The sequence below is a fragment of the Bacillus sp. JJ1122 genome (assembly GCF_036964885.1).
Taxonomy (GTDB): domain Bacteria; phylum Bacillota; class Bacilli; order Bacillales; family Cytobacillaceae; genus Mesobacillus.
Map to the genome: position 1 here is coordinate 17,156 of NZ_JBALQL010000037.1, position 55,629 is coordinate 72,784.

At 42.7% G+C, this 55,629-nt stretch carries 50 protein-coding genes, 1 pseudogene and 1 other annotated feature; of the genes and pseudogenes, 43 read left to right on the plus strand and 8 right to left on the minus strand.

Going from position 1 to position 55,629, the window contains the following annotated elements; all coding sequences use genetic code 11:
- The first annotated feature begins 436 nt into the window (after positions 1–436).
- From V7201_RS19720 to prfB, 29 genes are all read left to right on the plus strand, one after another.
- Entirely contained in the window at positions 437–1,276 is an 840-nt protein-coding gene (locus V7201_RS19720) for a DegV family protein (protein WP_335378477.1), read from the plus strand.
- A gap of 319 nt (positions 1,277–1,595) precedes the next feature.
- The gene (locus V7201_RS19725; RefSeq protein ID WP_438825084.1) at positions 1,596–3,092 is read left to right on the plus strand and encodes a DEAD/DEAH box helicase; all 1,497 of its coding nucleotides are present in this window, start codon (positions 1,596–1,598) and stop codon (positions 3,090–3,092) included.
- Between the two features lie 170 nt (positions 3,093–3,262).
- The gene (locus V7201_RS19730; protein ID WP_335378525.1) at positions 3,263–3,805 is read left to right on the plus strand and encodes a ComF family protein; all 543 of its coding nucleotides are present in this window, start codon (positions 3,263–3,265) and stop codon (positions 3,803–3,805) included.
- A gap of 33 nt (positions 3,806–3,838) precedes the next feature.
- Entirely contained in the window at positions 3,839–4,243 is a 405-nt protein-coding gene (locus V7201_RS19735) for a TIGR03826 family flagellar region protein (protein ID WP_335378478.1), read from the plus strand.
- A gap of 98 nt (positions 4,244–4,341) precedes the next feature.
- Complete coding sequence (gene flgM / locus V7201_RS19740) at positions 4,342–4,605, plus strand: flagellar biosynthesis anti-sigma factor FlgM (protein ID WP_335378479.1); 264 nt, start codon at positions 4,342–4,344, stop codon at positions 4,603–4,605.
- A 15-nt stretch (positions 4,606–4,620) separates the two neighbouring features.
- Positions 4,621–5,070 (plus strand): flagellar protein FlgN, encoded by a 450-nt coding sequence (locus tag V7201_RS19745; RefSeq protein WP_335378480.1) that lies wholly within the window; start codon positions 4,621–4,623, stop codon positions 5,068–5,070.
- Positions 5,071–5,094: 24 nt separating this feature from the next.
- The gene (gene flgK, locus V7201_RS19750; RefSeq protein WP_335378481.1) at positions 5,095–6,648 is read left to right on the plus strand and encodes a flagellar hook-associated protein FlgK; all 1,554 of its coding nucleotides are present in this window, start codon (positions 5,095–5,097) and stop codon (positions 6,646–6,648) included.
- An 11-nt stretch (positions 6,649–6,659) separates the two neighbouring features.
- Entirely contained in the window at positions 6,660–7,550 is an 891-nt protein-coding gene (gene flgL, locus V7201_RS19755; RefSeq protein ID WP_335378482.1) for a flagellar hook-associated protein FlgL, read from the plus strand.
- Between the two features lie 60 nt (positions 7,551–7,610).
- A complete protein-coding gene (locus V7201_RS19760) occupies positions 7,611–8,165 on the plus strand; it encodes a DUF6470 family protein (protein ID WP_335378483.1) in 555 nt (184 codons plus the stop codon).
- Between the two features lie 13 nt (positions 8,166–8,178).
- Entirely contained in the window at positions 8,179–8,628 is a 450-nt protein-coding gene (fliW, locus tag V7201_RS19765; protein WP_335378484.1) for a flagellar assembly protein FliW, read from the plus strand.
- Between the two features lie 7 nt (positions 8,629–8,635).
- Positions 8,636–8,857 (plus strand): carbon storage regulator CsrA, encoded by a 222-nt coding sequence (gene csrA / locus V7201_RS19770; protein ID WP_335378485.1) that lies wholly within the window; start codon positions 8,636–8,638, stop codon positions 8,855–8,857.
- A 147-nt stretch (positions 8,858–9,004) separates the two neighbouring features.
- Positions 9,005–9,814 carry a flagellin Hag gene (gene hag / locus V7201_RS19775; protein ID WP_335378486.1) on the plus strand — a complete coding sequence of 270 codons (810 nt, stop codon included), beginning with the start codon at positions 9,005–9,007 and terminating at the stop codon, positions 9,812–9,814.
- Positions 9,815–9,890: 76 nt separating this feature from the next.
- Complete coding sequence (locus V7201_RS19780; RefSeq protein WP_335378487.1) at positions 9,891–11,648, plus strand: motility associated factor glycosyltransferase family protein; 1,758 nt, start codon at positions 9,891–9,893, stop codon at positions 11,646–11,648.
- A 23-nt stretch (positions 11,649–11,671) separates the two neighbouring features.
- Entirely contained in the window at positions 11,672–12,022 is a 351-nt protein-coding gene (locus tag V7201_RS19785) for a hypothetical protein (RefSeq protein WP_335378488.1), read from the plus strand.
- Positions 12,019–13,290 carry a motility associated factor glycosyltransferase family protein gene (locus V7201_RS19790; RefSeq protein WP_335378489.1) on the plus strand — a complete coding sequence of 424 codons (1,272 nt, stop codon included), beginning with the start codon at positions 12,019–12,021 and terminating at the stop codon, positions 13,288–13,290. Before V7201_RS19785 ends, V7201_RS19790 begins: the two co-directional genes overlap by 4 nt.
- Before the next feature lie 403 nt (positions 13,291–13,693).
- Positions 13,694–16,048 (plus strand): hypothetical protein, encoded by a 2,355-nt coding sequence (locus tag V7201_RS19795; protein WP_335378490.1) that lies wholly within the window; start codon positions 13,694–13,696, stop codon positions 16,046–16,048.
- Entirely contained in the window at positions 16,045–16,341 is a 297-nt protein-coding gene (locus V7201_RS19800; protein WP_335378491.1) for an EscU/YscU/HrcU family type III secretion system export apparatus switch protein, read from the plus strand. The genes V7201_RS19795 and V7201_RS19800 overlap by 4 nt, the downstream gene beginning before the upstream one ends.
- 50 nt (positions 16,342–16,391) lie before the next feature.
- Complete coding sequence (fliS, locus tag V7201_RS19805; RefSeq protein ID WP_335378492.1) at positions 16,392–16,820, plus strand: flagellar export chaperone FliS; 429 nt, start codon at positions 16,392–16,394, stop codon at positions 16,818–16,820.
- A gap of 21 nt (positions 16,821–16,841) precedes the next feature.
- Positions 16,842–19,310: a flagellin gene (locus V7201_RS19810; RefSeq protein WP_335378493.1), complete on the plus strand. Its 2,469-nt coding sequence runs from the start codon at positions 16,842–16,844 to the stop codon at positions 19,308–19,310.
- 96 nt (positions 19,311–19,406) lie between these two features.
- The gene (locus V7201_RS19815; protein WP_335378494.1) at positions 19,407–19,844 is read left to right on the plus strand and encodes a YaaR family protein; all 438 of its coding nucleotides are present in this window, start codon (positions 19,407–19,409) and stop codon (positions 19,842–19,844) included.
- Between the two features lie 107 nt (positions 19,845–19,951).
- Positions 19,952–20,323, plus strand: a complete 372-nt coding sequence (gene flaG / locus V7201_RS19820; RefSeq protein ID WP_335378495.1) for a flagellar protein FlaG — start codon at positions 19,952–19,954, stop codon at positions 20,321–20,323.
- Positions 20,324–20,340: 17 nt separating this feature from the next.
- Positions 20,341–22,446: a flagellar filament capping protein FliD gene (gene fliD / locus V7201_RS19825; protein WP_335378496.1), complete on the plus strand. Its 2,106-nt coding sequence runs from the start codon at positions 20,341–20,343 to the stop codon at positions 22,444–22,446.
- Positions 22,447–22,479: 33 nt separating this feature from the next.
- Positions 22,480–22,881, plus strand: coding sequence for a flagellar export chaperone FliS (gene fliS / locus V7201_RS19830; RefSeq protein ID WP_335378497.1), 402 nt, complete (start codon positions 22,480–22,482; stop codon positions 22,879–22,881).
- The gene (locus V7201_RS19835; RefSeq protein WP_335378498.1) at positions 22,881–23,222 is read left to right on the plus strand and encodes a flagellar protein FliT; all 342 of its coding nucleotides are present in this window, start codon (positions 22,881–22,883) and stop codon (positions 23,220–23,222) included. Before fliS (V7201_RS19830) ends, V7201_RS19835 begins: the two co-directional genes overlap by 1 nt.
- Before the next feature lie 8 nt (positions 23,223–23,230).
- Entirely contained in the window at positions 23,231–23,614 is a 384-nt protein-coding gene (locus tag V7201_RS19840) for a hypothetical protein (protein ID WP_335378499.1), read from the plus strand.
- A 174-nt stretch (positions 23,615–23,788) separates the two neighbouring features.
- The gene (gene hpf, locus V7201_RS19845; RefSeq protein ID WP_335378500.1) at positions 23,789–24,334 is read left to right on the plus strand and encodes a ribosome hibernation-promoting factor, HPF/YfiA family; all 546 of its coding nucleotides are present in this window, start codon (positions 23,789–23,791) and stop codon (positions 24,332–24,334) included.
- A gap of 138 nt (positions 24,335–24,472) precedes the next feature.
- Positions 24,473–25,315 carry a DUF1028 domain-containing protein gene (locus tag V7201_RS19850; RefSeq protein WP_335378501.1) on the plus strand — a complete coding sequence of 281 codons (843 nt, stop codon included), beginning with the start codon at positions 24,473–24,475 and terminating at the stop codon, positions 25,313–25,315.
- Between the two features lie 256 nt (positions 25,316–25,571).
- Complete coding sequence (secA, locus tag V7201_RS19855) at positions 25,572–28,085, plus strand: preprotein translocase subunit SecA (RefSeq protein WP_335378502.1); 2,514 nt, start codon at positions 25,572–25,574, stop codon at positions 28,083–28,085.
- 240 nt (positions 28,086–28,325) lie between these two features.
- Positions 28,326–29,430, plus strand: a protein-coding gene (prfB, locus tag V7201_RS19860; RefSeq protein WP_335378503.1) for a peptide chain release factor 2 whose coding sequence is annotated in 2 segments (ribosomal slippage) — positions 28,326–28,397 and positions 28,399–29,430 — 1,104 coding nt in all. Because the reading frame shifts where the segments join, the coding sequence is not laid out codon by codon here.
- Positions 29,431–29,468: 38 nt separating this feature from the next.
- Here the strand turns inward: prfB and V7201_RS19865 are convergent.
- The 3 genes and pseudogenes from V7201_RS19865 to V7201_RS19875 all read right to left on the minus strand — a co-directional run bounded on the left by V7201_RS19865 (position 29,469) and on the right by V7201_RS19875 (position 33,466).
- Positions 29,469–30,425 (minus strand): nuclease-related domain-containing protein, encoded by a 957-nt coding sequence (locus tag V7201_RS19865; RefSeq protein WP_335378504.1) that lies wholly within the window; start codon positions 30,423–30,425, stop codon positions 29,469–29,471.
- 58 nt (positions 30,426–30,483) lie between these two features.
- Positions 30,484–30,642, minus strand: a complete 159-nt coding sequence (locus V7201_RS19870) for a hypothetical protein (RefSeq protein ID WP_335378505.1) — start codon at positions 30,640–30,642, stop codon at positions 30,484–30,486.
- Positions 30,643–30,834: 192 nt separating this feature from the next.
- Positions 30,835–33,466, minus strand: a pseudogene (locus tag V7201_RS19875) (CoA-disulfide reductase).
- Positions 33,467–34,161: 695 nt separating this feature from the next.
- Here V7201_RS19875 and V7201_RS19880 point away from each other — a divergent pair.
- The 7 genes from V7201_RS19880 to V7201_RS19910 all read left to right on the plus strand — a co-directional run bounded on the left by V7201_RS19880 (position 34,162) and on the right by V7201_RS19910 (position 41,906).
- Positions 34,162–35,025: a YitT family protein gene (locus tag V7201_RS19880; protein WP_335378506.1), complete on the plus strand. Its 864-nt coding sequence runs from the start codon at positions 34,162–34,164 to the stop codon at positions 35,023–35,025.
- A 50-nt stretch (positions 35,026–35,075) separates the two neighbouring features.
- On the plus strand, positions 35,076–35,390 hold the full coding sequence (gene cccB / locus V7201_RS19885; protein WP_335378526.1) for a cytochrome c551: 315 nt from the start codon (positions 35,076–35,078) through the stop codon (positions 35,388–35,390).
- Between the two features lie 483 nt (positions 35,391–35,873).
- Complete coding sequence (gene ftsE / locus V7201_RS19890) at positions 35,874–36,560, plus strand: cell division ATP-binding protein FtsE (RefSeq protein WP_335378507.1); 687 nt, start codon at positions 35,874–35,876, stop codon at positions 36,558–36,560.
- Positions 36,550–37,443, plus strand: a complete 894-nt coding sequence (gene ftsX / locus V7201_RS19895) for a permease-like cell division protein FtsX (protein WP_335378508.1) — start codon at positions 36,550–36,552, stop codon at positions 37,441–37,443. Before ftsE ends, ftsX begins: the two co-directional genes overlap by 11 nt.
- 93 nt (positions 37,444–37,536) lie before the next feature.
- Complete coding sequence (locus tag V7201_RS19900; RefSeq protein ID WP_335378509.1) at positions 37,537–38,856, plus strand: murein hydrolase activator EnvC family protein; 1,320 nt, start codon at positions 37,537–37,539, stop codon at positions 38,854–38,856.
- A gap of 204 nt (positions 38,857–39,060) precedes the next feature.
- Entirely contained in the window at positions 39,061–40,509 is a 1,449-nt protein-coding gene (locus V7201_RS19905) for a S41 family peptidase (protein WP_335378510.1), read from the plus strand.
- A gap of 203 nt (positions 40,510–40,712) precedes the next feature.
- A complete protein-coding gene (locus tag V7201_RS19910) occupies positions 40,713–41,906 on the plus strand; it encodes a PDZ domain-containing protein (protein WP_335378511.1) in 1,194 nt (397 codons plus the stop codon).
- A gap of 146 nt (positions 41,907–42,052) precedes the next feature.
- Here V7201_RS19910 and V7201_RS19915 read toward each other — a convergent pair whose 3' ends face one another.
- The 5 genes from V7201_RS19915 to chrA all read right to left on the minus strand — a co-directional run bounded on the left by V7201_RS19915 (position 42,053) and on the right by chrA (position 49,093).
- Positions 42,053–43,174 carry a Ger(x)C family spore germination protein gene (locus V7201_RS19915; RefSeq protein ID WP_335378512.1) on the minus strand — a complete coding sequence of 374 codons (1,122 nt, stop codon included), beginning with the start codon at positions 43,172–43,174 and terminating at the stop codon, positions 42,053–42,055.
- Positions 43,161–44,285: a GerAB/ArcD/ProY family transporter gene (locus V7201_RS19920; protein WP_335378513.1), complete on the minus strand. Its 1,125-nt coding sequence runs from the start codon at positions 44,283–44,285 to the stop codon at positions 43,161–43,163. Before V7201_RS19920 ends, V7201_RS19915 begins: the two co-directional genes overlap by 14 nt.
- 15 nt (positions 44,286–44,300) lie before the next feature.
- Positions 44,301–45,818, minus strand: a complete 1,518-nt coding sequence (locus tag V7201_RS19925) for a spore germination protein (RefSeq protein WP_335378514.1) — start codon at positions 45,816–45,818, stop codon at positions 44,301–44,303.
- Between the two features lie 150 nt (positions 45,819–45,968).
- Positions 45,969–47,306 carry a sodium-dependent transporter gene (locus V7201_RS19930; RefSeq protein ID WP_335378515.1) on the minus strand — a complete coding sequence of 446 codons (1,338 nt, stop codon included), beginning with the start codon at positions 47,304–47,306 and terminating at the stop codon, positions 45,969–45,971.
- 91 nt (positions 47,307–47,397) lie between these two features.
- Positions 47,398–47,654, minus strand: a binding site (T-box leader).
- Positions 47,655–47,890: 236 nt separating this feature from the next.
- The gene (gene chrA, locus V7201_RS19935) at positions 47,891–49,093 is read right to left on the minus strand and encodes a chromate efflux transporter (protein ID WP_335378516.1); all 1,203 of its coding nucleotides are present in this window, start codon (positions 49,091–49,093) and stop codon (positions 47,891–47,893) included.
- Positions 49,094–49,448: 355 nt separating this feature from the next.
- On the opposite strand from chrA, the gene V7201_RS19940 reads away from it, so the two are divergent.
- The 7 genes from V7201_RS19940 to V7201_RS19970 all read left to right on the plus strand — a co-directional run.
- A complete protein-coding gene (locus tag V7201_RS19940) occupies positions 49,449–49,970 on the plus strand; it encodes a hypothetical protein (protein WP_335378517.1) in 522 nt (173 codons plus the stop codon).
- 129 nt (positions 49,971–50,099) lie between these two features.
- Positions 50,100–50,582, plus strand: a complete 483-nt coding sequence (locus V7201_RS19945) for a hypothetical protein (RefSeq protein WP_335378518.1) — start codon at positions 50,100–50,102, stop codon at positions 50,580–50,582.
- Entirely contained in the window at positions 50,569–51,066 is a 498-nt protein-coding gene (locus V7201_RS19950) for a hypothetical protein (protein ID WP_335378519.1), read from the plus strand. Before V7201_RS19945 ends, V7201_RS19950 begins: the two co-directional genes overlap by 14 nt.
- 68 nt (positions 51,067–51,134) lie before the next feature.
- Positions 51,135–51,974, plus strand: coding sequence for an ABC transporter permease subunit (locus V7201_RS19955; protein WP_335378520.1), 840 nt, complete (start codon positions 51,135–51,137; stop codon positions 51,972–51,974).
- A gap of 18 nt (positions 51,975–51,992) precedes the next feature.
- Positions 51,993–52,937: a peptide ABC transporter permease gene (locus tag V7201_RS19960; protein ID WP_335378521.1), complete on the plus strand. Its 945-nt coding sequence runs from the start codon at positions 51,993–51,995 to the stop codon at positions 52,935–52,937.
- Between the two features lie 224 nt (positions 52,938–53,161).
- Positions 53,162–55,021 (plus strand): sensor histidine kinase, encoded by a 1,860-nt coding sequence (locus V7201_RS19965; protein WP_335378522.1) that lies wholly within the window; start codon positions 53,162–53,164, stop codon positions 55,019–55,021.
- On the plus strand, positions 54,996–55,629 hold a 634-nt coding region (locus V7201_RS19970), incomplete at its 3' end, for a response regulator transcription factor (protein WP_335378523.1). The genes V7201_RS19965 and V7201_RS19970, both read left to right, overlap by 26 nt.

The following is a 55,629-nucleotide window of genomic DNA, read 5'->3' on the forward strand; positions in this document are numbered from 1 at the left end:
CCATTCAGAATGGAAAACTATCGGCGAGTGGTTTTGATAAAGGCTATAACGACCATTCGGGTTGTAAAACTTCCGGCGAACGGTTCTAATAAAGGCTATAACGACCATTCAGTTTGGAAAACTCCCGGTGAATGGTTCTAATAAAGGCTATAATGACCATTCAGAAGAGAAGAAGACGGGCGATTGGTTATAAGAATTATACAAAAGTGAAAAAGAGAAGAAACTTATGAGGAAGACTTCCAAACAATGAAGTAATGAATAAGGTCTTCTGTTTTTAGTATGGCCAAAATGCAATTTGAGATTTGAAAAGAGACGGTTATATTAAATTTCTATGAACTTACGAAAAGAACCATCCGAAAGAATGCATTTTAGTTCATGTTCATATAAAATGGGGATTGTACATACGTAGAGAAAAACTTAAGGATGGTATTTTTTTATGAAGACAGCAGTTGTCACGGATAGTACGGCGTACATCCCGAAGGAATTGCGAGAGAAATGGAATATCCACATGATTCCGTTAAGCGTGATTTTTAGTAATGAAACCTATCGTGAAGAAGTAGATATCAGCGCAGAAGCGTTTTATGAAGAAGTTAAGAACCGAGATTTGCCGACAACGTCCCAGCCGCCGATCGGCGAATTCGTCGAGCTTTTTGAAAAATTGTCAAATGATTATGATGAAGTTGTTAGCATCCATCTGTCAAGCGGGATCAGCGGCACGTATCAGGGAGCGATCACCGCTAGAACGATGGTCGATGGAATAAAAGTGTATGCCTTTGATTCAGAAATCAGCTGCATGGTCCAGGGCTTTTATGCTTTGGAAGCGGCAGAGATGGCTGAACAGGGCAAGAGCGGCGAAGAAATCATCGCGAGGCTTGGCGAAATGAAGCACTCCATTCGGGCCTACTTTATGGTCGATGACCTGAGTCACCTTCAGCGTGGAGGCCGTTTGTCGAGTGCGCAGGCATTTATTGGGAGTTTGCTGCAGGTAAAACCGTTGCTGCACTTTGAAGACAAAAGAATCGTTCCTTTTGAAAAGGTTCGTACCCGCAAGAAGGCATTGAACAGGGTCGTTGAACTGCTTGCTGAGGATGCTGGAAGCGGGGAACAGTATCGTGCGGCCATTATCCACGCAAACAGGGAAGCAGAAGCCCTTGAGTGGAAAAAAGAACTTGAAACACAATTTCCCAACGTCGAATTCATGTTGAGCTACTTTGGTCCTGTCATAGGCACCCATTTGGGCGAAGGCTCGATGGGTATGGGTTGGTATAAGAAGTAATGCAGGGACAGAGTTTACACCATTAGATTTAGCGCCATTTCCAGAATGTTTATTTGGAATGGCGTTTTTCCGTCTTAATCCTCCAAACTTTTCCGTAATTTAACCTTCATATTTTACTAATCCACAGATTTATCCCGGTTATCAACAAAACCACCCACTTACTAACAGGTATTTCGAGTCTGAAATAAACTTATCCCCAACAGTAACCGCTAACATTCTCGTTTTTGCCAATTTTGATTAAGTTATAAACAAATTAACCCACATAATCCACAGAAAAACAGTGTTATCCACATTGAAATCCACAGGAGATGTGATTAAGTTGAGATTTTCGCTGAAAAACGGCAAGTTAATCCCCAAAACGAATCATTTTGAAAAAGAAGAAACCTACCCAATCATCAAGATTCCTGAAATTCCTCTCGTACCGCTGAACCCTTCATTCACAGTTAATCCACAATTACAAAAAATGCTGGCTGGAAAACAGCTACTGCTTGAGGACCTTCCATTTTTAAAAGAAGAAATTCAGGAGCATTATGATAACGGGTATGTAACCTATCTTAAAGGCATCGAAGTGGAGAAAAAGCAGGTGAAATGTATGAGGTGCGGAACGAGTGATCCCAGTTGGTTTGCGGAGTTCCCATGTGCGCGCTGCGGTGAACAGGATGTGTATTGCCGCAAATGTTTAATGATGGGGAGGGTGAGCGGGTGCACCCCGCTTGTCAGCTGGATCGGTGATGGTCCGAAGTTTCCTGTGGATAACCACCCGCTTCATTGGGATGGTCAATTATCCGCGGGACAAGCGACTGCTTCACAGCGTGTGGTAGAAGCGGTCGATTCCTCCTCGGAGCTTTTAGTGTGGGCAGTCTGTGGTGCAGGAAAAACGGAAGTTCTTTTTGCGGGAATTGCTAAGGCATTATCCACAGGGAAGCGTCTATGTCTTGCCACTCCTCGAACGGATGTGGTTCTCGAATTGACTCCACGATTGAAAAAGGTATTTCCCCACACCAAAATCGCCTCCTTATACGGCGGAAGTGAGGACCGTCATGAGTATGCACAAATTACAATCTCCACCACTCACCAGCTGCTACGATTTTACAAAGCCTTTGATGTCATCATTGTCGATGAAGTGGATGCTTTTCCTTATTCAATCGATGAAACCCTTCAATATGCTGTCCAGCAATCTAAAAAGCCCCAATCGTCACTCATATATCTAACAGCGACGCCAAGCCAGAAATGGCAGCGTGAATGCCGTTTAGGAAAAAGAGAGTTCGTGACGATTCCTGCCCGCTTTCACCGACATCCTTTGCCGGTTCCGAGATTTGAATGGTCTGGAAACTGGGAGAGGAAGCTATCCAGGGGCAAACTCCCATCCTACATCATGAAATGGATTGAAAACCGGTTAGCCAGCGGGAAACAAGTTCTCATTTTTGCCCCGAAAATCGCCTCAATGGAAAAAATCCTTCCGATTCTTCAAAAACTTAATCCACTAATAGAATCCGTTCACGCAGAGGACCCCAACAGAAAAGAAAAGGTCATGAAAATGCGCAACAAAGAAATGCCACTGTTATTAACTACGACGATTCTCGAGCGAGGCGTTACTTTTCCTAATATTGATGTAGCCGTAATTGGTTCTGAGGACCGGATTTTCACCGAAAGCGCACTCGTGCAAATTGCCGGGCGTGCCGGCAGAAGCTCTGATTACTCAACCGGAGATGTGACCTTTTTTCATTATGGTAAAACAGAAGCGATGGTCAGTGCCAGGAAGCAGATTATCATGATGAACAAGGAAGGAATCAGGAAAGGACTGATTGACCAATGAATTTCTGGGATGGTGATCACTGTCTGCTATGCCATGAGGAAATACAGCCGGAAGTTTCGTGGGGAAGTATTTTTGGGAAAGAGGAAAGAGCTAAGATCTGTGGAGAATGCTCACCAAAACTAGTGCCGACCCTTGGTGAGACGTGTTCGATTTGCGGGCGACCATTGGCTGTGTTGGAACCCGAGTACCGTCTCGGCAACGTGTGCCTCGATTGTAAGCGTTGGGAGGATGACGACAAGTGGAGCGGTAGCCTTGATAAGAACATATCCATGTTTAGCTACGACAATTTTACAAAAGAAGTGATTGCCAAATTTAAATTCCGCGGTGACTACATACTGGCGGAGCTTTTCGCTTCAGCGTTTCGAAAAGCATTGCTAGCTTTCCAATATGATTATATCGTTCCGATTCCGTTAAGTGAGGAGCGGCTGTACGAACGTGGATTCAATCAAGCGGAAGCGATCATTCGCACGGCAGGCTGCCAACCAACGCACCTGCTCTCGAGAATCCACACTGAAAAGCAGTCAAAGAAATCCCGCCACGAACGGATCCACCTCGAGCAGGTTTTCAAGGCTGAAACTCACCTTGATTTAAGAGGTAAAACTATTCTGCTTGTTGACGATATATATACTACAGGCTCAACACTAAGGCATGCAGCCAAGCTGTTAAAAGATCATGGGGCAGCTAAAGTCTATTCTTTAACTTTGGCGCGCTGATCCATTTAAGATAAAATTGAAGGAGGAAGGACTGTGGACCTTTCAAATTGCCCTGAATGCGGCGAAATTTATATAAAAAGTAAATTCCGAGATGTATGTGAAAAATGCTGGCGTGAGGGAGAGGCGGCATATGACACCGTCTATAAGTTTATGAGGAAGCGTGAAAACCGTGCTGCGACCATGCTTCAGGTGGTAGAAGCAACAGGAGTACCGGAGGCGTTGATCCTCAAATTCATTAAAAACGGGAAACTGCAAATCACCCAATTCCCAAATCTCGGTTATCCATGCGATAAATGCGGGAAGATTATCCGTACTGGAAAGCTTTGTGAAGGCTGTGCGAGTGAAATCCTCGAAGACTTAAAGAATCATGAACGCGATGAAGAATTTAAGCAAAAGATGAATAGTCATAAAGCCACTTATTTTACAAGGAATAAATAAGCCGAAAGTCTATATTTTACATTTAGGCTAAAGGTAAAGAGGATATATCCGATAGTAAAGATATACAATCCTGAACTGTTTGAAAGCGAGGGGTATTCATGAAAATCAATAATTTTGGAACACATAGAATCAATCCGTATAACCGTCAAATGAATAAATTGGATGAATTGAAAAAAGCTGAAAAACCAGTGGATAAGGTGGAGATTTCTTTAACAGCAAAAGCGATGCAGCAGCTTTCCGATGTGGAACAGCAGCGTGCTAAGAAGGTTGAAGAGCTGAAGATCCAGGTGGAGAATGGCACTTACAAACCAAATCCTCAGGAAATAGCAAAAAGCATTGCTAATTTCTACTCCAAAAAGTAAGGCTGGGAAAAGCAAATGAACATTCAGCAACTGATTGAAAGTCTGGCCAAGCTTTTGAAGCTGCATAAAAGCCTATTTGAACTGGCGATTAGGAAGACAGGGATTCTGGAAGCGGAGGATGTACCTTCACTTACTGAACTTTTAAAGGAAGAGCAGGCGCACATCCTTGCGATTGAAAAAGTGGAAGCGGAGCGGAGCAGGATTGCAGGGAATACGGCATTAAGTGAGCTTTTGGCAATTTTTCCTGATGAGGAACGGGAGACTTTAGCAGGAATCAGTTCCGAACTGAAGGATGTAATGGCAAAGATCAAGGAGCAGAATGCATTGAATCAGCACCTGATCACGCAGTCGCTGAAATTCATTTCTTTTTCCATGAGCCTTGTAACACCGCCACAGGACGACTACAATTACGGTCCAAATGAGACAGGCAGGACGGAAAAGGGTCTGTTCAATTCAAAAGCGTAAATTTCACACTGGAGGAAGTCTTACATGCGTTCGACCTTTATGGGATTAGAAACAGCACGCCGCGGGATGTTCACGCAACAGACTGCGCTACATACGACAGGCCACAATATTTCAAATGCCAATACGCCTGGCTACACAAGGCAAAGAATTAACTTTGCACAAACAGAGCCATATCCATCTGCTTCCATCAACCGGCCTAATATTCCTGGCCAGGTTGGTACAGGAGTAAAAGCTGAATCGGTTCAGCGGATTCGCGAAAGTTTTCTTGATATCCAATATCGCGGTGAAACCAATAAATTGGGTTACTCCTCATCCAGGGCAGCCGCTTTTGACCAGCTGGAGCAAATCATGAATGAGCCGTCTGATTCTGGACTTGCCAATACGATGGACCAGTTCTGGCAATCGCTTCAGGATTTGGCAGTCAATCCGAATAATCCAGGAGCAAGGTCAGTAGTACGGCAGCGTGGGATTGCGATGTCAGATACCTTTAATTTTCTTCATAATTCATTAGTCGCCGTGCAGAAGGATATTGGCAACGAAATTAATATAACCGTAGATAAGGTGAACTCTTTAGTGAAGCAAATTCACGCAATCAATGGCCAAATCGGAGACGTAGAGCCGCACGGCTATTTGCCGAATGACCTGTATGATGAGCGAGACCGTTTAATTGATGAGTTATCCTCACTCGTGAATATCAAGGTGGATTATGTTGGATCGGGTGGAAATCCCCATTCAGCAGCCGAAGGGAAAGCGGTGATCAAGCTAGTCAGCGACAGTGGAAAACAGCATGCGCTGCTAGTGGGGAATGCCGGCTACAATGAAGTAGAAGTCCATAAGGATGGCGTCGATGGTTCAGTGAAAACCATTTCCGCAGGCGATACAGATATAAACTTTAATGACCTGCAATCAAGCGGAAAGCTTAAAGGTCTAATCGAATCCTTTACTTATGAAAATGGGGAAGGCAACGCAACCGGAGTTTATGCTGATATGCTAAAAGAGCTGGATAACCTTGCATACACTTTTGCAAAGGAATTCAATGCTGTACACCAATCAGGCTTGAGCCCGAATGAGATTAGTAATCAAAAGACCGAAGAGATTTCCTTTTTTACAGATTCTGAATCAGGGGATATCACAAATCGAACAGGATTTGCTGGCAGAATCGCTGTTGATGGAAAGATCCTTGAAAGTCTTGATAATATTGCCACTGCTGCAGGCGGAGATCCTGCAGCAGCTACCCTGGGCGACAGTACCAATGTGAATAACATGGCAAATGTTTTTACGAAAAAAATGGATTATAACAATAGCTCAGAAGCTTCAGATTTCCGTAATTACTATGAAGGTGTGATTGGCAGGATGGCTGTCCAGTCACAGGAAGCAACCCGAATGACAACCAATAGCCAGACGCTGCAGCAAGCTGTCGATAACAAGCGCCAGTCTGTAAGTTCGGTTTCACTGGATGAAGAAATGACGAATATGATCCAGTTCCAGCATGCTTACAATGCGTCAGCAAGGATGATTTCGCTACAGGATGAACTCCTTGATAAAATCATCAATGGCATGGGAACAGGCGGAAGGTAGGGGTGAAATAAATGCGGATCACACAATCGATGCTTTCCTCCGACTCGCTTAGAAACTTAAGCGAAAGCTACCGGAGAATGGGGAAATATGAGGACCAGCTCGCAACTGGTAAAAAAATCAATAAGCCTTCAGATGACCCGGTTGTAGCGATGAAGGGTATGTATTACCGTTCAAATTTAACTGAAGTAGAACAATATAAGCGTAATCTTTCAGAGCTGTATCTGTGGATGGATAATTCCGAGGCTGGGATTGACCAGGCTAACAGCGCCTTGCAGCGGATTCGTGAGCTGACAATCCAAGGGCAGAATGATACGAACAGCCCGGATGACCGTAAGGCGATTGCCCGTGAGATTGACCAGCTCAAGCAAAGTCTTGTCGCCACAGCAAACACGCAGGTCAGCGGCAGATATATATTCCATGGTACAGACGTCATGAAACCGACTGTTCCTCAGGATAATCCAATTAAGGTAGCAGCGAATCTGTATGATGCAGAAATCAATACCTACCAGGTTGAAGTATCGCGCGGCGTTTTTATGAAGGCAAATGCTAATCCCGCTAATGTATTCAATCAGGAAATGTTTGATACCGTCCAGAATATCCAGGATCAACTCGAGAGTGCAGATCCTAAACAGCTAGACAAATTGCTGGACGATCTTGATAATGTCATGAAAACATTATCTGGTGAACGCTCTGATCTCGGTGCACGCTACAATCGGCTAGAAACCGTCGAAAACCGCCTTGGCCAGCAGGAAGTCTTGGCGTCTCGAGTACTCTCCGATAATGAAGATGCCGACATCGAACGTGTCATTATGGATCTGAAATCGCAGGAAAGCGTTCACCGCGCAGCGTTGAGTGTCGGTGCGCGAATCATCCAGCCGACATTGATGGATTTCTTAAGATAATTTAACTAAAGCCTTATCAAGCTATTTGATAAGGCTTTTCTCTTAGTTTGGAGGATACCTATGAATATACCGCAAATACGTATGGAATCTACTTTTGCTAAAATAGGAATTGAAACAAGCCCTGGAAATATGGAAATCGAGCAGCGGCCTGCTGAGATGAGTATTGAGCAGCCAAAGGCGGAAATGTTCATTGACCGGAGACCGCCCCGATTAACGATCGATCAAACAAAGGCATTTGAAGATGTCCAGCTGAAAAGTGTGTTTCGGATGACAGAGGATGCTGCGCAAGCCGGTTATCAGCAAGCGATGGAAACGATATCAAACATATCTCAAGAAGGCGATGAGCTGATGATGATTGAATATGGCTTTTCAGCCCTCCCAGCACAAGCCCAGAGGAATAGCGAAACCCCACAGGCTGATATCAACATCGGCTGGATTCCATCCCATAACAGTGTCAAAATTAATTATGACCCCGGCGAAACAAATATTCGCTGGAACACACGCCCGGTCAATATAGACGTAAGACCAAATAAGCCGATGATTAATTACAATCCAGGCAAAACCAATATCTATCTGCAACAGAAAAACTCACTGAACATCGATTTTGAATTCTAAAGGAGACTTTTAGATGAAGCTTAATACGAAATATCATAATGAAGTTGAAATACAAGAATCGGAAGTTTTGCATTTTGAAAAAGGAATTCCTGGATTTCCGGATGAAAAGAAATTTGTCATACTGCCCTTGAATGAGGACGGATCTTTTTCTGTTATGCAATCAGTTGGAATGGAAGGACTGGCATTAGTCATAGTTAACCCGTTTGATTTTTTCAAAGACTATGATTTCCAGTTAGAAGATTCAGTTGTCGAGGAGCTCGTGCTTACATCTGACAAGGATGTTTTGGTTTACTCAATTCTTACGGTAGAAGATCCCTTTGAAAAAACAACTGCAAATTTGCAGGCACCAGTGATTATTAACAAGTCAAATAACAAAGCCAAACAAGTCATCCTAGTGGATGAAAAATACAAGACAAAGCACAATCTGTTCGGAAAAACTCACCTGCAAAAGGTAAAGGGGTGAGATTTAGATGTTAGTTTTAACACGCAAAAACGGTGAAACTATTAAAATTGGCGATGACATCGAAATTACCGTCGTGTCATCTAAAAATGATCAGGTTAAAATCGGGATTAAAGCACCTAAAAATATTGAAATCCTGCGGAAAGAAATTTATGAACAAATTCAAGAGGAAAACCAGCAGGCATCAAAAGATATCTCAAGCTTGCTTGGAAGTTTAAAGGCTCTAAAATAAAAATTTTTTATTAAAACTATTAAACAAACAAAGCCTACAGACGATAAATTAATTGTAAGGGAAAATAAGGGCGGCCGACCTTATCTACTCGAACCAATTTAACGGTTCACAAGGATGTGGACCATACATTCAAGGAGGAAAATTATAATGAGAATTAATCACAATATTGCTGCTCTTAATACTTATCGTCAATTGAACAGTGCAACAGGTGCTCAAGGTAAGTCAATGGAGAAGTTATCTTCAGGGCTTCGCATTAACCGTGCTGGTGATGATGCAGCAGGTCTTTCAATTTCTGAAAAAATGCGTGGGCAAATCCGTGGTTTAGAGCAGGCTTCTCGTAACTCACAAGATGGAATCTCATTGATCCAGACAGCAGAAGGCGCACTAAACGAAACTCATTCAATCCTACAACGTATGCGTGAATTATCAGTGCAAGCAGCTAACGACACTAACGTAAGTGCTGACCGTACTGCAATTAAAAATGAAATTAATCAATTAGCATCTGAAATCACACGTATTGCGGATCAAACTGAATTCAACACTCAGAAGTTAATCAAAGCAACTGGAACATACAACTTCCAAGTAGGCGCAAACTCTGGTCAGAAAATTACTTTGACAATTAAAACTATGAATTCTACTTCTCTTTCAGTTAATGCTTTATCAGTTAGCAGTACAACAGGTGCTTCTGCATCCATTACTAAAATTGAGGCTGCTTTAAGAACAGTGTCTTCTGAGCGCTCAAAGCTTGGTGCATACCAAAACCGTTTAGAACATACAATCAATAATCTAGATACTAGCTCTGAAAACTTAACAGCTGCTGAGTCTCGTGTTAGAGATGTTGATATGGCTAAAGAAATGATGGCTCAAACTAAGAATTCTATTCTAGCACAAGCATCACAAGCAATGTTAGCTCAAGCTAACCAACAGCCGCAAGGTGTACTTCAGTTATTAAGATAATTTTTTGACCATTAAAGGCAACCATTTACTGGTTGCCTTTTTTGATAATATTATTATAAGTGAGGTCTATTCTAAGATGGATTTTCAACAAGAATTTAATCAATCATTTGATATTGTGAATTGTAAAATACCTAATCAACAAACTTTAAGAGTTAATGGGTTTTTTCTTCATAGTCAATATGACCCTATTAAAGAAGCTAAAAAAAATGTTGATAGAAACTACAAGAGGAACCATCTCCATATCTTAATCGGAATAGGCGCAGGGTATATAGCTGATGAATTATTAAGTAAATTTTTTGAATCAGATCATTTACTAATTATTGAACCAAATATAGAAATAGTTAATGCTATGATAAACAAAGGTTGTTATAAAAAAGCATTTAACAATAAGCAAGTTTCACTTTTAATTGGGGAAAACATTTCAAATATTGATGTAATAACATCTAATTTAATTAGAGAATATGTAGGGAGAATGATCATAATTGAATCTCCTAATTTTAATAAAGTTTATCCCGATACATTTAATTATGTGGTAGGTAAAATTAAAGATATGTCAAATACAGAAATAATTAACTTGAATACAACCATTCAATTTGCAGAAATATGGCAGGAGAATTTTTTAATAAATATAAAACAAGCCTTAAATTCAATCCCTATTAGATCTTTACATAATAAGCTAACATGCCCAGCAATAATCGTTTCAGGAGGTCCTTCTTTAACCAAGCAATTACCAGTTTTAAAAGAAATTATTGAAAAAGATTTAGCGTTAGTGATTTGTGCTGGATCAACAATTAATTCTTTATTAAAATACGATATTAAACCACATATTATTGTTTCTATAGATGGTGGAGAGGGAAATGCTTTTCACTTTAAGGATATGGATATTTCTGATATACCGTTATTTTATTCTCTAAATGTTCATCCTCTAATACCAAGAAACCATAAAGGGCTAAAAATTGTTTTTAAAACTGAAGGAGATGGGCTGGATTCTTGGGTAAGTAATAATTTAATGGACATCGGTGTTGTAAAGGGCGGGGCTACTGTGTCTAACTTTAGCTTGGATATTGCTAGGAAATTAACTAGTGGGTCTATCTGCGTTATAGGCCAAGATTTAGCTTATACGAATAATGAAACTCATGCAGCAGGAAATAAAAATTTAACCTCAAATGAATTACAAGAAACACTTAAATCCAGAGAAATGATACCTATTAAAGGTTATTACGGTGAAGAAGTTTTTACAGATTACAGTCTATTGACAATGAAATACAATTTTGAGCAATATATACGGTATGTTGTTGAGGATTTTGATAATAGAAAGTTTTTTAACGCAACCGAAGGTGGTGCTTATATTGAGGAATTTGAAAATATTACTTTTAAAGAATTTCGTCAATCTTTTGCAAATAAGAGCTACCATCAGGAATTAAATAGTTTATTTGAAAATGCTTCATTAATCAAAGAAACGATATCTCTAAAAGATTTTAAAAAAGGGATACAAGCAGAAATAACTAAGTTATCAAAAATTGAAGATATATGTATATCAGGCTTGAAAAGATTGAGAAAAGTAAAAAAGAGTGATTATGAATTTTCAAGTAATGATATAAATTTTTTAAATGAAATTGATTTGAAGTTACAAAAGCTACTGCAGGATAATTTTATGGTATATATGTTTGAATTTGTGTTAATTAAATTTAATAAAAATTACAATAATACCGATCGGAATAGCAAAGAAAATAAATTGATATTTGATAAATCAACATACTTATATGAAAATATATTAAAGGTTCTTATTAAATCTAAACCATGGTTGAATGAGTTATTTGATCAGGTAAAATAAATAATTAAATGGAAGGGAAATATATGAAAAAAATAATAAATGAAACACTTCAGTCCTTGAAAGACTATATACCCAAGTTGTTGAATGCAAATGAACAGATAACTGAATTACTACAGACAGATAATGAAATTGAAGCCTTTAACTTGTTTTTGCCTGTAATAGAAGGACTAGAATGGGTTGCAGAGGCATTAAACAGTATGCAAAAGCTCCAACAAATTGAGGGGTTTGATACGAGTGGTATCAATAATATTTTGCAAGAAGTAAACAAAGCTCTGGAAATAAGAGATTTTGTATTGATTGCAGACTTGTTTGAATATGAAATTAACCCTATACTTCTTAATTGGTTTAATAAGGTAAGTGAAATTATAGAATGATTTCTTGGAAGATTAAAGAAACAAACACTAAACCAACCCTTTTAGTAAATAAACTACAAGGCGAATATTTTCTTTACAGTAAGTTTGATCCAAAGAAAGAAATTGACCGATGGGTTTCAAATTTGAATCTGGAAAATGAAGAAAATAGTAAGATTGTAATTATAGGTTTAGGTTTAGGGTATCACATTGATGCCATCATAAAAAAATACCCCAATAAAAATATTATAGTATGGGAATTAAATAAAGATTATTATAAGTGGGTAATGTCATTTAATGAAATTAAAAGCTTATTGCTAAAAAATGATAATTTGGAGATTAATTGTTTTAGTGATTATGATACTTCTTATTATAAAATTCTAAAGGATATTACAGAAAATAATAATGAAATAATAGTTATTAAGCAGCTTCTTGAACTGGTCCCTGAAAGTTTACGTGAGTTAAAGGACATTTTGCTAAACTACGAAGTTAATAAGCGTGTTATTAAAAATCGAAAGCCAGAACTAATAAATAATTTTCATGAGAATGCGGCATTACTTGACTCCGGGATAAATGAATGGAAAACCCAATACGAAAATCGAACGATGATATTGATTTCAGCAGGTCCATCGTTAACTAAACAGCTCCCTCTATTATATGAAATCAGAAATGGAACTAACGTGGTTATTGGTTGTGTTGGAACAGCATTAAGTCCATTGCTATTAGCCAATATCAAGCCGGATTTTATAATGATTTCAGATCCAAAAGATAACATTGCTGAGCAATTCAGACACATAAAAACTGAAGATATTCCTTTATTATATTTATCAACTTCTAATCCTTTTGCTGTGAAATCATATAAAGGCCCAAGGTTTATTGTATGGCAAAAAGGATTTGACTTGGCCGAAATTGAAGCAAAAAAAAGATCCGAGCCTTTAATAGCCACAGGTGGCTCAGTAGCTACTTGCCTATTAGATTTAATGGTGCAAATGAAACCTAAATCTTTGGCATTAGTTGGGGCCGACCTCGCCTATACTCACAATAAGAGCCATGCAGAAAATACCCATGGATATAAAGGGAGACTAAATGGCGCTTTTTTATCAGTGGATAATTACTATTTAAATGGTAGGGTAAAAACACCTAGGAATCTCTTAATCTACTTAAAATGGTTTGAAAATTATATACTAAGAACTAATTCCCAGACTATACTGTGGAATTGCACAGAAGGGGGAGCTTATATAAATGGCTGGGTACATAAAAGTTTGCATGAATATAAAGCGAACTATCTATAAACGAAGTCAATATATTTCCCTGATGGTCTATATGGTAATTTTAAGTTGATATACTCATCGTACTGGATCACATACTATGTCAATGAGTAATAACTCCCTACTCAACAGGAACCGTTAAATAAAATAAAAAGAAAATAGGAGTATCTTATTTAAAGATTTCCCGTAACAATATCAACTTAGTATCAATAATGCATTCGATGCCCAATGGCAACGAGTGCTTTTTTTTGTAGCAGCTCAACTACTTGTTCCCAATTTATTAGCCTTATTTTCTTTTTTTACTAATAAATCACCTACTTCGCTTTCTTACATTGATACTCCTCAAAAATTGGCATATGTTCTCATTTAAAAAAATAATTAATTGCCGATAAAAATACTAGACATGAAATGTACGGAGTGTGTAAATATGCAAATTACGAATCAGATGGTCTCAAAACAGATGAATGATAGACAAGCTCGTATCTCTACGGGAGATGTTGGTCCGGTTGTTATTAAGGATCGGCTTAGTGGGAATACGGCGAATGTGCTATTTAAGGGTCATGAATTCAGCGCGGAGTTTGAGGGGACAGTTCCATCTGCGGACCGGATGCTTGCAGAGGTTGTCGGTACGCCTGAAAAAGGGAAGCTTATTTTGAAGGAAGCCTCTTCTGTTGCGGTCGCTAAGTCTACAGATACTCAGTCATACGATGCCCGTCTCGCAAAAGCAGGAATCGACCCGAACAATCCAGATTTAAAGAGTGCTTTAAAAATCTTCGATGCGAAGGGGATTTTGTTAAAAAACGAGGACCTGGTCACTTTGCAAAAGTTCATGACGGAAACACCGGGAACGATCTCGGAAAAATTAGAAACGGTTAATGTTTTAGCGCAAAAGAATTTGCCGGTTACTTCGACTCACTTGAATGCGATCCATACGGCGTTGCATGGGTCCGATTTGAAGGATGCTTTAGGTGAATTGGCTGGAGAGATTAAGTTCGATGCTCGGGGTTCACAACTCAATTCATCCACGGATCTTCAAGCAAATTCAGCATCAAAAAATATCGAGCAAATTTTACAGCAAGTAAAAAACGGAGATTATTCTCCAAAGGACATTGAAGCTCTTCTCCGCCGTCTCGATTCGAGCAATAGTCCAGAAATGGAACAAGTAAAGCAGGAAATTGCAAAAGCTCTGCAGATTCATGTCGCAGGAACGGAACGAATCAAGCAAGGAGCAAATGCGCAGGCAATCGCTGACGGGCAAAAACTAAAGAAAATAGCGGCTGCCAAATTAAGAGAATCACTTGAACTTTTATCAGCGCAGCTGAAAAATAGACCGGAAAACAATTCACCTGATGAAAATCTATTGAGGCTTCATTCCCTTTTAAAGAACGTTCAAAAAGAAGCATCTTTAACCAAAGTACTTGATTTGATCGGGAAGGCAATCAATGAGTTCACACCTAATACGAATATAGATTTGACACTATTAAAAGCTTCTTTCGAGAAGGCGTCCCAACTGGCCGACCAGGGCCGTGAGCTCGCTGCTCGCAAGGTGCTGGCAGAAGCAGTGAACCAGTTGGAAAAAGAGCATCCTTCGCTGCAAAAAAGCGGGGAGCAGCTGAGCTTAACGGAGGCTGAACAATACGCGATCAATGAATCGTTGCAATCTTTGTCTTTGCAATCGAAGTCGATATTGGTAACGGAAATCACCAAGAAGCTGTCGCAGCTGGCGATTGATTTTAAAAAGGTAAAGCAGGAAATCACGAAAGGTCTTGATCACGTTTCATTGATGCTCGATAAAGGCGGGAGCAAGGTCAATGCTAATCAGACGCTTGATGCTGCGATCAATAAGCTGGATAACGCTATCCTGAAAGGCAATTTCATGCTCTATACCGACATGCTGACCGAGAAGAAAATGCTGAATGCCAGCTCGCGTCTAGCGGAAGCGCGCAATCTGCTTGCAAAGGGTGATTTTTCCCAGGCGAGCCTGATTGTAAAAGAGGTAAAAACAACCCTTGATCAAATCATCTATAAACCATCCAATACAAGAGTGCAGCACTTCGTTTCTGAACAGAGCCTGCTGAATTCCCCTAAAACATTGGAGGAACAGCTGGCTTATGGTGTTAGACAAGCAGTAAGGCCGATGCCTGATCAGGATTATTCTGCGCGCCAGGTGTTCGAATCATTGAAGCGACTCGGTCTGACGCATGAAAATGACGCAGCGAACAGCCTTGTATTCGGGTCGAAGGGTGAACAAGATGATTTGAATCAGAACCTGAAAGCAAAGCTGATCCAGATGGCTAGGGATTCAGAAGGCCATCCAAAAGTGGAGCAGGCACTGGCGAACATCACTGGCCAGCAACTGTTAAATAAACAGGATGCATCCGGTATGCAGAATTTGTTTATGCAAATGCCTTTCCTTCTGAATCAGAATATGGAAAATATCAAGGTTTTCATTAATTCGCAGAAATCCGGAGACAAAATCGACTGGGAGAACTGCAGCCTGTATTTCGTTTTAGACTCGAAGAAGCTGGGCGAGGTGGGTATACATGTCACTGCGCAGAACCGGAACATCTCGATTACGTTTAATAGCAAAAAAGACGGGCTGGATCAGATGCTTGAGCCAATGACCGAGATTTCCAAAGAGCGCCTTCAGGAAATCGGGTACAAGCTGGAAGCACTTAAGGCTAAGAAGCCCTCGCAAGAAGCAGAAAAAGTAGCAACTGATCATCAAACTGCAAAATTAACCCCTGCTTTCACAGAGAAAGGGTACAATTTTACGATATGAATAATTTATATTTTAACCAGAAAAGCAGAAGGCAACTCAATGGTCCCTCTGCTGCCGTGATCAAGTATGATGACGACCTAAGCAAGTCTCCGACAATCGTGGCGCAGGGCTCAGGTGCGGTTGCCCAGAAGATCATTGACCTAGCGAAGAAAAATAATGTCCATCTGCAAGAAGACTCCTCCTTGCTGCAAAACTTGCTGGACATCGATTTGGGTGATTCAGTGCCGCCACAGCTGTATGGAGTCATTGCCGAGATTTTCATCCTGCTCGAGGAATTGGAAAAAAACTATTAAATATCGGGCTGTTTTACCGATAGAATCTATAGTTACCAAGATGGAGGTATATGATGGAAGCGTTATCGAAGGACGTCATCTTCAAGAAAAGTCCACAGGAACTGACGGCTCTCCTATACGAAGGGATCATTGATAACCTGGAGCAGGCGATTGAGCTCATCCAGGATATGGACTACATGAATGCAAACGTGAAACTGCAGCGTACGAATGATATTTTACATAGACTTGGTGTAGGGCTGAAATATGAAGCGGGACCGATTGGCCAGCAGCTGGACCTTCTTTATAATTACATGGCTGATCAGGTCATCATGGCAAACATCAAGAAAGATGCTTCCATTTTAAGAGACATGATCACTCTGATTGAGCCAATCGCACAGGCATGGAACGATGTTCTTAAGAAAAAAGTGAATGTCTCTCAATCCAATACTGTCCGCAAGGTGTCAGCCTATGAAAATAGCATCATGAGAGTCCAAAACTAAGAGAAATAGAGGGAGAATAGAATGAGAATCAACCATAATATTTCTGCTTTGAACGCTTATCGCAACCTTGCGATCAATAATACCAATACAGCAAAAAGCCTTGAGAAACTATCCTCCGGCTTAAGAATAAATAAAGCTTCTGATGACGCCGCTGGTCTTGCCATTTCAGAAAAAATGCGCTCACAAATCCGCGGGTTGGAAATGGCAGAGAGGAACGCACTAGATGGAATTTCACTGATCCAGACAGCTGAAGGAGCACTTTCTTCTTCACATGAAATTTTACAGCGTATGCGCGAGCTTGCTGTACAGGCAGCGAATGATTCGTATACTGACACAGACCGTGCTGAAATCCAGAAGGAGATTAACCAGCTTACTTCTGAATTGAATCGGATCGGGAATTCAACGGAATTCAACAGTGCTTCGTTGTTGGATGGAAGCAGGAAAAATACTTTTGTGGCAAACGGCAAAGGATTTGCGAAGGGTGATTCACCATACAGTGATTCAGCGACTGGAATGATGCTGGCGATTGCTGATGGTGATGAACTAACGGTCGGCAAGCACAATGTGACGGTCACCCGTGCTTATGCTGGAACAGCGGAACCAGACCCAATCGTGCCTGCTGAGAATAGTTCGATTTTTGCTGGTGGAAGAGTCGAACCGACAACAGCAGTTGAAGCAGACGATTGGACGTTAACCTTCCAGGAGGGAAAGGATGCTGCTATCACGTCTGTGGAAGCGAACTCAACAGGTGTAGCGGTTCGTGTCGCAAATGGCGGGACGAACTTGACTGCCGGTACTCATAAAGTGGAAGTGAGTGCAGTGGAAGTTGGGGCTGCCTTCCCAGGAGGTGCTCCTAGTTATACAGTTCCGAAAGCGGAAGATGCGCAGGTTTCTACTAATACCGCGAATGGCAGCTTCACTTTTAGCGGTGACATTATTAATTACGATACCACATCCAACCTAATCGGATTGCCTGCAGTGAACTTAGGCGACACAATTACCCTGAAATATGATGGAACAGCGTTTGTTGTATCAGGCGGACCGATTACCAGTGAACTCTATACGCCAGGCACTGAGTTCAATCACCATGGCCTGAAGTTTACAATGGATGCAAAGGACTTTGCGGTTGACGAAGAAATCAGCTTCGTTATTCCTGGTGACAAGGGCACAATCGCGACTGAACCGAAGCCAGGCTTCAGCGGAAGCTTTACATTAGATCCAACACAGCCATTCACGGTCAATACGGAAGTGGGAACAGGGAGCTGGACAATTGAAAAGGTGGCTGCAGGCTATCAGGTTTCTTTTGACGGAAGTGATAAAAACGGAAACCCGGCAAGGTTTACTGAAATCGTTGCCGAAAATGCGATTTATAACGAGCATGGTTTGAAATTCCAACTCGCATCATCTGACATGAACGACGGCGATAAAATTACTTTCGATACAACAGCAGCGAATAAAATGTATGACTTCACAATCGATGTGGATGGAACGAAGCATATTATTCCTGAAGTTATGGGAGCAGGTAATGCGGGATCAATCAGCAGTTCATATGCAGCTGCAGGTCTTGCACAATTCGAAGGCTTATCCCTTGATATTGCGAATTTGACGGAGGGCACGTTCAACTTCACAATCGATCCAGCTGTAGCAGATAAATTCAGCCTTGCCAGCAGCTCAGGAAAATCAGCAGACGTTGAAGTGGGCAAGCTTTTTGACGAATATGGTTTGCAGTTTGTTGTAGCGAACACAACCGGTTTGAGCAATGGCCAGGTGATTTCCTTCAGTACGGTTGATCCGGTAGACGGCTATTCCTATAGCGTCAGCCTAGATGGCAATGATCCTGTGGAGGTGGCTGTAAACCAGCCGGAAAATCAGCCAGCACAGGTGCTTGCGTTTGACGAAATTCCTGGACTGCAGCTGAATGCTTTCGATTTAAAAGAAGGATCATTCAGTTTTGAAATTGTGGAAACTGGGTCTGGAACAGATGGTTCACTCAACTTCCAGATTGGGGCAAACTCAGGACAGACTGTTACCTTAGAAGTGAATGACATGCGTGCTGCGGCTTTGGAAGTCAGCGCTGTTAAAGCGGGAGAAAATGTCATCACTTTGGCAAACGGCAAAGAACAAAAGGTTTGGTATACATCTGATCCAACAGTAAGCAATGGAGTTTCTGGAGAGAACACGGAATTTGCGGTTGATGTCTCGACTCATGAAAAAGCACAGGCAGCCATTTCGGTGTTTTCTGAAGCAATCCAGAAGGTATCTTCTGAACGTGCACGTCTCGGGGCCATCCAAAACCGTCTCGAACATACAGTGGATAACTTGAAAATCATGACTGAAAACGTGACATCCTCTGAATCTCGTATCCGCGATCTTGATATGGCGAAGGAAATGTCCAATTTCACAAAGAATAATATCCTTAACCAGGCGGCGCAGGCGATGCTTTCACAGGCAAACCAGATGCCTCAGGGAGTTCTTCAGTTGTTGAAATAATTTTTATAGGCGGGAGGCAGCAATTGCCTCTCCCTTTTTGTGAAGTTTTTCCGCTATAATAATAGATAGCTACTTTTTAAGAAAAGGTGTGAACCGATGGATATTCAGCGAGTCTCCAAAGCTTCTTTAACGAAGACAGGAATGAAGGAAGCTGTTGCAAAAGATTCAATTTCATTCAGCGAAGTCGTCAGCCAGCGCCGCACGGATGTTACGTTAGAACGTTTGAGCAGGAAAATGAAGGAGATCGAGGATCAGGGCAAGAAGCTTGTTGATACCCGGTCGGTCGAGAATCTAAAAAAATATAAGAAACTCGTAAAAGATTTCATGGAAGATGCCGTGAAGAATGGGCTTGAGCTGAAGGAACACCGCGGCTTTAATCAACGTGGTTCCTCCAAGATTTATAAGCTTGTAAAAGAAGTCGACAGCAAGCTGATCGATCTCACAAACACGGTACTCGATAAAGAAAAAACCGGAATCGACCTTTTAGGTCTTGTCGGCGAAATCCAGGGCATGTTGATCAATATCTATACGTAAAAGCTTTCTCATGTGAGGAGGCTTTTTATTTTTCACAAAATGTTAAAGAGTTGTGGCTGACAGGCCGATATAAACTATATAATATGCGCTTTTGAGGGGGCAATTTCATGCTTAACAGTCTCTCTTCGAATACAGCGAGTTCCTACATCTACGAAACGATCAAGACGAAAATTGACAGTATTGACAGCGGTTCACAGACCGCACCAGAACAGAATCCCGGACAAATTCCTGTAAAAGAAGAAGCTCAGACCTTTCCAAAAGAAAAAATGGAAGGGGTAGTAGAGGGCCTTAATAAGTTCCTCGAGCATAGCAATACCGCTTTGAAATTCCAATATCATGAAAAACTGAAGGAATACTATGTAACTCTTGTTGATGAAAAAACGAATGAAGTCGTCAGAGAAATCCCTCCAAAAAAAATGCTGGATTTCTACGCGGCAATGAATGAATTCCTTGGATTGATCGTGGATAAAAAGATTTAGAAGGCAGGTGCACAACTATGGTAAGAATCGGCGGCCTTGCAAGCGGCATGGACATCGACTCAATTGTCGGTGATTTGATGAAGGCAGAGCGAATGCCTGTAAATAAGCTAAAGCAAAGGAAGCAAGTCATTGAGTGGCGCAGGGATGATTATCGCGCAATGAACAATCTTTTTTTGGATTTCCGAAAAGAATTGACAACGATGAAACTGTCATCGACCTTTCGTGCCCGTACCACATCTTCAACGAACGATGCGCGTGTTTCAGCAACGGCTAACAGTTCTGCCAGCGAATCTTCATTTTCGATTTCCAGTGTAAAGCAATTAGCCAGTGCGGAAACGATTAAAAATACAGGATCCATCGCCGGATCGACTTTTGATAGCAATAAATCTTTGGTATCTCAAACCTTCTCTGCCGGTGTAACTTGGAGCACTGGTGTTGTAGAAAGTAAAACAGTTAAAACTACTGCAGATGGTACTACTGTTAATCTGGGATTAAGTGCGAGTGAAATAACCAACCTTGATGCTACTAAGCTGGCATCGTGGAGCGTTAAAGTAAATGGCAAGAGCTTTGAAGTGGTCACCGGAACTCCAGTTGCAGGAAAAGACCAGGTGCAATTTAATGCAGGCACAGGAGAGCTGATCTTCGGTAATACGATCTCTAAAGATAGCACGGTTGCTGTTGAGTATGTATCTAAAAACAAAACCGAGACTACATCGGCGATAACGAAAGACACTCAATCGTTGCAGCTTACGAATGGTGCTATAAATAATATAAACTCAATTAATTTGAAAATCGGTACAGCACCATCAGAACCGTTAACGGTTGGTGGGAATGCAGGAGACACATCAAGGCAGATTTTAAGAGGGTCAGTAGTGGTGGGTACCTTAGATACTCAAACTGGTAAAATCGATCTTACAAATGACATGCGTTCGATTGCTGGCTCCACAATGGACTCTGTTTCGTTTGAAGTCAATTATGACCAAAAATATACGGACTTTTCCGTTTCCTCCTATAAAACAGGAGGAGTTAAGGTAACGGAAAACTTCCTTGTAAAAGGATCAGAATCATTGAATCAGGTGATCAATGAGGTCAACTCATCGACTGCCGGTGTAACCATGTTTTATGATGATTTTACTAAAAGCATGACGATGACGAGAAAAGAAACTGGTGATTTCAATACTGCAGGCAATGAGATCGATTATAAAGGTGCTTTTATCGAAAACACGTTAAAGTTTGGTGCAAGCACATCTAGCAATGTCACGACTGTAGGTGCTAATGCAAAGTTCACCATAAACGGCTTAGATACTGAGCGAACCTCAAACACATTCGAAATGAATGGTGTGACTTTCACCTTAAAGCAAACGTTCAATAATGATCCTATTGCTGCTAATAACACTGATCCTGCTATCAGCGTTAACATTAACAATGACTCTACTAAAGTGTTCGAAAATATAGTGAAATTTGTTGACAAATATAACGAATTAATTGATAAAGTCCAAAAGAAAACATCTGAAACCTATTATAAGGACTACCAGCCCTTAACTGACGAACAGCGGGAGACATTAAGCGATAAGCAGCAGGAGCAATGGGAGGAAAAGTCCAAGATGGGTTTGTTGCGAAGGGATTCCATTTTAACCGGAGCTCTTTCCCAAATGCGCTCTAACTTCTATACACCTGTTGATAATGCCGAAGTCAGTCCGTTGTATAAGCAGCTTGCTAGCATTGGAATTACAACCACTGCGAATTATCTAGAAGGTGGAAAATTAACGATAAACGAAGCTGATTTAAAGAAAGCAATCGAAGAAGATCCTTTGTCAGTTGAAAGACTCTTTAATGCCTCAGGAACCACTGATGGTCAAAAAGGGATTGCACAAAGGCTCTATGATACTTCTAATTCGATCATGGATAAACTCAAAGCCAAAGCTGGAAATGCTTTTTCAACGAACCAGCAATTCAGTCTTGGTAAAGATTTGTTAAGTGTAGATAGCCAAATAAAAAGGTTTGAATCCCGTCTTACCCAAGTAGAAGACCGCTACTGGCGCCAGTTCACGGCAATGGAAAAAGCCATCCAGAAAGCGAACAGCCAGTCTGCCTATTTGATGCAGCAATTTAGCGGCGCTTAATAAAATGCCCTTTCACAAAAAGGAGAGTAAATCATGGCACTAAATAACCCATATCAGTCATACCAGCAATCTTCAGTTAACACGGCTTCCCCGGGGGAGCTGACGCTGATGTTATATAACGGATGCTTGAAGTTTATTAATCTTGCAAAGCATGCGATGGAGCAACAAGATATCCCGGCTAGAAATACCAATATCCTTAAAGTACAAAAGATTGTACAAGAGCTGATGGTCACTTTGAATATGGACTTGGAAGTTTCACAGAACATGATGTCGTTATACGATTATATGCATCGCCGTTTGATTGAGGCGAATATCAAGAATGACCAGGCGATTTTAGAGGAAGTGGAAGGCCTGGTTACAGAATTCCGTGATACGTGGAAGCAGGTCATCCAGTTGAACCGCCAGAAGCAATTTGCTGAGGGTGGCAAGGCGTAGTGGGTGCTGTCAGCCAATATTACGAGTTGACAGAGGAATTGATCCGAATATTATCGTCGGCTGAAGAACGTGACGGAAAAATCGCACAGGTGCAGTCGCTTTTGGATCAACGGGAAAGCTTGATGAAGGAAATGGCTGCCCCCTATACTCCAGATGAGGTGGAAACCGGTCAAAAATTAATCCAGCTGAACGCTAGGTTAATGCAGCTTTTACAAACGGAAAAAACTCTAATTCAAAAGGATATTAAAGATTTGCAGACTAAAAAAGAGTCGAATACGAAGTATGTCAATCCGTATCAAAACCTTTCCACAGACGGCATGTTCTACGACAAAAGAAATTAGGTGGATGGATGACAACCTTAAATGAAGAGAATTTCCACCTGGTCGTCCAATATGCTGGGCTGCTTGAGACGATCGAGGCAGCGTTTGTTCATATGTTTTTGTGTTTCGAGGAATTACGATTTGAAGAAGCGAAGGAGTTATGGGATGATATCCTCCTTGCTTTTTCACAGATTGATAGCTCGAATTCCATTATTCCTGAACAATTTGCGGATCAGCCTTCCCTTCTGGAGCGATTTGACCAATTTGAAGATGTCCTTGATGCTACGGAAGTGCTTGCATTCGAGGACGATCCCCTCCATATTGGACAAATTATTCAGGATAAAATTTTTTCGATTTTTTTGGTTTGGAAAAAGCAAATCGATCAAGAATTAAAACCTTATTATATCGTCTAACCGCCCCATTTCGGGCGGTTTTTCCATGTCTGGACAGGTTTTTACAAAATAACTACTATGTCGACATTAAAAATAGACATAAATTCGTCAAATCTTCTGACTGTTTTTGCAGGAGTTCTTTGGGGTAAAATAGAATTAGTAATACATAGTCATATCCCAAAGGAGGAGTCCACTATGAACTACAACATTCGTGGAGAAAACATTGAGGTAACTCCAGCAATCAGAGAGTATATTGAGAAAAAGGTTGCTAAGCTTGAGCGTTATTTTACGGAGTCACCCAATGCCAACGTAAGTGTGAACCTGAAAGTTTTCCAAGATAAAAAATCAAAAGTTGAAATTACAATTCCGATGAAGGACCTAGTGCTTCGCGCAGAGGAACTTCATGAAGATATGTATGCAGCGATCGATCTGATTACTGACAAATTGGAGCGCCAAATCCGCAAGCACAAAACAAAGGTAAACCGCAAGTTCCGTGATAAGGACAGCCTGAAAGACTTCGTTCCAATTTTCTCAGAAACTGAGCAATTTGAAGATGAAGACGATCTAGAAGTTGTCCGTACAAAGAGCTTCGACCTGAAGCCGATGGACAGCGAAGAAGCGATCCTGCAAATGAATATGCTTGGCCACAGCTTCTACGTGTTCACAAATGCTGAAACAAACCAGACAAACGTCGTTTACAAGCGTAATGACGGCCGTTATGGTCTGATTGAAGCTCAATAAGGCTATTTTCTTAAACAAGAAAACTAGCTATCCATCATAACATCGACCCACAGTCAGATTTTGGCTGTGGGTTTAATTTTGCCTTCAAAAGGAATTTATATACCGGTTGCCGAAATATTTTTATAGGAGGCGATACAAATGACATTTTCAATCGGAGGCTATGATCCCAAGGAAAAAGAATGGGGTATTGCAGTACAGTCCAAATTCCTCGGTGTCGGTGCCGTTGTGCCGTTCGCGAAGGCTGGAGTTGGGGCAGTTGCTACTCAGTCTTACGCAAACACTGCTTATGGCCCTCAGGCGCTAGAATTAATGGCTCAAGGCAAATCGGCAGAGGAAGTAATCGAGCTCATCACGAAGGACGATCAGGATAAAGAAATGCGCCAGGTTGGCTTGATTGATGCCGAGGGAAATGCTGCAACTTTTACAGGTACATATTGCTATGACTGGGCAGGCGGGATGGCCGGAAAGCATTTTGCTGCTCAGGGGAATATTTTAGTAGATGAGAAGACGGTTCAGGCCATGGCCAAAACCTTTGAAACAACGAAAGGTTCTTTGGCACACAGATTGCTAATGGCCCTGGATGCCGGGCAGCAGGCTGGAGGAGACAGCAGGGGCCAGCAGTCAGCCGCACTGCTTGTTGTAAAAGAAAATGGTGGCTATGGCGGCTACAACGATCGCTATATTGACTTGCGTGTCGATGACCACCCGGAACCTATCAAAGAACTGATCAGGATTTATGGGCTGCAACAGCTATATTTTGCAAAAGCGAAGCCGGAGAATGTCGTTGCCATTGAAGGCGATGTGAAGGCAGAAGTAGTTAGCCACCTTAAACGACTGGAATATTTAAAAGCCAATCCCGCTGATGATGAGGAGCTGCACAAAGCCCTGACAGCATACATCCACACAGAAAACTTCGAGGAAAGAGAGCAAGAGAAAGGCAAGATTGATCTGGAAGTATTAAGTTTCATGAAAAATCAATAAATTTTGGTCCCTCTGACATCAGGGGGATTTTTTTGTATCCGCTTAGAATTCCACCATTACGAGCCGCCTTTCTGCATAAGTTGTCACCCCATTGTGTAAGTGGTAAGATAGGAGGAGAAATATATCGAATTTTTCTAAAAGGGATTCGGTGCATTCACAGCGAATCTTTTTTCTTTGGGATTCATTTTAAAGTAAAAATAAAAACGATTTTTTGATAAAAATACAACCAGATTCAATAGATAAAAGGAGCGTCTGTATGGGGATTTTAACGAAAATTTTCGACCAGAATAAACGCGATATCAAAAAGCTGACGAAACTGGCGGATCAAATTGATGCGCTGGCGGCCGATATGGAAAAACTTTCGGACGAGCAGTTAAAGGAAAAGACGGAGGAATTCAAGAACCGTTACCAAAAAGGCGAGTCATCAGATGAACTGCTTGTTGAAGCATTTGCGGTAGTCCGCGAAGCAGCGAAGCGTGTCCTTGGCCTTTATCCATATAAAGTACAGCTTATGGGTGGCGTTGCCCTTCACGAAGGCAATATCTCCGAGATGAAGACTGGTGAAGGTAAAACGTTGACGGCGACAATGCCGGTTTACCTGAACGCGATTACAGGCAAGGGTGTTCACGTTATTACTGTCAACGAATACCTGGCAAGCCGTGACGCCACTGAGATGGGCAAATTGTATGAATTCCTTGGCTTGACTGTTGGGTTGAACCTGAACAGCATGACAAAGGAAGAGAAGCAGGAAGCATACCGAGCGGATATTACTTACGGTACGAACAATGAATTCGGTTTCGACTATTTGCGCGACAACATGGTGCTTTATTCGCATCAAAAAGTTCAGCGTCCGCTGCACTTCTGTGTAATCGATGAAGTTGACTCCATCTTGATCGATGAAGCCCGTACGCCATTGATCATTTCCGGTTCCGCTCAGAAATCAGCGGCACTTTATATCCAGGCAAATGCCTTCGTCCGCACATTGAAGCGTGAAGAGGATTACACATACGATGAAAAAACAAAGGGTGTCCAACTGACTGAAGAAGGGATTACGAAGTCAGAACGCGCCTTCGGGATCGAGAACCTTTTTGACATTAAGCATGTAACATTGCTTCACCATATCAACCAGGCGTTAAAAGCCAATGCGAGCATGCACCTGGATGTGGATTATGTTGTCCAGGACGGCGAGATCGTCATCGTTGACCAATTCACAGGACGTTTGATGAAGGGCCGTCGCTACAGTGAAGGTCTTCACCAGGCAATCGAGGCAAAAGAAGGCCTTGATATCCAGAATGAAAGCATGACACTGGCTACGATTACATTCCAGAACTACTTCCGTATGTACGAGAAGCTTTCCGGTATGACGGGTACAGCTAAGACTGAGGAAGAGGAATTCCGCAACATATACAACATGAACGTTGTTGTCATTCCGACGAACCGTCCGATTGCTCGTGACGACCGTCCGGATTTGATTTATGCGTCTATGCAAGGGAAGTTCCGCGCAGTTGCTGAGGATATTGCTGAGCGCCACCAAAAAGGCCAGCCAGTCCTAGTCGGTACTGTTGCGATTGAAACTTCTGAATTGATTTCCGGCTATTTAACGAAAAAAGGAATTAAGCACAATGTCTTGAACGCGAAAAACCATGAGCGTGAAGCTGAAATCATTGCAGAAGCCGGACAAAAAGGCGCTGTAACGATTGCGACAAACATGGCGGGCCGTGGTACGGACATCAAGCTTGGCGAAGGTGTTAAAGAAGTTGGCGGACTTGCTGTTGTCGGTACAGAGCGTCACGAAAGCAGACGTATTGATAACCAGCTCCGCGGACGTTCTGGACGTCAGGGAGACCCGGGTGTGACTCAATTCTACCTTTCAATGGAGGATGAACTGATGCGCCGCTTCGGTTCTGACAATATGAAAGCGATGATGGAGCGCCTTGGCATGGATGACACACAGCCAATCCAAAGTAAAATGGTTTCGAAGGCCGTTGAATCCGCTCAGAAACGTGTTGAGGGCAACAACTTTGATGCCCGTAAACAATTGCTTCAGTATGATGATGTATTACGCCAACAGCGTGAAATCATCTACAAGCAGCGTGATGAGGTTCTTGAATCTGAGAATCTTCGTAGTATCGTTGAAGGCATGATTAAGTCTTCATTAGAACGAAACGTTGCTCCTCATACACCTGCAGGCGAGGATATGGAAAAGTGGGAGCTTAACAGCATCATCGATTATGTGAACGGCAACCTGCTTCACGAAGGTGATATCACCGTTGAAGACCTCCGCGGCAAAGAGCAGGATGAAATCGTTGAAGTCATCCTTGCAAAAGTAAAAGAACGTTACGATGAAAAAGAAGAAATGCTGACGGACGAGCAAATGCGCGAGTTTGAAAAAGTAATCGTGCTTCGTTCCGTTGACTCGAAGTGGATGGACCACATCGACCAAATGGACCAGCTGCGTCAGGGTATCCATCTCCGTGCATACGGACAGATCGATCCACTCCGCGAATACCAGCATGAAGGTTTCGCGATGTTCGAAAACATGATTCTTTCCATCGAAGAAGACGTTGCTAAATATATCATGAAGGCCGAAATCCGCAGCAACCTCGAGCGCCAGGAAGTTGCAAAAGGCCACGCCGTAAATCCTAAAGAAGACGAAGGCGGCAAAGTCAAGAAAAAGCCAGTAGTCAAAGCAATGGACGTAGGCCGCAACGATGCATGCATCTGCGGCAGCGGCAAAAAATACAAAAACTGTTGCGGCAAAGCAGAATAAAGATTGTAGAGAAAAGTAAAGCACAAGCGCTTTAACAAATTAACGCACCGGGGGTCAGACCCCCGGCAGTTTAAAGCGTTAAAGCGGTGGGGGTCAGACCCCCAGTGCTTTAAAGGGGTAAAGCCGGCGGGGGACCGCTGGTTTTCTTTTTTGAATGTGGAGACTGTAGGTCTTGAGATGTGTGGAATAATTCTTCTAAGAAGCTATAATAGTAAATAACTTTTCTATGAGGTGAACGATATGGAATTAGCAGATATCAGGAATGAGCTTGAGAAATCAGCTAAGAAATTAGCGGACTTTAGGGGGTCTCTTTGACCTCGAAAACAAGGAAGCGCGTATAGCTGAACTGGATGACAGCATGCTGGCACCGGATTTCTGGGATGATCAGCAGAAAGCACAGGTAGTCATCAATGAGGCGAACGGGCTGAAGGAACAGGTCAATGTCTTTCATGAGCTTTACGAGACATATGAGAATCTTGATCTAACATATGAGCTTGTGAAAGAGGAAAGCGATGCTGAGCTTCAGGAAGAGCTTGAGAAGGAGCTTAAAGAATTCACTGAGCGCATGAGTGAGTTTGAGCTTCAGCTTCTTTTAAGTGAAGAACACGATAAAAATAACGCCATTCTTGAATTGCATCCTGGTGCTGGTGGTACTGAGTCGCAGGATTGGGGTTCCATGCTCCTAAGGATGTATACTCGCTGGGCGGAAAAGCGCGGATTCAAGGTTGAAACTCTGGATTACCTTCCTGGTGACGAAGCGGGAATTAAGAGTGTGACGCTGGCAATCAAGGGTCACAATGCTTACGGTTATTTAAAAGCGGAAAAAGGTGTGCATCGTTTAGTACGTATCTCACCATTTGACTCTTCAGGCCGCCGCCATACCTCATTTGTATCATGTGAGGTTATGCCCGAGTTCAACAACGAGATCGAAATCGAGATTCGTACTGAGGATTTGAAAATCGATACGTACCGTGCAAGCGGCGCCGGCGGTCAGCACATCAATACGACTGACTCTGCTGTCCGTATCACCCACTTACCAACGGGTGTCGTTGTTTCCTCGCAGGCAGAACGCTCACAGATCAAAAACCGTGAAACATCGATGAAAATGCTTAAGGCAAAACTCTACCAGCGAGAAATCGAGCAGCAGCAGGCTGAACTTGATGAAATCCGCGGTGAGCAAAAGGAAATCGGCTGGGGCAGCCAAATCCGATCCTATGTCTTCCACCCGTATTCAATGGTTAAAGACCACCGGACAGGTGCGGAATCTGGTAATGTCCAGGCAGTAATGGACGGGGATATTGACCAGTTTATTGATGCTTATTTGAGGTCGAAGTTGACTTTATAATTTTATGGGATCCTCCGCCTGGGTTGGCGGGGGATTTTTTAAATTGTAGTGTAGTAAATTCCTTTTGTTGTACCATGGGGTTTTAAGTCCATCTTTGATAATAGCTTTGTCGATAGTTTAGGAGAATCAAGATGGATAAAATGGCGAAATTGCTTGTTTGTTATGGTGGGGCTGATGATAAGGAAATAGTCTTCAATTGCCTGTTTATGTGCATCCTTAGCTACAGCGCCGCAATGAATGCAGTTCCAAGTACCTGCATATCGTTCCATTGCATACATTGAACAGGACGGACATTGGACACCTGTAAGGAAATCTTCGGATGTGATTTTAAATTGATGAAGGTGTGAAGGTGAAGGCTCGTCACTTCTGAGCAAAACCTTGCTGAGTTTTTTATGTTCTTTTACAGATAAGACTTCTCTTTTATATTTGGAAAGGAAATCTTCAATTTTAAAGATGATTTTACCCGGGGGACAAACGCGGTTGTATACTTCAGGATCATTGTGAGGGTTTCGTAACGCAGTTGAAGGATTGCTGCTAAAAACAAGATATTCGATCGGAATGCGCGGAAAGTGATTAGTTTGCAGCCATTTTTGAAGAAGCAGTCTGTGTCTCTTTGCCTGTAGGAGGGGGTCCTCAAATGTATCCGTTTTATCATTAAGGCTTCGGTCCAATTGATTAAAAGGAGAATTAAAAGTCAGAGTACCCGCCATGTTTTTGGATTCGATAATGAGAGCGAATGCTGGGGAAAGTAGCAGAGAGTCGATTTGAAAGTGGTTGCTTCCTGAGCTTAAGCGAATACCTTGGAAAATGTGGAATTGTTCTTCGTGAATCAAGCTAGTGTAGTAATCGAGAGCCTCTTCACCTTTATGGCCGGCCCACGCTTTCATTTGATCTTGAAGAACTTCATTACGTTTTGAATGAATCGGGGGCAATCTCCTTAAAACTGCGTCGTTAATCTGTATTCTTAGCGGAAATATTCTTTTTTTAACTATCAATGAAGGTCATCTCTTTTCCGTAAAATAAGTTACACCCTAAAAATTCGGATTAAGCTTGTTAAAATCCTGCTATGTGGAGGGTTTTTGATAACTTATTTTGGGCTGGGAAAAGAATCGCTACAGTTTGAAGCATATTCGCTACGAAAAAAGAGTTAATCGCTACGAAAATGACAGGAATCACTACGAAAAAGGCAATAATCGCTACATTTTTAACCATAATCGCTACTTTTACCATCTGATGGAAAAATATGAAATCATCCTCAAAAAAGATTAATTAATTTACCAGCGAAAAATAAAAAATGGAACTACAGCGGCCAATCAAGAATGATAACTAACCATTATCGAGATCTGAGAATAGATTCAAAAAAAGACGGCCCACAAAAGGGGCCGACCGCAATCATCATTCACTTTAGATAAACAAATTCAACCCGGAATCCTCAGCATCGCCAAGGTATGCAGCGACACCGCCGATTTCAACTCCGTCAATGAGCTCTTCTTTTTTAATACCCATGATGTCCATGCTCATGCCGCAGGCTACTAGTTTGACGCCGGCTTCCGTGGCATTTTTCATCAAAGTCTCCAGGCTGTCGACGTTTTTGTTTGCCATGACCGTTTTAATCATCTTGGCACCCATGCCGCCCATGTTCATTTTAGATAGCGGCAGGTCGCTCGCGCCTTTTGGCATCATCATGCTGAACATTTTGGCCATCATGTCTTTTTCAGTTGAATGTGCGTCGCTGCGCTTCAGGATGTTCAGTCCCCAGAAGGTGAAGAACAAGGTTACTTCTTTGCCCATTGCGGCAGCGCCGGATGCGATGATGAAGGTTGCGATAGCTTTATCCAAATCGCCACTGAACACGACCATGGTTGCTCCATTTTTAACAGGAGCTACAGCTGGAATTCCAGTTGGAAGCTCTGCAGGAGCCGCAACTGCGTTCACAGGTACCACGACATTGCCCTTCATAATCTGCGCCTTGAACTTCTTGTCTTCAAACTTATTGCTGACAAGTCTGTTGCCAGTCTTGTCGCACCATGCTTTAATGTCTTTTGCAAAACCAGGGTCTGTAGCGTGGATCTCAAGCACCTCGCCGTCTTTCATATCGCCAATTGTCTTATACACCTTCATAATCGGACCAGGACAGGATAGACCGCAAGCATCGAGAGTTGTTTTTACAGTCGGTATAGCAGTTTCCACAGCACTTTGAGTAGTCGCAGCCACTACAGCAGTCTCAGCAGTGGCAGCCGATCCAACATTTCCACCAGCCGCAACTGGAGCAGCCCCAACAGCCAATCCCACACCAACTTCTCCAGCACCAGCAACAATTTCCTCCATCGCTCTACGTTGCGCAATACCATTATCACTAATCGGAGTGCCACAGTTTTCGCTAGCATCTGGCTCATATACACAAGAGTAAGTTTTATACCCTCCATCCAGATTGCGCACCTTGAAGCCAGCCTGCATCAGAATACGTGTAGCAAGGTAACCGCGAAGGCCGACCTGGCAGTATACAAAGATGTCCTGGCCGCGAGGAATTTCATCCAGACGCTCACGCAGTTCACCAAGCGGAATGTTCACAGAGCCTTCGATCATGCCCATGTCACGCTCGATTGGTTCGCGGACGTCGATCAGGTATCCTCCGTTTGCAAGGATGTCATTGATTTCATGCCACTGAATTGTTTCCACAAGTCCTTCAGCAATATTTTTAGCTGCATAGCTAGCCATATTGACTGGATCTTTTGCAGAAGAGTATGGCGGTGCATATGCCAGTTCAAGGTCTGGCAGGTCAAAGATTGTCATACCGCCTTTGATGGCAGTCGCCAGCACGTCGATACGCTTATCTGCGCCATCGTAAGATACAGCCTGCGCACCGAAGATTTTACCGGATTCGCGGTCAAAAATTTAATGTTAACGCGATTGGGAAGGCGCCAGGATAGTAGCCGGCGTGAGAGCTTGGGTGTACGTGCACGACATCGTAAGAGATGCCAAGACGCTTCAAAGTCTTTTCGTTATTGCCTGTAGCAGCCACAGTCATATCAAATACTTTTGCGATTGAAGTGCCAAGAGTACCCTGGTATTTAGAGTCAATGCCGTTGATATGGTCAGCGACGATGCGTCCCTGGCGGTTGGCAGGCCATGCAAGCGGAATGTGAGTCGCCTGGCCGTTGATATAGTCTTTCACTTCAATAGCGTCGCCGATTGCATAGATACTATCGTCAGCAGTCTGCAGGCGTTCGTTCACTCTGATTGCACCGCGCAGGCCAAGCTCAAGATCAGCTTCCTTAGCTAGCTTGTTTTCAGGTGCCACACCGATTGCAAGAATCACCAAGTCCGTCTCAATCTGTTTTCCGCTGTTCAAGTTAATCAGCTTGCCGTTTTGTTCAAAAGAGTTAACACCGTCTTCAAGAACAAGGTTAACGCCTTTTTCACGAAGGTGCTGATGTAAAATAGAAGCCATTTCGAAGTCGATTGGTGCCATGATTTGGTCAGCCATTTCTACTAGTGTTACTTCAACTCCGCGCTCCCAAAGGTTCTCAGCCATTTCAACCCCGATGAAACCGCCGCCGATGACGGTTGCTTTACGAGGCTTTTGCTCATCAACATACGCTTTAATTTTGTCTGTGTCGGGGATGTTTCGCAATGTGAATAGTGCTTCGGCTTCAGCGATACCTGGAATAGGAGGCTTGATTGGGCTTGCTCCCGGTGATAAAACTAAGACATCATAGTTTTCTTCATAAGTTTCGCCTGTTTTAAGGTTCTTGATTTCAACCACCTTGCGTTCGCGGTCAATGCGTGTCACCTCGCTCAGGTTGCGGATATCCATGTTGAATTTTTTAGACATGCCTTCGACCGTTTGCACAAGCAAAGCGTCACGTTCCTGGATCGCACCACCGATATAATATGGAAGACCGCAGTTTGCGAAAGAAATATATTCACCGCGTTCGATCATCATGATTTCTGTTTTCTCATCTAATCTTCTTAAACGTGCTGCTGTTGTAGCACCACCAGCAACTCCACCTACGATTACAACTTTTTTTGCCATTCTGATTACCCTCTTTCGGAGAATTTATAGATTCGAATTTCGTGATTTAATTTTTGTACACCGATTAGTAAATCAATATTGTGCCGATGAGCTTCCTGTAATCATTCCCGCCATTTTCAGTCTGGCCAGATGCTGAGATGGGGTTGATTCGGAAGCTCCATTTCCTAATAGGGAAGTTGGCATTATATAGCATGCGATTAATTTGCAATTAAATTGGCGATTGATTTTAGCAAATCGAATGAATTCTCGTAAAAATCCACTTTGCTGGTAAGACTAATCATGTGATCGCCTCCTTATACGTGAAATATATCACAAACTTTTATTACGGGTAAGGGTATTTTATGAAACGTCAAAAATTGTTCATAATTTCACAAACTCAAAGAAGAAAAAACACAATTTAAGTTGCAATTCTTACGAAACCGGGTTGTTTCTATATAAATGGTTTGGCCTCCGCAACAAGGTGTCTCACTAATAGCAAGAACTTCTTTTACTCCTTTAACACGGTGCACTACTAGCGTTTACAGCATATCCGGCACATGCTATACTCACTCACGGCAAAAGGTGAATTTTCCATCAGGAGTAATTATTTTCACTCTTACTGATGAAGGAATCGGAGCTTTACTGGAGTTCATTCAAAATACTTGGTAGATTTAACTGTAGTAAAGCGGCGATTAATAAAAAAAGGGGATAGTAAGTTGAAAAAGAGGCGGAATCATACATCAAATCCAACTTTAGAAAAGCTGATCGAGTATGTATATGTGTTAATTGGTTCAGGAATTGTCGCAATTGCCTTCAATGTTTTCCTGCTTCCAAACCGGGTAGCTTCCGGAGGGGTGAGCGGGATCAGTACCATTTTGGATGCAACCATTGGCTGGGAGCCTGCTTATGTGCAGTGGGCTTTTAATATCCCTTTGTTTATCGCAGGGGTTGTTTTACTAGGGCGTCAATATGGGTATAAAACTCTTGCAGGGACCATTTTCCTTCCATTCGTTGTATTTTTAACGAAAGAGTGGGACCCGTGGACATTGGATCCCTTGCTTGGTGCGTTGTTCGGAGGAATTGGTGTTGGCTTAGGACTTGGTATTGTCTTTCGCGGCAACGCGTCAACGGGCGGTACAGACTTAGCAGCACAGATTATTCACAAATTCACGGGTTTTTCACTTGGGACCTGCGTGGCGCTGATTGATGGTTTGATTGTCATATCAGCAGCGATCGTATTTGATATTGAACGAGGGCTTTATGCGCTAATAGGGCTGTATGTGACGAGTAAAACGATCGACCTTGTACAGGTTGGAATCGGGCGATCCAAGATGGCGATGGTCATTACAAACCGTCAGGAAGAAGTTCGTGAAGCCATCTTGCATAAAATTGACCGTGGTGTGACAAAACTATCAGCATACGGCGGCTATACCGATCAGGAACGGCCAATTATCATGTGTGTCGTTGACCAAACAGAGTTCACGAAATTGAAACAATTGGTCCAATCCATTGACCCTGCTGCATTTGTCATCGTTATGGATGCTTCTGAGGTATTGGGTGAGGGTTTTAAAAGAGCTTAGTATTGGTATAAAATAGCTGTGTATGTAAAATTTTCTTAGGGGGAGTTATGGTGAAGAAGAAATTATTAGCTCTATTAATGGGAACCTCCTTAGCACTTGCAGCCTGCGGTGGCGGCGGTAACGACGAAGCTGGCGGAGATAAAGCAGGTGCCGATCCAGAAAAGCTGTTTAACCAGAAATGCTCCAGCTGCCATGGCGGTAATCTTGAAGGCGGAGTAGGACCAAAGCTTAGCGACGTTGGATCACGCTTATCTCAAGATGAAATTGAAAGCACGATTGCAAACGGAAAAGGCGCAATGCCTCCGAAGCTATTAGAAGGCGACGACGCCAAAGCAGTAGCAGAATGGCTAGCAAGCAAAAAGTAATAACCGCAAAAGACGAAAACGTCCTGGGTGCCAGGACGTTTTTATTTTGCATCCCTGCTTTATCACATTAACGCGCCGGGGGTCAGACCCCCGGCGCGTTAATACTTTAAAGTCCTGGGGGTCAGACCCCCAATGCGTTAATGTGTTGAAGTCTGTTTTTCTTAAATTCCACTTTTTTTGTCTATACATAATTTGTCAAACTGTGGTCACGGGATTGTAATAAAACTGAAGATTTAACTTTTTAGAAATTCCCCTTAAGTCGCTAAGAACATCGCTAACTAGCTATATTGCTCTATGAAATGGTTGTAAAAATGTTAGATTAATCTAGCATTTAAGGAAGTAAATGGTTATAAAATCCTGTTTTGAAAAGAAACTGTAATAAATAAAAGGGTTTTTTTGCTATAAATAGATGCTATAATAGGTTTGTTACAAATTGTCGAGATTAGCCGATTGATAAGACTAACTATCTAAGGTGATACAGAAATGATTGATATGCAAGATGTATACAAAACATACTCAAACGGCGTAACTGCCGCTAATGGGATAAATGTTCATATAGATCCAGGTGAATTTTTATACGTAGTAGGGCCGAGTGGAGCTGGAAAATCTACCTTTATAAAGATGATGTACCGAGAAATTAAGCCAACCCAGGGCACAATCACAATCAATGGTGTGAATCTTTCAAAGCTTAAGGCAAGCAAGGTTCCTTTGCTCCGGCGCAATATCGGTGTTGTCTTCCAGGACTTTAAATTGCTGCAGACTCTTTCAGTCTATGAAAATGTCGCATTTGCAATGGAAGTAATAGAAGAGCAGCCTCAATATATCAAGAAGCGTGTCATGGAGACATTGGAGCTTGTTGGGCTGAAACATAAAGCGAGAGCGCTTCCTACGGAACTATCGGGCGGGGAGCAGCAGCGTGTTGCCATCGCACGTTCAATAGTGAACGCACCGAAAGTAGTGATTGCCGATGAGCCGACAGGAAACCTTGATCCGGAAACTTCATGGGAAATTATGAACATTTTTGAAGAAATTAATTTAAGGGGAACCACCATAGTCATGGCTACCCACAACAAAGAAATCGTCAACACAATCAAGCATCGCGTCATTGCGATTGAAAATGGCAGGATTGCCCGTGACGAAATGAAAGGTGAATACGGATATGAAAGCTAGAACCTTCCGCCGCCATGTCCGTGAGAGCTTTAAGAGCCTCGGCAGAAATGGCTGGATGACGTTTGCGTCGGTCAGTGCCGTAACGGTTACCTTGCTTTTGGTCGGTGTCTTTTTCGTCATTATGATGAATCTCAATAAAGTAGCATCCACCATAGAAGAGGATGTAGAAATACGCGTCCATTTGGATGTGGCAGCGAACGACAAAGATAAAGCGGTGCTGGAACAGAGAATCAAACAAGTACCAGGGATCAAAGATATTAAGTTTTCTCCTAAGGAAAAAGAGCTTGAAAATTTAATTGAGAGCATGGGTGACGAAGGAGAAGCTTATAAACTTTTTGAACAAGATAACCCTTTAAATGATGTGTTCGTCATAAAGACGAAAAATCCAACCGATACAATGAAAGTTGCCAAGCAGATTGAAAAATTTGAATACGTCGCCTCTGTCAAATATGGGCAGGGCAAGGTAGAGCAGCTTTTCAGTTTTATAAAAATAAGCCGGAATGTCGGCCTTGTACTGATCGTAGGACTTCTTTTTACAGCGATGTTCCTGATTTCGAATACGATTAAAATCACGATTATGGCCCGCAGGCGTGAAATTGAAATCATGAGGCTTGTAGGGGCAACGAACAACTTTATCAGATGGCCATTCTTTCTTGAGGGATTGTGGCTGGGGATACTCGGGGCAATCATCCCGATTGGAGTCGTTTCAAGTGCGTACTATTATGCATACGATTTCCTCAATGAAAAACTGAAAGATCATTTCATTAAATTGCTTGAATTCAACCCGTTTGTTTACCAATTATCAGCGATCCTGATCATCATGGGCGCAGCGATTGGAATCTGGGGAAGTCTCATGTCCGTCCGCAAGTTTTTGAAAGTGTAATTAGATAACTAGTAAACACTTAATAACCAATAGACGATAGATAGAAAGACAAAGTTACGAAACTATCAAAAGTATGAGAGGGGTATAGTTCTAGTGAAAAAACAGATACTCTCACTAGCAGTAGTCAGTACTTTAAGCCTGGGTTCCCTAGTAAGCCCAATAACATTCGATCATGTATCGGCTGCTAATATTTCAGATTTAAAAGCACAAAAAGATAAGCTTGAAAACCAGCGCTCTGGTGTGAACCAACAAATCAAGCAAAAGACAAATAAGATTGGTGAGCTTCAAACTGAGCAAAACTCTATTGAAGCACAAGTAGAAAGATTAGATTTAGCTGTTGAAGATGCTACCAACAAAATCACAGCCAAGAATGCTGAAATTGAGGCAACAAATAAAGAAATCGAAGTTTTAAAAGGCGAGATCGTTGTTTTAGAGGAGCGAATCGCAAAGCGGAATGAACTGCTTAAGGACCGTGCTCGTTCTCTGCAGCTTAGCGGGGGAACTGTAAGCTATATGGACGTCCTGCTGGGAGCTCAAAGCTTCAGCGATTTCATTGACCGTGTCAGCGCGGTGACAACAATTGTCCAAGCTGACAAGGATATCCTTGAACAGCATGAAAAAGACAAGAAAGAGCTTGAAACGAAGCAGCAGCAAGTGGAATCAAAGCTTGCATTGCTTCAGCGAATGAAGCAGGATCTAGTCGGTCTAAAAGATGGCCTTAATGCTAAAATCCGCGAAAAGAATAAATTAATGGCAAAGCTTAAGCGTGAAGAAAAACAATTGCACACAGAAAACCTTAATTTACAAGAACAAAATGAAATTTTAGCTGCGCAATCATCAGCAATTCAGAAAGCGATTCAGCTGGAACAAGAGCGCCAGGCTGCAGCAGCGGCTGAACGCGCGAGACAAGCTGAACTTGCACGTCAAAGGGCTGCACAGCAAAGCAAAAGCAAAAACAGCGGCGGTGGCGGAAGCTCCACACCTGCAGTACAACAGTCGGCTCCACCTGTATCAAATGGAATGTTCATGTGGCCTGCAAATGGAAGACTTTCTTCCGGATTGGGTACCCGTTGGGGAGAATTCCATGCGGGTATTGATATTGCCAATAAAGCAAGCGGCGTACCAGTTGTAGCTGCTGCGGATGGCGTAGTAATCCGTTCTTATTATTCTTCGAGCTATGGTAACTGTATCTTTGTAGCTCACTCAATCAACGGACAAGTTTATACGACTGTTTACGCACATATGAGCAGCCGTATTGCCAGCAGCGGTCAAGTAGTAAATAAAGGCCAGCAAATTGGTGTAATGGGCAATACTGGACAATCATTTGGACAGCACTTGCACTTCGAATTACACAAGGGCGAATGGAACGCAGCAAAATCGAATGCGATTGACCCTATCCCATACTTAAATTAAAACTTAGGAAGAGACTTTGTCTCTTCCTTTTTTATTTTCCCGGATTATAGCTCTGAAAACTTGTAAATTAATCCCATTCCACACTTGTACTCAAAAATTAATCCTTCATACCCTGTCCATCTTCGTCATATAATGGAAATCAGATTAATAGAAAATTTTACGGCAGAGTAGAATGTTTTGCGGTAAACAGGGAGGAGCATGGCAATGGAACGAAAGTGGATTGCCTTTTTAATGGCGGGTTCACTGCTCACCGGAGCAGGTGGTACATATGCCGGAATGCAATGGTATGAAAGCAATACGGGTATCTTAGAACGTCAAATTGTACCGCCGCCAAATGCTGATATTCAGTCCAACAGTCCGGAAAGTCTTGAAAAAGTCGAACAGGCATACAGCTTGATTTTTAACAGCTATGTAGAAAAGGTCGAGGAAAAGAAGCTGGTTGAAGGTGCGATTAAAGGGATGCTGTCTACATTGGAGGACCCTTATTCTGTCTATATGGACAAGGAAACCGCCAAGCAATTCAATGACACCCTGCAGTCCTCATTTGAAGGCATTGGAGCTGAGGTCAGTACGGTGGACGGTAAGATCATGATTGTCTCTCCATTCAAGAATTCTCCAGCGGAAAAAGCGGGCCTAAAACCGAATGACCAAATTCTAAAGGTAGATGGGCAAAGCATTAAAGGTTTGGATCTTTACGAAGCAACTTTGAAAATCCGCGGCAAGAAGGGAACAGCAGTAGAGCTGGAAATCGAGCGCAAGGGCTTGAGGGAACCTTTAAAGGTGAAAGTAGTTCGAGATGAAATTCCGCAAATCACTGTCCATTCAGATTTGAAAAAGGTAAACGGTGAAAAGGTAGGTTATCTGGAGATCACCTCTTTTTCCGAGGATACATCTAAAGAATTTTCGAAGGAGTTAAAAGCGCTTGAAAAAGAAGGAATGGATTCCTTGTTGATTGACGTTCGCGGAAATCCAGGAGGTCTGTTATCGAGTGTGGAAGAGATATTAAGAGAATTGATTCCAAAGGATAAACCACTCTATCAAATCGAGGAGCGAAGCGGGGAAAAGACGCGCTATTTCTCTACTTTGGAAAAAGAGAAGGATTACCCTATAGGTGTGCTCACGAATAAAGGCAGTGCTTCAGCATCTGAAATTTTAGCAGGGGCGCTTAAGGAAGCAGGAGGCTATCCAACTATTGGCGAGAAAACATTTGGCAAGGGGACGGTCCAGCAGGCTGTACCAATGGGCGATGGCAGCAACATCAAGCTGACGCTGTTTAAATGGCTGACACCGGACGGGAACTGGATTCATAAAAAAGGGGTAGAGCCAACGGTGGAAGTCAGCCAGCCAGCTATTTTTGACACTCACCCTATCCAGGTCGAAAAGCCACTGAAGCTCGATACGAACAATGAACAGGTAAAAAATGCCCAGGAAATTCTCTCTGGCATAGGCTTTGCGCCTGGCCGCCAAGATGGATATTTCAGTGAGGAAACTGAAACTGCGGTTAAGGCCTTCCAGCGAAAAAGCGGCATGAAGGTAACCGGTGTGATTGATGCTAAGACGGCAAAAGCACTTGAAGATGCAGCAAGAGAAGAGATGAAGAAGGAAGAAAATGACGTCCAGCTGCAGACCGCTTTGCGGTTGTTGGCGAGATAGGATAAAAGCGTTGTCCCACGGATTATTCCGGGCCGGGGGCAGCGCTTTTTGTTATTGGTAGAGAATTTTTTTGCCGCTGATCGTAAAAGAAAAGAAAAGAAAAAAATCCCATCAAGAATTCAAAACTATTAATAGGTTTTAGGTTCCAGATTTGATAGAATTAGCTTAATATCATACTAAAATTAAAGGCTGGTGACATAGGGGTGGCACAAGATTGGTTCATTGAACTTCTAAAAGGGACGGGTAAGCTTCTGCTTCACCCTGTGTTTTATTTATCCATATTTTTAGCTTTGTACCTTGGAATATCAAGAGTGAAGCGGGAGCGGAAAAATTTCACTGTAAGGGCGATGGATGCTTATTTTGAACTTAGGCAGCTGATTCCGTTAGGACTGCTGATTGGACTGATCATTTCTGTCCTTACTATAGCGGCTGGCATACCGATTCCGTTTGCCGCCATTCTTTTAGTAGCTGCTTTCACGCTGCTGTTTAGCCTGACAACGCAAATCAGGCTGCTGGCGCCTGCTTATACGATTGGCGCAGCTTTTTTTACCCTGATCTTTTTATCAGGTAAAAAGATTAACATTCCATTTATAGGCGAATCATTTGCGAGTCTTGATGAGAAAATCTATCCATCCATCGCGATTGTTTTAGCGTTATTGACCATCGGTGAAGGTGTGCTGATTTTACGAAACGGCAAAATGGGAACGTCACCTAAATTAGTAAAGAGTAAACGAGGTCAAACAGTTGGTGTCCATGAAGTAAAACGTCTCTGGATGGTTCCGGTATTTCTCTTATTTCCGGGCAATGTTCTATCCATGCCGTTCGAATGGTGGCCGGTGTTTACGATAGGTGATCATACATATTCATTGCTGCTTGTGCCATTTGCAATCGGGATGCAACAGCAAATCCAGGGAATGCTGCCGACAGAGGCCGTTCATCAATTGGGCAGCCGTGTGATGGGCCTTGGAATCTTAATTGCTCTCGTTGCTGCAGCAGGCTACTGGTACCCGATCGCGTCAATCGCTGCTGCCGCGCTTGCGATCATTGGACGCGAAACCTTAACGTTAAGCCAGAGGATACAAGAAGACAACAGGCCGTCCTATTTTTCAAAAAAGAATCACGGTGTCATGATCCTCGGCATCATTCCACAATCCCCTGCAGATAAAATGGCCCTAGGAGTAGGTGAATTAGTCACAAAGGTCAATGGCAGTACAGTCCATGATGAAAAGACCTTTTATGAAGCACTTTCGCGGAATAGGGCACATTGTAAATTAGAAGTATTAGACACAAACGGGCAGATCCGTTTCGTCCAGAGGGCATTGTACGAAGGCGATCACCACGAGCTTGGAATCCTTTTCGTACAGGATGAGAAGAAGTGGGACAGCGCGGTGGTGTAGATCAAATCAGCACCATACTAAAATAGTTTAATAACAAGCACAGCGGGTGACCCTAAGGGCCACCCGCTGTTTTTCGCATTCACACGTTAAAGCGCTGGGGGTCTGACCCCCGGCGCTTCACCGCATTACCGCAACATGGCTTGGATTTATTCAACGACACCTGTCCGAATGATTGTAAAGTCAATGATGACGTTTATTTTGCTTTTATCATATAAATCATGCCATTTGGAATGGGTAAGATTTGTGTGTTTTACCGAGCCTCGGTAAACCTCTCCAAAGCCGAATGGATCGGATTTTTTTGATTTCGTGTACTCCAGCAGATTTTCTACTTCGGATTTCATTTTTTTAGAAATGATTTTTTCTAGTTTTTTGACGTTAGCAGGGTTCTTAAGATCCAAGGACTGGTTGACTTCTAATAGCCTTGAATCAAGTTTGATCGTCATGTTGAATTCAGGTATATCCTTATTGATGAGCTTGATGTCACTCCGGCTTGTGATCGTATCCAGCACAACGGCCAGCTCAGAGGTCTGTCCATCTTGCTCGGTGAACTTTATATCATCCTTGTTCAATGTCAGTTCGACTGAGCCGGCTTCGAAACGGTCATTGATCAGTTTGATATAAAAAGCCTGGGTAGCCGAGATTTTCCCCACCATCTTATCCATTTCCATCAGGGCCATTCCGGTAATTTTCACCTGTCCGTCTTCCGCTTTCATGGTTGGGAGCAGAGGGTCCACACCCACTGCATAATAATCATGCATGACTTCCTGAAGGGTGGACGAAGGAATCAGCTCACCCTTGATATTTTGATCGAGCTCTTTGTATACATATTGGCCGATATCGGTGAATTGGTCATTTTGACGCTTTAAAAAATTCTCGACATTTCCTTCCACAATGGCGAGATACGTTAAATCACTGATTGAGGGATCCCGGGCCAGTGTGTCCGCGAGATTGATGATTCCTTGTTTGGCGATATCCTCACTATAGAGTGCGACCCGCAGCTGACCAGATTGCATTTTTTTGGGGCTTTTTAGGTCCGCTGCGATTCTGGCGCCTTTGCTGGTTACCGCTCTTGCTGATAGGACACCGGTGTTTCTTGGAGCTTCGGGATCGATCTGCAGCAATACCATCGTGGTAAGAATTTTTTTATCCTCTGTCAAATCATAGCCCAGTGTCGTAATCATTCCCATTTTTTCCAGTGTTTTCATTTCTGTGCAAGCAGTCAACAGCAGTATGATAAGAAAACTAGTGATGATCCTAGCTTTTCTCATTAACCGACTCCTCCTTGCTTTTAGAAAGTTTCATTTTAATCCACGCAATAAAAAACAAGAGCGGCGGATAGCATAGAATGAGATAAAAGGCTGCTTTGGCAAAATAATCATTTGCCATATTGATTCCGATTCTCGTTAAAGGAAATTGAATAGTGGCAAAGAGCAAAACAAGGAAATAACGGGCCACTTTCCTCTCATTCAAATTAAACATCCTCTTGAACCCCCTGCAGGCTGCCCACATATACAGCAGCAGATTCGGGATAATCAGGATGATCCAATAGGTGATTGCTACATATTCAAAGCGTTCGATGAAAGGAAGGCGAACGATTTTAAACATCGACAAGGTCCCCCATACGGTCCTTTCCAGCTGGCCGCCGCTAAAGAATGTAAGGGAAACGACCATCAGGACAAGGAACAGGATGTTTGTAAAAAGCATGCCAAGCTGCATATATTTATTGACTTTGTCCTTTTCTTTTAAAAAGGGATAGGCAAAGTAGATGATCTCAAATCCAAGTACAGTAAAAGTCATTTGCTTTGCTCCTCGAAGCAAGTCTGGGATGCTTGCCTCGAATAGTGGAAATAAGTATTCCACATGAGAAAATTGAATCGGAAAGCCAAGCAATAGGATCACCCAAAGGGAGCCAACCACACTAAAAAAGCTGACCCCTACGATAGTCCGGAATCCTCCTGATAATCCATAGCCCACGAGCAGAATCAAGGTAAGGGAGAGAAACCAGGTGGGGAGATCGGGAAACACCCAGGCCTGGATGACTTCAATATAATTGCGGATGATCACATAAAAGGCGCTCAGGCAGTAAAGGACAAAAAATAAGTTCAGCAAATTACCAAGCCATTTGCCAAAAATATCGTACTGTATGCCGTATAAATCAGAAGAATCGTAAATCCTCAGAGTTTTCACCATCACCCAGGCGACAATCTGGGTGGCGATTCCTCCGATGATGACGGATATCCAGGCATCGTGTTTTGCTTCCATGTAGATAATTCTTTGGAACCCTTGGACCCCTACGCCGACCTGCATGGAATGAACGATGAAAAAAATCAGGAATGCATTTACAAGGGACTGGGGTTTCGGCTGGAACGACACTTTCATATCAACACACCACCATTAGTCATTTCCTCCATTGTTTTGTGGATTGTATTTTATCCTGTCTTTAGGCCGGGCTTGGGTCGGCCTTCTGAAGGTAAAAGGAAACGGAAAGCGAAATATGCTATCCCACCAGTCTCCAAACCGGGGAGGATAGAATGGCGACAGGAACGGGGTTCCAAGGCTCGATTGTTTTAAAAGATGGATGAGCAAGAAAGCCATTCCCAGCGAGAGACCATAGAATCCCCAAAATCCAGCGAGGAGGATCAATGGGAATCTCAGCACCCTGATGACATTCCCCATCATATAGCTTGGTGTCGTAAATGAAGCAAGAGCGCTAAGGGCAATGATGATAATAAGGATATTGCTTGTAAACCCTGCATCAACTGCGGCAGTCCCGACAACGATACCTCCTACGATACCCATCGTTTGGCCTACCTTGGTTGGCAGCCGTGCGCCAGCTTCTCTTAACAGTTCAATCGTGAATTCCAAAACCAGGGCCTCGATGATTGGCGGGAACGGGACCCTTGACCTTGATTCACTCAGCGGTATAAGAAGTGTCTGAGGGATGATTTCGTAGTGAAACGTAAGGGCAGCCACATATATAGCTGTAAAAAAAATGGACAGAAACATGGCGATGATCCTCAATATCCTTAAAAAGGTTGAAATATGCCAGCGGACATTCTGGTCCTCCATACTCTGGAAGAACTCAATAAAACTTAGAGGGCAGCCAATTGCCTGAGTACTTCCATCAACCATGACTACGAGCTTGCCATCAAGAAGCCATGAGCAGGATCTGTCGGGCCGTTCGGTCAGGATCATCTGCGGAAAGATGGAAAGAGAATTGTCATCCAGCAGCTGAGTTAATACCGAGCTGTCAAGGAGACTGTCGATTTTAAGGTCGATAATCCGCTGCCGCATTGTTTCTACCATATCATCGTCAGCAATACTCTTGATATAGAGCAGGGATATGCTTGTTTTTGTTTGCAGTCCGACATCAAATGATTCATTGCACAAGTTCGGATTGGTCAAGTACCTTCTCACAAGTGAAATATTGGTATCAAGGTTTTCATTGAACCCGAGCTGTGCACCCAAAACCTGTGATTCATTCTCAGGCTTTGCCAAAGACCGGCTGACATCTGATTTGATGTTCGCTGAAATGGTACACGGATGACCATGCACATGCATGAGAATGGAGCCCTTCAACAAGTTATCAATTGCCTCATAAAGGAAATCGGTTGTTTGTTTGTTGGCTATATTGATTTTTTTAAAGATTTCAGCTGGCGTAGCTGCAGTTTCTTGCTTGAGCAAAGGTACAATTTCCTCATTAAGAATAGAAGCGTCGATCATGGTATCAAAATAAACGATTGTGACTGATGGAGAAATTTCAATCAGCTTAAAATCCGCACTATAGTGAAACCTTCTTTTAAATTCATCTGCAAACAGTTCTTTCGATGAAGGAACTAGTTCTGCTTCTTTTTTTGCTCCCTTTGACTTAATAGAAGAAGATTTTTCTGCATGTTTTTTCTTGAAAAACATAATATCCCCTCGCATTCTTTCTGATATAAGCGTTAGCTTTTTCCAGCGGAATTATGCAAATATTAATGGAATAAAGGTCCAGGAGGAGAATGGCTGGAGTTAGCGTGGAAGCAAAAAAAGGAGCACAGGGTACGTCCCTGTGCTCCGCCTTTATATAATCCCTAATGAATCCAGAAAAACAATCACAATCACGACTGGCACGACAAATCTCATGACATTGTACCAGAGGGTGAATAGCCAGCTTCCAGTCCTGGAATTGTGCAACAGCTCCTGGCGCAAAACTTCTTTCTTGATTTTCAGAGGCACGAAGATTGAAATCAACAGAACTCCGAGCGGCATGAGAATATTGCTGACAAGGAAGTCCGCGGCATCGAAAATATTTTTTCCGAAAATCGTCATTTCTGCCAATGTCCCGAATGATAGAGCAGAGGGAATGCCCAATAGGAAGATCAATCCTCCTGCGATCCATGAAAAAGCAGTCCGTTTCTCCGGATTTCCCTTTGCAAGGGTCGCAACAACGATTTCGAGCATTGAAAATGCCGAAGTCAATGTCGCGAATAAAAACAGGGCCAGGAAGAGCAGCAGGAATAGCTCGCCGAAAACCAGTTTTTCAAAAACAGCTGGCAGGACGATGAACAATAAACCTGGACCCTCAGCCGGTTCAAATCCTAACGAGAACACGGCAGGGAAGATCGCAAGACCTGCAAGAAGTGCGATGAACAAATTCATCCCTACAACGGAAAGGGCTGGCTGGACGATGCCTTCATTTTTTGGCAGATAAGAACTATATGTGACCATGACCGAAACACCGACGCTTAACGAGAAGAACGCCTGGCCCATCGCAAACAGGACACTTTCTGAAGTGATGTTCGAAAAATCAGGTGCCAGGAAAAATTTAACGCCATCCATCGCATTCTCCAGAGTCAATGCACGGACAATTAAGATTAAAAACAAGACAAACAATGCGGGCATCAGGACTTTGCTTGCTTTTTCAATTCCTGATTGTACACCCTTGGCAACGACAACAATCGTGATGAGTAAAAACGCAGCCTGGGCCGCAAGCACAGTCCATGAACTGCTGATCGTCTTGCCGAAAAGTTCACCATAGTCAGCACCCTGCTGGACAACTCCGCCCGCTAGACCCTTAACGAAGTAAAGGGTGATCCACCCGCCGACAACACTGTAAAAACTGAGTAAAACAAAGCAGGTAACAACACCGAGTATCCCAATCCAGTGCCATTTGCCTTTAGGAGCAATGGCTAAATAAGCGCGGATGGCTTCCTTGCCCGTGCTGCGCCCGATGACGAACTCAGCAAGCAGCAGGGGCAGACCGATGAAAAGTGAAAATAAAATAAACATCAGGAAAAAAGCTCCGCCGCCACTCACGCCTGTTACGTACGGCAGCTTCCAGATTGCCCCGATTCCGATTGCTGAACCGGCCGCTGCCAAAATGAAACCAATCTTCGATGACCATTGATCCTTCTCCATTTGAATCTCCCTTTTCTCTCTGTATTTTCAGCCGGAATGATTGGAATGGAAGAGGGCAAAATAAAAAGCCACATCCCTATCCATCAATCTGGATAGGGACGTGGCTGAACACGCGGTACCACCCTATTTGGAAGCAATCCTGCTTCCCGCTCAAGTTTAAGATAACGGCCTGAACCGTCCTTTTAATTCAGAGTCTATGTCTCAGGAAAATGCATTCCGAGATCAGCTTCATCAAAAGGAAAAGCTCCAAGAACGAAATTCACCTGGCCTTTGTATCAGTTTCCACCAACCACTGATTCTCTTAATAACAGGGAGACCGGTTTACTATACTCTCTTCAACGCTTCAACTTATTAAAATATATTTCTCGAAATTATAGTATGATAATGAGTTTGTGTCAAGTTGCTTTGAGAGAGATAAAAAAATATGTTTGTTATAGAAATGATGCCGAGGTTTTTATATTTTATAGAGAAATAAAGAAAGTACCCACTCCTGCTGCCTTATGGCTGTGCTTAACATTATGTCTGTAGCAAGGAGACCTTCGGAGCTCACGTTTCTTCACAAATTTACTAGACATTTCCCCACCCTAAAATATAAGCGACAACAACAGTCCGCCAACAGCCCCGGTCACGACAATGACCCACGGCGGCAATTTCCAATAAACCAGCATGCTGAAGAGGATGGCTGCGAATACAAAGTCAATCGGTGCGAGAATGGAGCTCGTCCAGATTGGCTGATAAAACGCAGCGATCAAAATGCCAACCACAGCTGCGTTCACACCCATCAGTGCTGTGCTGATTTTGCTGTTGCGGCGTAACGTATCCCAGAATGGCAATGTACCAAGGATCAATAAGAAAGCAGGAAGGAAGATAGCAGCTGTCGCCAGCAGCCCGCCTTTCCAGCCGTTGATCACAGCCCCGATATATGCGGCAAATGTGAACAATGGTCCCGGAACAGCCTGTGCAGCTCCGTATCCGGCTAAAAACGCTTCCTCACTTAGCCAGCCTGTTGGAACGAATTCACGTTCAAGCAGTGGAAGAACGACATGCCCTCCGCCAAAAACAAGCGAACCAGATCGGTAAAAGCTATCGAACATCGCAATCCAGTTCAGTGAAGTAGATTCCCTAAGAACAGGGAGGAGGATGAGCAATGCGAAAAACAGTCCTAGTGATACAAAGCCAACACCTTTGGAAATCGGGAAATTCATCCTTGAATCATCCTTGGCAGTGGGGGATTTCAAAATAAAAAATCCTAGAATACCAGAAATGATAATCACGATAACTTGGGTAAAAGCTGTTTGCCATAATAAAGTAGCTGCTAATGCAAATAATGCAATGGTTTTTCTCGGCAAATCGGGGGTCAGTTTTTGTGCCATCCCTAATACGGCATGCGCGACAACAGCGACTGCAACGATTTTCAGGCCATGAATCCAGCCCGCATCAGCAATATCAAACCCCTGGAGGATCAGCGCAAATACAATGAGAGCCAATACGGAAGGGAGGGTAAAGCCGGTGAACGATAGCAATCCGCCTAAAAGTCCGCCCCGCATTAACCCCACACCGATGCCTACCTGGCTGCTCGCTGGACCGGGGAGGAACTGGCATAATGCAACTAAATCCGCATAGCTTTTTTCGTCCATCCATTTCCTGCGGCGAACATATTCTTCATGAAAATATCCTAAATGGGCAACTGGACCGCCAAATGAGGTGAGTCCTAATCTTGTTGAGACGAGCAGGATTTCCAGGAGTGATGATTTACTCCTTTTTTCTGACGTTTGAGCAAGTTTCACTATTAATCTCCTCTTGGAAAAGTATTTTTGGTCAAAGCCGGTTTATCTAACATCCTCTATGGAATTTCTTCTTTGTTTATATTCAAAAATCAATAACGAATTCGATATCATTTTAACCTAACTTATTAAAAAATCGAAGTTAAAACATAGTTGGATTTATAAGGGAAGATTTTTCAGCGTAATGAGGATTATTACTGCTAACAGAGAATTTTAGTTTATGATCATCCGTTCAAATTAGATGTTAAATACACAAGGGAGTATAATGAGCGTAGGACAACCTTTCAAGGTTTAATCTTATGCTTTTTTGTTAAGTAGGGAATTATAAGTGCATACATTTAATCAGGATGGTGTAACGATGACTCAGAAATTTTTTTCAAAAATGATAAAAATCGGCGGAACAGCCTTGATTTCGATCTTTGCCATCATGTTTGTTCTCGGGTTCATAATTGGAGAAACGGACTTGATGAGTGAACTTTATAAGAAAATGGGCACAATGGCAGAAATCGCCGCGATTGCAGCTATTGCTTTATGGGTGATCAGGCTAGCATTTATCGAGCTCAAGAAACGAAAATTCACGTATATAAAATGGGTTCAGCTTGGATTCAAAATGTTGAGAGAGCATCACATCATCATCGGCTGGGTTGCCTTTTCCGCCGCACTTGCTCACGGTTCCTACTTTTTCCTGCAGACATCAGAAGAAGCGGAGAGCATTTACAGCGGACTTGCCACACTAATTGGATTTGCCATTCTTGTTTCTTTTGGCTTTGTTTTAAATAAATGGGGCAAGGGGAAAGAGTATTTACGCTTTAAAAAAATCCACCAGGCTTTTGCCATTGTCTTCGGCATTGCCCTCGGAATTCATTTGCTGTTCGGATAAGTAAAGGTTATGTAGAGCATACAGTAAAAATCTGTATGCTTTTTTCTATTCCTGACAAAGCATAGTTTGCCGCCAAGTTGGACACTTATAAGTGGTAAGGCATTAAATCCAACTTAAAAGGATGTCATTATGGCTCTTGCGATTTATATATCATTAACAATCCTGCTGTTGCATTTCGCCTATTACATCAGGAAACCGCTGAACTTTCTGCAGAACTCCCTTATCTTCATGGTGATTGCGATTATCACGCGCCAATGTCTGACGGTGATGGGGTTTGAATGGAAGTTATATAAACTGACGGAAGATGACTGGCTGTTTGTTTGTCTGGTATTGTGCCGCGATATTTTGACGCCGATGGTTACCGTGATATTTTGCAATTATTATTTGCGCCGTGATTTCTGGTTCTCTAAATTGGCTGCATTTGTTATATGTCTGGCCGCCTTGCTGGGATTGAACTATATGGCAGTCCGTTTTGGGATCATCACTTACATACGCTGGAACTTTGAATTTACGGCATTGCTGAACACTCTTTTTTTGCTGGTGGCTCTTGGTCTCGTGAAATTGATTTCATTCATTCAAATATGGGAGAAACGCCAAAATGAAAGTTTATGACCATGGATTTAATGAAAACGAATGGTTTGTGATTGCCAGCATTCTTGTGATGAATCTGGCAATTTGGCTTGCTCCCAGGATCTTTTCAAAATTAGAAGCACTTGGTTATTATATCTTTGGCATATACATCGGCTTGTTTTACGACCATACAATCAGTATTAAGCCATGGGACTTTTACGATGTAAATGATTCTTCTTCCTATCAGTTCATCGATTTCCTGAGCTATATTATGTACGGTCCTTATGGCTATTTCTTTCTTTATTTTTATAAAAAATGGAATGTTAGGGCCCTCCGAACGATTCCTTATATTCTCGTTTGGTCTTCATTTTCCGTACTTATGGAGTGGATTGGAGTCAAAGTTGGCCTTTTCCACTATGATAAGGGTTACAGAATGTACTGGTCATTTCCGATTTATCTGTTCTCCCAGACCTTGATGGTTATTTTTTATCATCTCGTTGTCAGAAATAAAAACACTGAGGCTTAAAATTATGGAAAATATATGAAAGTTCAAATATAATTTAATGACTAAGTACATGCTGAGAGGTTCGGAATATGGTTAAACAGGGTACGTTGCGCTTAGCGCAGGTGGTTGGACAATACATAATTGGGGTTTTTATTTTTATACTCATTGGCAGTTTGCCCGTTCTATTAAGAGACCTGGAATTTGATATGAATGGTTATATCACTAGCATCAAGGAGCTCGTGGTTAAAATCTTCACATTAAGCAGCCTGACTTATGATGGAGAGCATGAGATGCTGCCGGCGATTATAGACCGATATTTCTACTCTTTAAAAACATTAAGTCTATCCTTCATTTTTGCTGTAATCCTTGCATTCATCCTTTCCTACATCATCGTTCTCTTCCTGAAAAATAAAAAAGACTATGTTTTAAGTTTTATAGAAATTGTCCGGACAGTACCGGATATCGTAGGAATTTTCCTGCTGCAGTCGGTATTCATCTGGATGAATAAGGCCTATGGAGTGAAATTCGTGCAAACCGTTTCGCTCGGGTCCGAAAACCAGGCATTCCTGCTGCCGCTCTTGTCCTTGAGTATGCCGATTTTCTTGTTCCTCACACAGGTCATTGTGCTGAAGATTTTTGAGGAATTGGACAAGCAGTATATCGCCTTTGCAAAAGCAAAGGGACTATCGTTTCTTTACTTGCTCAACATTCATGTCATCCGGAACATTCAGCATGATTTGCTCGGCCACCTTAAGACCATTATCTGGATGATGCTCTCCACGCTTGTCATTGTGGAGTATATTTACAATATAGACGGCTTGATGATGTTCAATATCAAACACGTTTCGATTGAGTTATTTGTGTTCACTTGTATCTTATTTTTTACACCGTTTTTCATCCTTTATAGATTCATAGATTTACGCCGGTAGATCGGGAAGGTACATACGATGGCCACATTATTAAAAACAAAGAAGTTTATTTTTGGGGCGTCATTCCTGGTGATCTTGATGACGCTAAGTATTTTGAATACCGTTTTAAATGACGGGAAAATCAGGCAAAAGCAATTTTTTTATGATGAAAACGGCAATCTGGAAAAAGCTCCTCCCTTTGAGCCGTTCGATGTCTTTCCGCTTGGCTCGGATATGTATGGGTATGATATCCTCCATACAGTTATTGAAGGAGCGAAGTTTTCGATTGGCATTACCTTGATCGTCGCGCTTTTCCGGCTGCTGTTTTCAGTTTTCTTCAGTTATATACTGTTTCGGATACCTGCCCGAGGTTTCAAATGGTTAAAAAGCCTGTCAGAGCCGTTATCGTTTTTTCCGCAGACGCTGATTGCTTATTTTTTGCTGAGGACGGTTGTCCTTTATACGGCGGAAGGATTCCATCATCCGTTTTGGGTAAGGGCAGTGTATGAATTTCTTATTTTAATCATGGTCGCCTTGCCAGCGCTGACGGTCCAGCTGGCCGATCAAAAGCGCAGAGTATGGAACGAAGAGTTCGTCGAAGCGGCCGTCACTCTTGGTGGCAGCAAGCGGCATATCTATTTTAAGCATATCCTGCCACATCTCTATGAGGAGTGGATTTTGATTTTCGGACAGCAGTTCCTGCAGGTGCTGACCCTGCTCGTCCATCTTGGTGTTCTGAAGGTATTGTTTGGCGGGACCGTTCTCGGATTCGGTTTTGGCGGAGGCGATCCCCCATCATCCGTCACACATGAATGGTCCGGCCTGATCGGGTTAAACACTCGATTCCTGATGACCAACGAATGGATCATCTACGTCCCAATCCTGTTTTTTACACTCACTGCGCTTAGCGTGGCGATGATCAATAAAGCCTTGAGTGATTGGTTCAGCCAGAAGGAAATGGTGAGGAAGAACAGAGGGATATAAAGTTTATATAACACTTTCGTACTACTAAAATAACCCGTTTGTTGAATAGTATTGTGGGTAGGCAACTGGCATAATAAGCTTTAACAAAACTCTCTTATAGAGTTTGGCCCACCATTGGCTAGTGGCACCCCCATTCGGCCAGTGAGTGGGTTTTATTTGTGTTTTAGGAAATCCCACGCTAAAATTAATTAATTGAAAATTCTAAACTTTAGGAGGGTCAAAGTTTGAAGCAGGTACTACCGCAACAAAGGGAAAATTACTCCAAGCTTTTTATGACAACGATTTCCCTGATTGGCTGGACTCTGATTCTTTATTCCTTTGTAAAATTGGATTCAGTGAGCGACCCGATTGTGTTAGCACTTTTATTTATTTTTCTGCTGATTAGCGAGTACTATCCGATGCCAGTATGGAGGGGGCATACAGCCATAACCTTTCCAATCATCTATGTACTCTTTTTACTTTATGGCTTTTCTTATACCGCTTTAATTTACGCATGTGCGGTGCTGGCAGTAAACATCGTCCATCGCAGGCCGCTCAGAACCGTATTCTTTAATCCAGCCCAGCTTGCGCTTAGTTTTTACGGAGCAGTTTTGCTGCTTCCGCTTATTGAGCCATTCCTTGAAAAGATGCCTCTTCCACCCATCATGGAAGGAATCTTCGAATACTCCATTCTGTTAGCAGTCTATCTAGTGATCAATAACGTGATTGTTGACCTTGTTCTCGTAATCCGGCCACAGCGCTATTCATTTAAATTGTGGAAGCATAAAACCCTGACTGAGTTGAACAGCGCCGCTATTTCTTTGGTATACGGTATCACACTTTATGTGGTAGGCAGCCAAAACCGCGGCGAAATCGATGTCTTTGCCTACTTTTTCTTCTTTTCACCACTTGTGGGAATTTCCCTTTTAAGTGCAACGATCGCCAGGCTGAAAAAAGAAAAGAATCGCCTCAAAATGCTTTTTTCCATCACGACAGAATTGAACCAAATGCTGCCGGCCCAGGACTGGCTTTCCGCTTTGAGTGGAAGCTTCAATGAACTCATCGGGGCAGAGGCCAGTCTTTTGTGGATTAAAAAAGAAGGCGAGTGGGAGCTTTGTTTTACAGATGGAAGGGTTGTTCCTGGCTGTGTTATGCAGCGTGGTGCTTTGGAGGAATTTGAACATATGAAACACCCGATCATTTATAATGACCGAAAAACAAATGGAGGGGCGGCGGCTGATTGTTTTGAAGAGGATGTAAAAGCCTTCGTTTATACACCGCTTGTCATCGAGAATGAAACGATCGGGATGTTCATTATTGCCAGAAGCAGGACGAAGAGCTTTGAGGGTGACGATGTCCAATCCATTGCGACATTGGCGAACCAGCTTGCGGTCATTATCAAGACGCGTATGCTTTTTACAGAAAAAGAAAAGCGAATTGTGCTTGAGGAACGGAATCGAATTGCCCGGGACATCCATGATGGGGTAGCCCAGACACTCGCTGGAGCGGTAATGAAGCTGGAGACGGCTGGCAAGAAATTCAATAGGAATCCAGAAGAGACGAGGAAGTTAGTCGACGAAAGTGTCCTTGGTCTCAGGGACAGCTTGAGGGAAGTCCGCGAATCGATTTATGCCCTCAGACCTTATCCAACCGAGAGAGCCAGCCTGACAGAAGCGATATTAAGAAAAATAGAAGCAGTCCAAAAGGAGTATCAGCAAGTAATCGAATTTGAGATTAGAGGCCAGGAGCATGAACTCAGTCCAATGGTGGAAAAAGTCCTGTTTGATACCTTCCAGGAAAGCATGCAAAATGCGATCAAACACTCACAGGCATCCAAAATTGAACTTCTCCTAAGCTACCAATCTGAACATATACTATTGAAGATCAAGGATGACGGCCGTGGGTTTTCGCTGTTCCATGCAATGATTAAAGCCAGGAATGAGCCGCATTTTGGGATTCTGCAAATGAATGACGCTGCTGAGAAAATCAACGCTACCTTGCAGATCGACAGCAAGGAAGGCACAGGAACGGAAGTATCGATTACGGTCCCAAGAATGGGAATTGAGGGAGGAAGCATCAATGATCAGGCTCATGCTAGTGGATGACCATGCCGTCCTTCGCGACGGCTTGCGCAATATAATATCAGTCGTGGAAGATATTGAGGTTGTCGGAGAGGCAGTTTCCGGTGATGATGCCCTAGACCAGGTGGAAAAGTGCCAGCCTGATATGATTTTAATGGATATCAACATGCCTGTGAAAAACGGTGTAGAAGTAACGGGGATATTGAAAAGGAAGTACCCGCATATCAAGATTCTGATCCTAACTATGCATAGCCACGAGGAATATTTCATGTCTGCCATCCGGGAGGGAGCAGATGGCTATTTATTGAAGGATGCCCCCTCTGACCAGGTCATCGAGGCCATCCGGACAGTAGCCGGCGGTGAATCCGTCATCCATCCATCGATGACAAAGAAACTCCTCGCCTTCCACCAGCAAAAACAAACCGAGCAAGAGGACACCACCCTGACCGAGCGCGAAAAGGAAGTCCTTCTCTGCCTGGTAGAAGGTCTCAGCAACAAAGAAATCGCCGACCGCCTGTTCATCAGCGACAAAACCGTCAAAATACACGTCAGCAAAATCTTCAAAAAACTAAACGTCAAAAGCCGGTCCCAAGTCATCATTCACGCCGTCCAGCACCAGCTCGTCCCAATCC

Excerpts from the sequence above, each read along its gene's own strand:
- V7201_RS19720 (WP_335378477.1), top strand. The coding sequence starts at position 437 with ATGAAGACAGCAGTTGTCACGGATAGTACGGCGTACATCCCGAAGGAA.
- flgM (WP_335378479.1), top strand. The coding sequence starts at position 4,342 with ATGAAAATCAATAATTTTGGAACACATAGAATCAATCCGTATAACCGT.
- V7201_RS19745 (WP_335378480.1), top strand. The coding sequence starts at position 4,621 with ATGAACATTCAGCAACTGATTGAAAGTCTGGCCAAGCTTTTGAAGCTG.
- flgK (WP_335378481.1), top strand. The coding sequence starts at position 5,095 with ATGCGTTCGACCTTTATGGGATTAGAAACAGCACGCCGCGGGATGTTC.
- flgL (WP_335378482.1), top strand. The coding sequence starts at position 6,660 with ATGCGGATCACACAATCGATGCTTTCCTCCGACTCGCTTAGAAACTTA.
- V7201_RS19760 (WP_335378483.1), top strand. The coding sequence starts at position 7,611 with ATGAATATACCGCAAATACGTATGGAATCTACTTTTGCTAAAATAGGA.
- fliW (WP_335378484.1), top strand. The coding sequence starts at position 8,179 with ATGAAGCTTAATACGAAATATCATAATGAAGTTGAAATACAAGAATCG.
- csrA (WP_335378485.1), top strand. The coding sequence starts at position 8,636 with ATGTTAGTTTTAACACGCAAAAACGGTGAAACTATTAAAATTGGCGAT.
- hag (WP_335378486.1), top strand. The coding sequence starts at position 9,005 with ATGAGAATTAATCACAATATTGCTGCTCTTAATACTTATCGTCAATTG.
- V7201_RS19780 (WP_335378487.1), top strand. The coding sequence starts at position 9,891 with ATGGATTTTCAACAAGAATTTAATCAATCATTTGATATTGTGAATTGT.
- V7201_RS19785 (WP_335378488.1), top strand. The coding sequence starts at position 11,672 with ATGAAAAAAATAATAAATGAAACACTTCAGTCCTTGAAAGACTATATA.
- V7201_RS19790 (WP_335378489.1), top strand. The coding sequence starts at position 12,019 with ATGATTTCTTGGAAGATTAAAGAAACAAACACTAAACCAACCCTTTTA.
- V7201_RS19795 (WP_335378490.1), top strand. The coding sequence starts at position 13,694 with ATGCAAATTACGAATCAGATGGTCTCAAAACAGATGAATGATAGACAA.
- V7201_RS19800 (WP_335378491.1), top strand. The coding sequence starts at position 16,045 with ATGAATAATTTATATTTTAACCAGAAAAGCAGAAGGCAACTCAATGGT.
- fliS (WP_335378492.1), top strand. The coding sequence starts at position 16,392 with ATGATGGAAGCGTTATCGAAGGACGTCATCTTCAAGAAAAGTCCACAG.
- V7201_RS19810 (WP_335378493.1), top strand. The coding sequence starts at position 16,842 with ATGAGAATCAACCATAATATTTCTGCTTTGAACGCTTATCGCAACCTT.
- V7201_RS19815 (WP_335378494.1), top strand. The coding sequence starts at position 19,407 with ATGGATATTCAGCGAGTCTCCAAAGCTTCTTTAACGAAGACAGGAATG.
- flaG (WP_335378495.1), top strand. The coding sequence starts at position 19,952 with ATGCTTAACAGTCTCTCTTCGAATACAGCGAGTTCCTACATCTACGAA.
- fliD (WP_335378496.1), top strand. The coding sequence starts at position 20,341 with ATGGTAAGAATCGGCGGCCTTGCAAGCGGCATGGACATCGACTCAATT.
- fliS (WP_335378497.1), top strand. The coding sequence starts at position 22,480 with ATGGCACTAAATAACCCATATCAGTCATACCAGCAATCTTCAGTTAAC.
- V7201_RS19840 (WP_335378499.1), top strand. The coding sequence starts at position 23,231 with ATGACAACCTTAAATGAAGAGAATTTCCACCTGGTCGTCCAATATGCT.
- hpf (WP_335378500.1), top strand. The coding sequence starts at position 23,789 with ATGAACTACAACATTCGTGGAGAAAACATTGAGGTAACTCCAGCAATC.
- V7201_RS19850 (WP_335378501.1), top strand. The coding sequence starts at position 24,473 with ATGACATTTTCAATCGGAGGCTATGATCCCAAGGAAAAAGAATGGGGT.
- secA (WP_335378502.1), top strand. The coding sequence starts at position 25,572 with ATGGGGATTTTAACGAAAATTTTCGACCAGAATAAACGCGATATCAAA.
- V7201_RS19870 (WP_335378505.1), bottom strand. The coding sequence starts at position 30,642 with ATGGTTAAAAATGTAGCGATTATTGCCTTTTTCGTAGTGATTCCTGTC.
- ftsE (WP_335378507.1), top strand. The coding sequence starts at position 35,874 with ATGATTGATATGCAAGATGTATACAAAACATACTCAAACGGCGTAACT.
- ftsX (WP_335378508.1), top strand. The coding sequence starts at position 36,550 with ATGAAAGCTAGAACCTTCCGCCGCCATGTCCGTGAGAGCTTTAAGAGC.
- V7201_RS19905 (WP_335378510.1), top strand. The coding sequence starts at position 39,061 with ATGGAACGAAAGTGGATTGCCTTTTTAATGGCGGGTTCACTGCTCACC.
- V7201_RS19915 (WP_335378512.1), bottom strand. The coding sequence starts at position 43,174 with ATGAGAAAAGCTAGGATCATCACTAGTTTTCTTATCATACTGCTGTTG.
- V7201_RS19920 (WP_335378513.1), bottom strand. The coding sequence starts at position 44,285 with ATGAAAGTGTCGTTCCAGCCGAAACCCCAGTCCCTTGTAAATGCATTC.
- V7201_RS19925 (WP_335378514.1), bottom strand. The coding sequence starts at position 45,818 with ATGTTTTTCAAGAAAAAACATGCAGAAAAATCTTCTTCTATTAAGTCA.
- V7201_RS19930 (WP_335378515.1), bottom strand. The coding sequence starts at position 47,306 with ATGGAGAAGGATCAATGGTCATCGAAGATTGGTTTCATTTTGGCAGCG.
- V7201_RS19940 (WP_335378517.1), top strand. The coding sequence starts at position 49,449 with ATGACTCAGAAATTTTTTTCAAAAATGATAAAAATCGGCGGAACAGCC.
- V7201_RS19945 (WP_335378518.1), top strand. The coding sequence starts at position 50,100 with ATGGCTCTTGCGATTTATATATCATTAACAATCCTGCTGTTGCATTTC.
- V7201_RS19950 (WP_335378519.1), top strand. The coding sequence starts at position 50,569 with ATGAAAGTTTATGACCATGGATTTAATGAAAACGAATGGTTTGTGATT.
- V7201_RS19955 (WP_335378520.1), top strand. The coding sequence starts at position 51,135 with ATGGTTAAACAGGGTACGTTGCGCTTAGCGCAGGTGGTTGGACAATAC.
- V7201_RS19960 (WP_335378521.1), top strand. The coding sequence starts at position 51,993 with ATGGCCACATTATTAAAAACAAAGAAGTTTATTTTTGGGGCGTCATTC.